Annotated in this window: 52 protein-coding genes (2 of these 52 running past the window's edge); 19 read left to right on the forward strand and 33 right to left on the reverse strand. The window is 67.4% G+C overall.

Annotated elements, in window-relative coordinates; translation table 11 throughout:
• Both IEY58_RS00210 and IEY58_RS00215 read left to right on the forward strand, forming a co-directional pair.
• Positions 1-612, forward strand: the 3' portion of a protein-coding gene (locus IEY58_RS00210) for an ABC transporter ATP-binding protein (protein WP_189041209.1). Its footprint begins 303 nt before the window's first position; only the last 612 of its 915 coding nucleotides appear in the window; the start codon falls outside the window, past its left edge; the stop codon is at positions 610-612.
• A gap of 13 nt (positions 613-625) precedes the next feature.
• Entirely contained in the window at positions 626-1750 is a 1125-nt protein-coding gene (locus IEY58_RS00215) for an ABC transporter permease (RefSeq protein WP_189041211.1), read from the forward strand.
• Positions 1751-1796: 46 nt separating this feature from the next.
• Here IEY58_RS00215 and IEY58_RS00220 read toward each other — a convergent pair whose 3' ends face one another.
• Positions 1797-2441: a CGNR zinc finger domain-containing protein gene (locus IEY58_RS00220; protein WP_189041213.1), complete on the reverse strand. Its 645-nt coding sequence runs from the start codon at positions 2439-2441 to the stop codon at positions 1797-1799.
• 171 nt (positions 2442-2612) lie between these two features.
• Between IEY58_RS00220 and IEY58_RS00225 the strand changes: the two genes are divergently transcribed.
• The 5 genes from IEY58_RS00225 (at position 2613) to IEY58_RS00245 (ending at position 7477) form a co-directional block, all read left to right on the forward strand.
• Positions 2613-3308: an alpha/beta fold hydrolase gene (locus IEY58_RS00225; protein ID WP_189041215.1), complete on the forward strand. Its 696-nt coding sequence runs from the start codon at positions 2613-2615 to the stop codon at positions 3306-3308.
• A 156-nt stretch (positions 3309-3464) separates the two neighbouring features.
• Complete coding sequence (locus tag IEY58_RS00230) at positions 3465-4310, forward strand: alpha/beta fold hydrolase (RefSeq protein ID WP_189041217.1); 846 nt, start codon at positions 3465-3467, stop codon at positions 4308-4310.
• 62 nt (positions 4311-4372) lie between these two features.
• Entirely contained in the window at positions 4373-5347 is a 975-nt protein-coding gene (locus tag IEY58_RS00235; RefSeq protein WP_189041218.1) for a zinc-binding alcohol dehydrogenase family protein, read from the forward strand.
• Between the two features lie 30 nt (positions 5348-5377).
• A complete protein-coding gene (locus IEY58_RS00240; protein ID WP_189041220.1) occupies positions 5378-6148 on the forward strand; it encodes an SDR family oxidoreductase in 771 nt (256 codons plus the stop codon).
• Between the two features lie 429 nt (positions 6149-6577).
• Entirely contained in the window at positions 6578-7477 is a 900-nt protein-coding gene (locus tag IEY58_RS00245) for an alginate lyase family protein (RefSeq protein WP_229743371.1), read from the forward strand.
• A 42-nt stretch (positions 7478-7519) separates the two neighbouring features.
• Here IEY58_RS00245 and IEY58_RS00250 read toward each other — a convergent pair whose 3' ends face one another.
• The 10 genes from IEY58_RS00250 to IEY58_RS00295 all read right to left on the reverse strand — a co-directional run bounded on the left by IEY58_RS00250 (position 7520) and on the right by IEY58_RS00295 (position 18736).
• Positions 7520-9244: a DUF4832 domain-containing protein gene (locus tag IEY58_RS00250; protein ID WP_189041224.1), complete on the reverse strand. Its 1725-nt coding sequence runs from the start codon at positions 9242-9244 to the stop codon at positions 7520-7522.
• A 162-nt stretch (positions 9245-9406) separates the two neighbouring features.
• Positions 9407-9727 carry a hypothetical protein gene (locus IEY58_RS00255; RefSeq protein WP_189041226.1) on the reverse strand — a complete coding sequence of 107 codons (321 nt, stop codon included), beginning with the start codon at positions 9725-9727 and terminating at the stop codon, positions 9407-9409.
• Positions 9728-9976: 249 nt separating this feature from the next.
• Positions 9977-11038: a class II fructose-bisphosphate aldolase gene (gene fba / locus IEY58_RS00260; RefSeq protein WP_189041228.1), complete on the reverse strand. Its 1062-nt coding sequence runs from the start codon at positions 11036-11038 to the stop codon at positions 9977-9979.
• A 17-nt stretch (positions 11039-11055) separates the two neighbouring features.
• Positions 11056-13110, reverse strand: coding sequence for a transketolase (gene tkt, locus IEY58_RS00265; RefSeq protein ID WP_407648369.1), 2055 nt, complete (start codon positions 13108-13110; stop codon positions 11056-11058).
• A 36-nt stretch (positions 13111-13146) separates the two neighbouring features.
• On the reverse strand, positions 13147-14022 hold the full coding sequence (locus tag IEY58_RS00270) for a phosphoribulokinase (protein ID WP_189041230.1): 876 nt from the start codon (positions 14020-14022) through the stop codon (positions 13147-13149).
• The gene (locus IEY58_RS00275; RefSeq protein ID WP_189041232.1) at positions 14013-15116 is read right to left on the reverse strand and encodes a class 1 fructose-bisphosphatase; all 1104 of its coding nucleotides are present in this window, start codon (positions 15114-15116) and stop codon (positions 14013-14015) included. The genes IEY58_RS00270 and IEY58_RS00275 overlap by 10 nt, the downstream gene beginning before the upstream one ends.
• A gap of 68 nt (positions 15117-15184) precedes the next feature.
• Positions 15185-16090, reverse strand: a complete 906-nt coding sequence (cbbX, locus tag IEY58_RS00280; protein WP_189041234.1) for a CbbX protein — start codon at positions 16088-16090, stop codon at positions 15185-15187.
• Positions 16087-16803: a ribulose-phosphate 3-epimerase gene (gene rpe, locus IEY58_RS00285; RefSeq protein ID WP_189041236.1), complete on the reverse strand. Its 717-nt coding sequence runs from the start codon at positions 16801-16803 to the stop codon at positions 16087-16089. The genes cbbX and rpe overlap by 4 nt, the downstream gene beginning before the upstream one ends.
• Positions 16800-17237 carry a ribulose bisphosphate carboxylase small subunit gene (locus IEY58_RS00290; RefSeq protein WP_189041238.1) on the reverse strand — a complete coding sequence of 146 codons (438 nt, stop codon included), beginning with the start codon at positions 17235-17237 and terminating at the stop codon, positions 16800-16802. Before IEY58_RS00290 ends, rpe begins: the two co-directional genes overlap by 4 nt.
• A gap of 17 nt (positions 17238-17254) precedes the next feature.
• A complete protein-coding gene (locus tag IEY58_RS00295) occupies positions 17255-18736 on the reverse strand; it encodes a form I ribulose bisphosphate carboxylase large subunit (protein ID WP_189041240.1) in 1482 nt (493 codons plus the stop codon).
• Positions 18737-18864: 128 nt separating this feature from the next.
• Between IEY58_RS00295 and IEY58_RS00300 the strand changes: the two genes are divergently transcribed.
• On the forward strand, positions 18865-19836 hold the full coding sequence (locus tag IEY58_RS00300; protein ID WP_189041241.1) for a LysR family transcriptional regulator: 972 nt from the start codon (positions 18865-18867) through the stop codon (positions 19834-19836).
• Between the two features lie 13 nt (positions 19837-19849).
• Here IEY58_RS00300 and IEY58_RS00305 read toward each other — a convergent pair whose 3' ends face one another.
• The 4 genes from IEY58_RS00305 to IEY58_RS00320 all read right to left on the reverse strand — a co-directional run bounded on the left by IEY58_RS00305 (position 19850) and on the right by IEY58_RS00320 (position 23405).
• Positions 19850-21205: an MFS transporter gene (locus IEY58_RS00305; protein ID WP_189041242.1), complete on the reverse strand. Its 1356-nt coding sequence runs from the start codon at positions 21203-21205 to the stop codon at positions 19850-19852.
• Between the two features lie 129 nt (positions 21206-21334).
• Positions 21335-21655, reverse strand: coding sequence for a non-heme iron oxygenase ferredoxin subunit (locus tag IEY58_RS00310; protein ID WP_189041243.1), 321 nt, complete (start codon positions 21653-21655; stop codon positions 21335-21337).
• A gap of 11 nt (positions 21656-21666) precedes the next feature.
• Complete coding sequence (locus IEY58_RS00315) at positions 21667-22164, reverse strand: aromatic-ring-hydroxylating dioxygenase subunit beta (protein ID WP_189041245.1); 498 nt, start codon at positions 22162-22164, stop codon at positions 21667-21669.
• Positions 22161-23405 (reverse strand): aromatic ring-hydroxylating dioxygenase subunit alpha, encoded by a 1245-nt coding sequence (locus IEY58_RS00320; protein ID WP_229743373.1) that lies wholly within the window; start codon positions 23403-23405, stop codon positions 22161-22163. The genes IEY58_RS00315 and IEY58_RS00320 overlap by 4 nt, the downstream gene beginning before the upstream one ends.
• 131 nt (positions 23406-23536) lie before the next feature.
• On the opposite strand from IEY58_RS00320, the gene IEY58_RS00325 reads away from it, so the two are divergent.
• Positions 23537-24835, forward strand: a complete 1299-nt coding sequence (locus IEY58_RS00325; RefSeq protein WP_189041247.1) for an NAD(P)/FAD-dependent oxidoreductase — start codon at positions 23537-23539, stop codon at positions 24833-24835.
• On the opposite strand, the gene IEY58_RS00330 is transcribed toward IEY58_RS00325, so the two are convergent.
• From IEY58_RS00330 to IEY58_RS00350, 5 genes are all read right to left on the reverse strand, one after another.
• A complete protein-coding gene (locus IEY58_RS00330; protein ID WP_189041249.1) occupies positions 24780-25562 on the reverse strand; it encodes an IclR family transcriptional regulator in 783 nt (260 codons plus the stop codon). The genes IEY58_RS00325 and IEY58_RS00330 overlap by 56 nt on opposite strands.
• A 110-nt stretch (positions 25563-25672) precedes the next feature.
• Positions 25673-26731 (reverse strand): amino acid ABC transporter substrate-binding protein, encoded by a 1059-nt coding sequence (locus IEY58_RS00335; protein ID WP_189041251.1) that lies wholly within the window; start codon positions 26729-26731, stop codon positions 25673-25675.
• A gap of 36 nt (positions 26732-26767) precedes the next feature.
• Positions 26768-27613 carry a CmcJ/NvfI family oxidoreductase gene (locus IEY58_RS00340; RefSeq protein WP_189041253.1) on the reverse strand — a complete coding sequence of 282 codons (846 nt, stop codon included), beginning with the start codon at positions 27611-27613 and terminating at the stop codon, positions 26768-26770.
• 171 nt (positions 27614-27784) lie between these two features.
• On the reverse strand, positions 27785-28831 hold the full coding sequence (locus IEY58_RS00345) for a hypothetical protein (RefSeq protein WP_189041255.1): 1047 nt from the start codon (positions 28829-28831) through the stop codon (positions 27785-27787).
• A gap of 1 nt (position 28832) precedes the next feature.
• The gene (locus tag IEY58_RS00350; protein WP_189041257.1) at positions 28833-29861 is read right to left on the reverse strand and encodes a hypothetical protein; all 1029 of its coding nucleotides are present in this window, start codon (positions 29859-29861) and stop codon (positions 28833-28835) included.
• A 164-nt stretch (positions 29862-30025) separates the two neighbouring features.
• On the opposite strand from IEY58_RS00350, the gene IEY58_RS00355 reads away from it, so the two are divergent.
• Positions 30026-30427, forward strand: coding sequence for a YbhB/YbcL family Raf kinase inhibitor-like protein (locus tag IEY58_RS00355; protein ID WP_229743381.1), 402 nt, complete (start codon positions 30026-30028; stop codon positions 30425-30427).
• A gap of 186 nt (positions 30428-30613) precedes the next feature.
• Positions 30614-30955 (forward strand): hypothetical protein, encoded by a 342-nt coding sequence (locus IEY58_RS00360; protein WP_229743383.1) that lies wholly within the window; start codon positions 30614-30616, stop codon positions 30953-30955.
• A 50-nt stretch (positions 30956-31005) separates the two neighbouring features.
• Here IEY58_RS00360 and IEY58_RS00365 read toward each other — a convergent pair whose 3' ends face one another.
• The 4 genes from IEY58_RS00365 to IEY58_RS00380 form a co-directional block, all read right to left on the reverse strand.
• Entirely contained in the window at positions 31006-33060 is a 2055-nt protein-coding gene (locus IEY58_RS00365) for a dipeptidyl-peptidase 5 (RefSeq protein ID WP_189041259.1), read from the reverse strand.
• Between the two features lie 104 nt (positions 33061-33164).
• Positions 33165-34406: a bifunctional alpha/beta hydrolase/OsmC family protein gene (locus IEY58_RS00370; protein WP_189041261.1), complete on the reverse strand. Its 1242-nt coding sequence runs from the start codon at positions 34404-34406 to the stop codon at positions 33165-33167.
• Between the two features lie 51 nt (positions 34407-34457).
• Positions 34458-35915 (reverse strand): MFS transporter, encoded by a 1458-nt coding sequence (locus IEY58_RS00375; protein ID WP_189041263.1) that lies wholly within the window; start codon positions 35913-35915, stop codon positions 34458-34460.
• Between the two features lie 36 nt (positions 35916-35951).
• On the reverse strand, positions 35952-37355 hold the full coding sequence (locus IEY58_RS00380) for an amidase (protein WP_189041265.1): 1404 nt from the start codon (positions 37353-37355) through the stop codon (positions 35952-35954).
• A 129-nt stretch (positions 37356-37484) separates the two neighbouring features.
• On the opposite strand from IEY58_RS00380, the gene IEY58_RS00385 reads away from it, so the two are divergent.
• The 4 genes from IEY58_RS00385 to IEY58_RS00400 all read left to right on the forward strand — a co-directional run bounded on the left by IEY58_RS00385 (position 37485) and on the right by IEY58_RS00400 (position 40002).
• On the forward strand, positions 37485-38339 hold the full coding sequence (locus IEY58_RS00385) for a LysR family transcriptional regulator (protein WP_189041267.1): 855 nt from the start codon (positions 37485-37487) through the stop codon (positions 38337-38339).
• An 88-nt stretch (positions 38340-38427) separates the two neighbouring features.
• On the forward strand, positions 38428-38829 hold the full coding sequence (locus IEY58_RS00390; protein WP_189041269.1) for a PaaI family thioesterase: 402 nt from the start codon (positions 38428-38430) through the stop codon (positions 38827-38829).
• A gap of 137 nt (positions 38830-38966) precedes the next feature.
• Entirely contained in the window at positions 38967-39149 is a 183-nt protein-coding gene (locus IEY58_RS00395; RefSeq protein WP_189041271.1) for a hypothetical protein, read from the forward strand.
• A 40-nt stretch (positions 39150-39189) separates the two neighbouring features.
• Entirely contained in the window at positions 39190-40002 is an 813-nt protein-coding gene (locus IEY58_RS00400) for a TrmH family RNA methyltransferase (protein WP_189041273.1), read from the forward strand.
• A gap of 8 nt (positions 40003-40010) precedes the next feature.
• On the opposite strand, the gene IEY58_RS00405 is transcribed toward IEY58_RS00400, so the two are convergent.
• A complete protein-coding gene (locus tag IEY58_RS00405) occupies positions 40011-41000 on the reverse strand; it encodes a zinc-dependent alcohol dehydrogenase family protein (RefSeq protein ID WP_189041274.1) in 990 nt (329 codons plus the stop codon).
• Positions 41001-41114: 114 nt separating this feature from the next.
• On the opposite strand from IEY58_RS00405, the gene IEY58_RS00410 reads away from it, so the two are divergent.
• Positions 41115-42002 (forward strand): LysR family transcriptional regulator, encoded by an 888-nt coding sequence (locus IEY58_RS00410; protein WP_229743385.1) that lies wholly within the window; start codon positions 41115-41117, stop codon positions 42000-42002.
• Between the two features lie 9 nt (positions 42003-42011).
• On the opposite strand, the gene IEY58_RS00415 is transcribed toward IEY58_RS00410, so the two are convergent.
• From IEY58_RS00415 to IEY58_RS00425, 3 genes are all read right to left on the reverse strand, one after another.
• Positions 42012-42914 (reverse strand): lysozyme inhibitor LprI family protein, encoded by a 903-nt coding sequence (locus IEY58_RS00415; RefSeq protein WP_189041278.1) that lies wholly within the window; start codon positions 42912-42914, stop codon positions 42012-42014.
• A gap of 108 nt (positions 42915-43022) precedes the next feature.
• Positions 43023-43925 (reverse strand): LysR family transcriptional regulator, encoded by a 903-nt coding sequence (locus IEY58_RS00420; RefSeq protein WP_189041280.1) that lies wholly within the window; start codon positions 43923-43925, stop codon positions 43023-43025.
• On the reverse strand, positions 43922-44293 hold the full coding sequence (locus IEY58_RS00425) for a hypothetical protein (protein WP_189041282.1): 372 nt from the start codon (positions 44291-44293) through the stop codon (positions 43922-43924). Before IEY58_RS00425 ends, IEY58_RS00420 begins: the two co-directional genes overlap by 4 nt.
• 286 nt (positions 44294-44579) lie before the next feature.
• Between IEY58_RS00425 and IEY58_RS00430 the strand changes: the two genes are divergently transcribed.
• The 3 genes from IEY58_RS00430 to IEY58_RS00440 all read left to right on the forward strand — a co-directional run bounded on the left by IEY58_RS00430 (position 44580) and on the right by IEY58_RS00440 (position 48245).
• Complete coding sequence (locus IEY58_RS00430) at positions 44580-45722, forward strand: acyl-CoA dehydrogenase family protein (protein ID WP_189041283.1); 1143 nt, start codon at positions 44580-44582, stop codon at positions 45720-45722.
• A 3-nt stretch (positions 45723-45725) separates the two neighbouring features.
• Positions 45726-46628, forward strand: coding sequence for a 3-hydroxyisobutyrate dehydrogenase (mmsB, locus tag IEY58_RS00435; RefSeq protein ID WP_189041285.1), 903 nt, complete (start codon positions 45726-45728; stop codon positions 46626-46628).
• 126 nt (positions 46629-46754) lie between these two features.
• Positions 46755-48245: an aldehyde dehydrogenase family protein gene (locus IEY58_RS00440; RefSeq protein WP_189041288.1), complete on the forward strand. Its 1491-nt coding sequence runs from the start codon at positions 46755-46757 to the stop codon at positions 48243-48245.
• Positions 48246-48394: 149 nt separating this feature from the next.
• On the opposite strand, the gene IEY58_RS00445 is transcribed toward IEY58_RS00440, so the two are convergent.
• The 5 genes from IEY58_RS00445 to IEY58_RS00465 form a co-directional block, all read right to left on the reverse strand.
• Entirely contained in the window at positions 48395-50896 is a 2502-nt protein-coding gene (locus IEY58_RS00445; RefSeq protein WP_189041290.1) for a PA14 domain-containing protein, read from the reverse strand.
• A gap of 390 nt (positions 50897-51286) precedes the next feature.
• The gene (locus IEY58_RS00450) at positions 51287-52504 is read right to left on the reverse strand and encodes an acyltransferase family protein (RefSeq protein WP_189041292.1); all 1218 of its coding nucleotides are present in this window, start codon (positions 52502-52504) and stop codon (positions 51287-51289) included.
• Positions 52482-53753, reverse strand: a complete 1272-nt coding sequence (locus IEY58_RS00455) for a glycosyltransferase (protein WP_189041294.1) — start codon at positions 53751-53753, stop codon at positions 52482-52484. The genes IEY58_RS00450 and IEY58_RS00455 overlap by 23 nt, the downstream gene beginning before the upstream one ends.
• Before the next feature lie 12 nt (positions 53754-53765).
• Positions 53766-54806 (reverse strand): glycosyltransferase family 2 protein, encoded by a 1041-nt coding sequence (locus IEY58_RS00460; RefSeq protein WP_189041296.1) that lies wholly within the window; start codon positions 54804-54806, stop codon positions 53766-53768.
• Between the two features lie 14 nt (positions 54807-54820).
• A protein-coding gene (locus IEY58_RS00465) for an MOP flippase family protein (protein WP_189041298.1) crosses the window boundary here: on the reverse strand, positions 54821-55488 show its end. Its footprint extends 778 nt past the window's final position; only the last 668 of its 1446 coding nucleotides appear in the window; the start codon falls outside the window, past its right edge — the gene reads right to left on this strand; its stop codon occupies positions 54821-54823.

The following is a 55488-nucleotide window of genomic DNA, read 5'->3' on the forward strand; positions in this document are numbered from 1 at the left end:
GTCGCCAGCGTCTACGAGATGCCGGACCGCCGCCGCGCGGTCGAACGCATCATTACGCGGATGGGTCTCGAGGATCGCGCGGGCCAACTGGCAGGGCAATTGTCGGGCGGCTGGAAGCAACGCCTGGCACTCGCGGCGAGCGTGCTCCACGAGCCGCAACTGTTGCTGCTCGACGAGCCGACCGCCGGCGTCGATGCCCAGGCGCGCCGGGAATTCTGGGATCTCATCCACGACATGGCGGGTGAGGGCCTGACCACGCTGGTGTCGACCCACTACATGGACGAGGCCGAGCGCTGCAAGCGCATCGTCTATCTGTCGAATGGCCAGATCCTCGTGCAGGGTGCCCCGGACGAGGTCGCCCGCCAGGCCGGCCTCGTGACATTCGAGGCGACCGGCGCCGAGATCGACGAAGCGGCGCGCCGCCTGCGCAAGCTGCCCGGGGTCGAGGCGGCCGCCGTGTTCGGCCGCGCGCTCCACATTGCCGGCACCGATCGCGCGGCGCTCGAGCGCGCCATCGCCGCGACGCGCAGCGGTCTCGCCTGGCGCGAGGTCGAACCCCGGCTCGAAGACGTCTTCATCCATCTGCTGAGCCCAACGGAGCGCCAGCCATGACGGGGGGCGAGGCATGACCGGCTTCTCGTGGCGGCGCTTCCTCGCCGTCCTGCGCAAGGAATGGATCCAGGTGCGGCGCGATCCGATGACGCTGCGCCTCATCATCGCGCTGCCGGTGATGCAGCTCTTCCTCTTCGGCTATGCGATCAACGCCGATCCCAAGCACCTGCCGACCGGCCTGCTGTCGGCCGACCATTCGCGCTATGAGCGCACCATCATCGCAGCGCTCGAGAACACCGGCTATTACGTCATCAGGCCCATGGCGTCCGAAGCCGCGGCTGAGCAGGCGCTCGCCGAAGGCGACGTCTATTTCGTCATCAACATCCCGCCGAATTTCGAGCGGTCGATCGATCGCGGCGAGGTGCCGTCGATCCTGGTCGATGCCGATGGCACCGATCCGTCGGCGATCGGCAACGCAACCGCGGCGCTCGACACTCTTGTCACCGTGCTCGACCGCGACCTGCCGCCAGTGCTGCGCAGCGAGCCGGCGCCGCCGCCGTTCCGGTTCACGATCCATGCCCGGTACAACCCGGAGCGCCTGACCGTCCTCAACATCGTGCCGGGCCTGCTCTGCATCGTCCTCACCTTCTCGACGCTGATCGTCACCACGCTTTCGATCACGCGGGAACGCGAGCGCGGCACGATGGAGAACCTCCTGGCGATGCCGGTCAGGCCGGTTGAGGTGATGGTTGCCAAGATCGTGCCCTATATCGGTGTGGGATATCTCCAGGTCGTGCTGATCCTGGCGATCTCGGCGCTCGTCTTTCAGGTGCCGATCCGCGGCTCGGTCGGGCTGCTCGCCATCGCCCTCGGTCTCTTCATCGCGAGCAATCTGGCGCTGGGATTCGCATTCTCGACCATCGCCACCAATCAGATGCAGGCGATGCAGCTGGCCCAGTTCACCCTGCTGCCGTCGATCCTGCTGTCGGGCTTCATGTTCCCCTTCGCCGGCATGCCGGTATGGGCGCAATGGTTCGGTGAGATCTTCCCGACCACCCATGCGCTGCGCATCGTCCGCGGCGTTCTCCTGAAGGGCAACGGCGCCGCCGAGATCCTGCCGGAGATCTGGCCGATCGCGGCCTTCACCCTCGTGGTCGCGGCCGCCGCGATCTGGTTCTACCGCGAGACGCTCGACTGATGCGCGAGACCGGCCCGATCGGCACGGCGCTACGCCTCCGGCTCGCCTAGCTTGAACCGTCGCTTCCATGCTGGTGCGCCTTTTGCCGATGGCGGTGGGCGGCCTGTTTCGCGCGGTTGCCGCAGATCGCCATGACGCACCACCGCCGCGCATGGCCGCGCGTGTGGTCGGCGAACAGCAGTGTGCAGGCCGGGCCTTCGCAGGCTTTCACGTGCGTGAAATCCTCGGTGCAGACGAGCTCTGCCAAGGCCTGCCCGATCGGCAGCAGCAGCGCCTCGGGCGTGCGCCACCGGCCGACCGTCTGAAGCTCGAAGAGGCCTGGCCCCGTCGTCTGCCGGGGCACGATCCGGCTGAAGCTGTCGTCGCGCTCCAGCAGGCGGTTCAGCGGCGTCAGCTCGGCCAGAGCCTCGGCGGTCAAAGGGTGGCCCTTGTGCTGCCGAACGAAGCCCCGGAACCATTCGCGCAGGTTGCGGGCCTGAGCCGCGACCTTGTCGAGCTCGCCCGGAAGGGCGCGTGCCCTCATGTCCCTCAGCACTTCGGCGGGCACGAGATGCGCCTGCTCGAGCCAGCTTAGATAGCCCTCGCCGTCCTCGATCCAGTCGACGGGGGTATCGATCGGCGTCGCGATCGAATTCAGAAAATCCAGTCCGAGCGCATCGGCGACGAAAATCGCAGGCGAACGGTGGTCCATCACAACTCCTATCCCGGCCCCCGGCGCTATTCGCCGAGGGCAATCATGTGCGAGCCCTTCTGACACATAACCCCTCGATGATCGCTTGACAAGTTATGTTCGGCGATGATAACCGTCTAAATGTCATTTAGACGGTTATGAGCCTGGTTCGTGTTCAGAAGGAGAGCGGTAATGTCATCGAATGACGTGAGTGTCGTGCTCGTCCATGGCGCCTGGGCGGATGGATCGAGCTGGGCGAGGGTTGTCGGGCCGCTGGCGGCCCAAGGTGTCCGGGTGGTGGCAGCGCCGTTACCGCTGACGTCGTTCCGCGACGATGTAGCGGCGGTCGAGCGTGCGCTGGAGCGGGTGTCGGGGCCGGTCGTGCTCGTCGGCCATGCCTATGCCGGGGCCGTCATCGCGGCGACGCGCGACGAGAAGGTCAAGGCGCTCGTCTATGTGGCGGCACTCGCCCCGGACGAGGGCGAGACCGTTGCTGACGTCTTCTATCGCACCGAGCCGCACCCTGAGGCGCCTAAGCTGGCACCGGACGATCACGGGCTGATTTATCTGCCGGAGAACGCTTTCGCCGCCGCCTTCGCCCAGGATGCTGCCGCGGAAGAACTGGCCGTGCTAGCGGCGGTTCAGCGGCCGATCTCGCCCGCATGCATCACCGTCGCCGTGGAGCGGCCGCTGTGGAAGGACCGTCCGGCCTGGTTCCTGGTGGCGGAGCGGGACCGCATGATCGTCCACGAAAACCAGCGCTTCATGGCTGAGCGAATGGGAGCGCGGATCCGCTCTCACGATGTCGACCATGCGCCGCTCGTGACCGCGCCCGCCGCTGTCGTGGACATCGTTCGCGAGGCGATCGCCGAAATTGTCGCAGGCTGACAGCAACCCTTGCGCCCAAGGCGCGAGGGCCAACAACCTGTCTCATCCGAATCTTTCCGTAACCTCTAGAAATATCATTGACAGGTTACAACGCTCGCTTCATAACCTGACTAACAACGCTGACATGGTTATGATCTTCTCGGAGGGAAACACGCCATGACCGCCATCAACTACCGCACCGCCGACGTGGACGGCTTCAAGGTGTTCTATCGCGAGGCCGGCCCCGCCGACGCGCCGAAGCTGCTGCTGCTGCACGGCTTCCCCAGCGCCGGCCACATGTTCCGCGATCTCATTCCGCTGCTGGCCGATCGCTTCCATCTCATCGCCCCCGACCTGCCGGGTTTCGGCAACTCCGACCTGCCGAGCCGTGGCCATACGTTCGAACGGATTGCCGATGTGATCGACCGCTTTACCGAGGTCGTGGGATTCGATCGTTACGCCGTCTATGTGTTCGACTACGGCGCGCCGACCGGCTTCCGCCTCGCCGTCAGGCATCCGGAACGGATCACGGCGATCATCTCGCAGAACGGCAATGCTTACGAAGAAGGCTTGAGCGACGGCTGGAACCCGATCCGGGCCTATTGGCAGGACGCGTCGCCGGCCAACCGCGAGGCGCTGCGCGCCTTCTTCACGCCGGAGACGACGATCTGGCAGTACACGCACGGCGTGCCCGAAGCGGCGCAGGTCTCGCCGGACGGCTACTCGCTCGACAACTTCTACCTGGCCCGCCCTGGGGCCCACGAGGTGCAGCTCGACCTGTTCGGCGACTACAAGAGCAACGTCGCGCTCTACCCGACCTTCCAGCAGTATTTCCGGACCCACAAGCCGCCCTTCCTGGCGGTGTGGGGCAAGAACGACCCGTTCTTCCTGCCGCCGGGCGCCGAGGCGTTCAAGCGCGACATCCCGGATGCGGCCGTCCACTTCTTCGACACCGGGCATTTCGCGCTGGAGACGCATGCCGCCGAGATTGCGGCGGCCATCCGCGACTTCCTTTCCCGCTGACCTCACGACAACCGCGCCCGCGCCGTCGCGCAGGGCAGGGCGCCCCCTCACGGAGATCTATCATGCGTGCCATCGTCCTCGAGAAATTCGGCGGGCTCGACAGCCTGGTCTACAAGGACATTCCGGAGCCGGAGCCCCAGGCCGGCCATGTGGTCATTGAGATCAAGGCGTTCGGCATCAATCATGCCGAAATGCACATGCGCCGGGGCGAATGGGCCGAGGCGGCGCCGGTCAGCGGCATCGAGTGCGTCGGCATCGTGAAATCCTGCCCCGGCGGCGAGTTTCCGGTCGGCGCCAAGGTGGCGGCGCTCATGGGCGGCCTCGGCCGGACGATCAACGGCAGCTACGCCCAATATACCCGTGCGCCGGTCTCGAACGTCGCGCTGATTGAGGCGGACCTGCCGTGGGCGGAACTCGCGGCGATCCCCGAGAGCTATGCGACCGCCTGGACCTGCCTGTTCCGCAACCTCGAGATCAAGGCGGGCCAGCTGCTCGTCATCCGCGGTGCCACCTCCTCGTTCGGCCAGGCGGCACTGAAGCTGGCCGTCAACGCCGGCGCCCGGGTGATTGCGACGACGCGCAACAGAGAGCGCTTCGCGCTGCTGCAGAAGCTCGGCGCCGAACGGTGCGAGGTCGAGCGCCCGGACCTCTCGAAGGATATTGCCGAGGCGAAGCAGATCGATGCCGTGCTCAACCTGGTCGGCAACAGCGTAGCACTCGACTCGCTCGCCATGCTGCGCCGTGGTGGCCGCACGTGCCTGGCTGGCTTTCTGGGTGGGCTCGCCCCGATCCCCGACTTCAACCCGCTCTTGCAGATGCCGAGCGGCGTCCATCTCAGCTTCTTCGGCAGCTTCGTGTTCGGCACGCCGGGCTTCCCGCTGTCGGACGTGCCGCTGCAGCAGATCGCCAAGGACGCCGCGGCCGGCCGGCTCGACGTCACGCCGGTCCGGGTCTTCCGCTTCGACGAGATCCGTGAGGCGCACCGCGTCATGGAGGCGAACGAGGCCGGCGGAAAGATGGTCGTGGTCCACGACTGATACGCCCCTGTGCCAGCAAGGAGACATCCCATGTCGCAGTCAGTAGCCATCGTCACCGGCGCCAGCCAGGGCATCGGCCAGGCGACCGCGATCCGCCTCGCGCACGACTTCACGGGCCTGGTCCTCGTCGCGCGCAACCGGGCCAATCTGGAGGAGACCGCGGCGGCAGCGAAGGCTGCCGGTGCCGAAGTGCTGGTCATCGATGCCGACCTCGCCGAGCCGTCGGCCGCGCAGGCTGTGGTCGACCAGACCTTGGCGACCTTCGGCCGGATCGACGCGCTGCTCAACATCGCGGGTGCCGTACCGCAGATCGACCTGTTCGAGATGACCGACGAGCAGTGGGAGCGCGGCCTGGCGCTGAAGCTGCACGGCGCCCGGCGGCTCACGATCGCCGCATGGCCGGCCTTGAAGGCGGCCAAGGGCTCGGTCGTGCTGATGTCGGGCAACTCGGCCTTGTTCCCGAAGGCGCCCTATGCCGCCGTCGGTACGATCAATGCCGCGATCGTGGCCTTGGCGAAGGCGTTCTCCGATCGCGGCATCGCCGACGGCGTGCAGGTGAACAGCGTCCTGCCCGGCCCGGTGATGACCGGCCGCCGCCGGTCCTATCTCGAGCACTGGGCGCCGCTGCACAACATGACGGTCGAGGCGGCGACGGCCAACTTCCCGAAGGAAGCAGGCATCGCCCGGTATGGCGAGCCGGCGGAAATCGCCGAGCTGATGGCCTTCCTGGTTTCGCCCGGCGCCCGCTGGATGACTGGCTCGACGCTCCGCATGGACGGCGGCGAGGTGAAATCCATCTGACGAGGATCAAGGGCGGGATCGATCCCGCCCTTTTCTTTTGGGGCGGGAGACCTTCATGCGCGCTTCCAGTCGACTCAATGACCGGCATGCGCCGGCACGCTGCCCGCAAGAGGTGCTCGCCGCCGCTTCTGCCGAAGGCCGATCATAGCGACCACGCGGTCTCGAATATTGGGGTCATAAAAAATAATTTCTCCGGTCAAATAATATTAATTTACTGTTTGGCGCGATCTGTTGAATATCAGTGCGACATCGAAGCGCACGACGTTTTTAAAAATATTTTGACGGTGCGGCTCGTCGCAATAATTGATCAAGACGATTTCCCGGTGTGAGATGATCCGAAAAGCGAAAGTGGGCGCGGCGCGTCAGTCTACCTCTGGCGGCGGTCGATGGCGGATTGCGGCCCACGCCCTGGCTGTCTCTGTCGGCCTGTTGATCAGTCATGCGGGCCAAGCGCAGCCGTGCAATGTCCCGCCGCCGCTCGCCTCGGTCGATGTTCCGGGCTTTTATGACGACCCCGCGGGTTACGGGCGCGCCATCGCGCCGCTCCACGCCTTCATCGAGCAGGTGAACAAGGCGGCCGACGCCGGTGATCGCGCCTGTCTCACCGATCTGCTCGGCACATGGGCGCGGGCTGACGCCATGATGGCGCCGATCCGCGGCTACCAGGGCTATTACGAGCGCTCCTGGGCCGGGACCGACTTCGCGCTGGCGCTGCTCCGCTTCCGCCCGCCGGGGCGGACGGCCTCGGACGTGCCGGCCGTGGTCACGAACTGGCTGGTGCGGATCGCGGCCGGGACGCGCGATGCCGAGGCGATCAATCACCTGCACAACAATCTCGTCTATTGGGCCGGGCTCGACCTGGCGGCGATCGGCACGCTGGCGAACCGGCCGGACCTGGTGGATGCCGGCATTGCCCGGGCGCGCGAGGGTGTCCGCGACATCCTGCAGAACGGCACGCTCGAGCGCGAACTGAAGCGGGGCGATCGGGCGCTGCACTACCATAATTTCGCGCTCATCCCGCTGGTGTTCACCGCCGAGCTCGCCCGGGCGCGCGGCGTCGATCTCTATGCGGAAAACAACGGCGCGATCCGGCGGTTGGCCGATCTCGTGATCAAGGCCGTGCAGAACCCGGCGAGCTTCGCCGCCTACAGCGCCACGCCGCAGCAGCTCTTCCCCTGGACCTTCACCAGCGATCTCGCCTGGATGGAACCGTACGAGGCGCGGTTCCACGATCCGCGCCTGCTCGCGCTGATGGCGCCGCGCCGGCCGTTCATCAATCTTCGGCTCGGCGGCAACGTCACCGCCGCCTGGCGGCAGGCCGTCGACTGACGCGAGACGGGCCGTCGTCTTGGCCGTCCGCCACGTCCGCGCTCAGCGAGACGGCTCCGGGATCGCGATCTTTCCAAGCGAATAGCGGCCATCGGTAAAGCGACCCTCAAGCGCCAGCTGCATCGGGGCCAGATAGCTCGTCGGGTCTGCGACCTCGACCTGCAGCTCGTAGGTGCCGGACGGCACGGTCGGCGGCAGCACGACGGTGTCGCGCACGATGAGCGGCGTCTGCGGCGCGAACGGCGCGGCTCCGGTCGGCAGAACCTGGCGCAGGTCGACGGCGGAGGTCCAGGTGAGCGCCGGCGCCGGTTGTCCTCGCCTCAGCAGCCATAAGCTGTAGCGCACCTGCCAGGCATCGTAGGCGGGCGTCACGCCGCGATTGAGCCAGCTCGTCTCGACCGAGAGCGTGCCGGCCCCGCTCCGGTCGGCCGTGACGGCAACGCGAGCGGGCGCGAACCGGTAACCGGCATAGAGCCCGGCGGTGAGGAAGGCCTGCTGCTCGGCCGCCGGATAGGTGCTCCAGTCGGTGCTGCAGAGCGACGCGTTCTTGATGGACGCGACATGGGTCGCGAGTACTTCTTCGTCGATGCAGTAGTTCGGGACCGCGCCGTTCCACCCGGCGACCGAGCAGTTGTAGGCGCGCGACCGGTCGGCCGGCAGGACCTGCTCGAAAGTCTGGCAGGGGAAGGTCGGCGAGGCGCCGTTGCCGTAGGCCTCGGTGACGAACGGGGCCGTCCGCCAGCGGGCGAGGATCGCCTGGATGTCGCCGGCGGTATTGCACCCCGGCAGGGCATCCGGGAACTGCCAGTAGAAGGAATTGATGCTGGAACCCAGGCTGTCGCGCCTGAGGCCGATCGGCTTGCGCTGGCCGGCGAGCGTAAGCGCGTAGCACACCGCATCGCCGTCGTCGGTCAGCATGAGAAGTTGGGTCTTCGGAAAGGCCGAAGCATAGGCCTGCACGATCTGGGTCTTGCTGGCGGCCGTGCCGGCGGCATAGGCCCCTGCCACACCCTTGTTCGACAGATATTGCTGCTGGTTGATGCTGAAGTAGGGGGCCGCGACGCCGTAGGGAATGCCCCACTTGTAGTCGGCACTGTCCGGCAGGCCCGCAGTATGCCACTCGCCCCAGCTGCCGTAGAGTCCAATGTCGACCCAACCCATCCGCGGATCGCCGTCATAGGCCCGGCCCAGCGCCGCCACCAACGCGGCCATGCGCTGCTGCACATAGGGATCGTTCCAGTCCGGAATGAAATAATGGCCTTGCGTCGCGTCCTGAGGATCGAGCGGCAGCAGCCAGCCATGGTCGCGGGTCTCGAGATAGGCTGGCACGTCGGTATAGACCGGATAGCCGTCGGCGCCCGTCGCGAGGTTGGTGTCGGATTTCTGTTGCGGGTTGAAGGCCATGACGCGGAAGCCGAAGCGATCGCCCTTCGGAAGGGCGGCCAGCACTTTGTCGATGACCGAGAAGTCGAACTTGCCCGCGCCGGCCGCCTCGAGCGAATGCCATGAAACACGGCCATAGACGTCGACCGGCCGGGCTGGCCAGGGTGCGGCATTCGTCGCCTTGACCGGCTGCAGCGCCAAGGTCCTGGGATTCTGGAAGAGCCCGGTGTAGAGCCCCGAGAAGGGGTTCGCGATCGGGGCGTCGGGCGCCAGCTGCTGCGGCTCCAGCACTTGGGTCTGGAGCGGCACCTCCGCCCCGAAGACGGGTGCCGCAAGGACCGACAGGACGCAGAGGGCAGGGAGGCAGCAGCGCATTTGGAGCATGGGCGCAACCGATCGGAACGAGGACGGCAGGCGATTGCCGAGACGGGTGATCAGGAAGTCGCTGCGCCGACATGTCCAGGGAGGCCGACCGTCGTCCCCTGTCCGACACCAGAAAAGCCGATCTTCGTTACAACCACAAGATGGCTGGCAAGATGCGCTCGACTATATGTTCGCGACGTCGTCGCCCGGGCGTGGCTCGCCGCGGTCGTGATGCCGCGACCGTTCCCGCTCGCGCAGCTTTGCGATGGCCGCATCCAGTGCCGCACGACCGGCGGCGATCGCGTCCTCGCCGACCTCTTTGGCGCGCTCGCTCAATGCGCGAAGCTGGTCCTCGAGCTGCCCCAAGGAACAGTCCCCGGCGTCCATCTCAGCGCGGTCGCAACTCTCGGACGGGGCCGTCCGGGCCGACCCGGCCGTCGCGGGCGGCACCCAGGCGGCGAAGCATGTCAACACGAGCAGGGCGGCTGTGAGCCTGCGGAACATCCCACGTCTCCGTCGGCGGAGCGTCACGGGCCTAGACTAGACCCGGACCGCCAGCGGCACCAGCGGGGCTCATGGAACGGGGCGCGTCGCCAGGATGAGCGGCGGCGCGTATTCCCAGGCGAGCTGCATCAGTCGTTCCGGAGTCATCGGCGACCTCCCTTGCAGGACGGGCGGTTCCTTGAGCCCGGGACGATTATAGTCCGGTTCGGCGCGAGGACAGCCACCGTCCGCGGTCAGCCTGCGCGTGCCTCAGGAAGCGAGGCGGATTGCATGGGCGCCGTATTGCTCCGCCATCTGGTCGAGCGGCACGGGCTTGATGCGGGACGCCTGTCCGGCGGAGCCGAAGGCCTCGAAGCGCGCGCGGCACAGCTCGGTCACGGCCTTGGTCGCGTCGGCGAGGAATTTGCGCGGGTCGAACTCATCCGGCTTCTGCGCCATCAGCCGGCGCATGGCGCCGGTCATGGCAAGGCGGATGTCGGTGTCGATGTTGATCTTGCGCACGCCGTGGCGGATGCCCTCGCGGATTTCCTCGACCGGCACGCCATAGGTCTCCTTGATCGCGCCGCCGTGCTCGCGGATGACGGCGAGCCATTCCTGCGGCACCGAGGACGAGCCGTGCATGACGAGATGCGTGTTCGGCAGGCGCTGATGGATCTCGCGGATCCGGTCGATCGCCAGGATGTCGCCGGTCGGCTTGCGCGAGAACTTGTAGGCGCCGTGGCTCGTGCCGATCGCGATCGCGAGCGCATCGACCCCCGTCTTGGCGACGAAATCGGCCGCCTGGTCCGGATCGGTCAAGAGCTGGCCGTGCGAGAGCTTGCCCTCGGCGCCCGAGCCGTCTTCCTCGCCGGCTTCGCCCGTCTCGAGCGAGCCCAGGACACCCAGCTCGCCCTCGACCGAGACGCCGACCGCATGCGCCATGTCGACCACGGTGCGGGTCACGCGGACATTGTAGTCGTAGCTCGCCGGCGTCTTCATGTCCTCCGTGAGCGAGCCATCCATCATGACACTCGTGAAGCCGGCGCGGATCGAGCGCTGGCACACCGCGGGGCTTGCCCCGTGATCCTGGTGCAGCACCACCGGAATGTGCGGCCAGGTCTCGACCGCCGCGGCCACGAGATGGCGCAGAAAGGCCTCGCCCGCATATTTCCGGGCGCCGGCCGAGCCTTGCAGGATCACCGGGCTGTCGCAGGCGTCCGCCGCCGCCATGATCGCCTGGATCTGCTCCATGTTGTTGATGTTGAAGGCGGGCAGTCCGTAGCCGTGCTCGGCCGCGTGGTCGAGCACTTGCCTCATCGATACGAGCGCCATCCCACTCTCCTTCCTTTCTATGAGGGCTGCCGAACGCAGCGGGCCACGGTTTCGGCGATCCGCTCGGCCGTGAAGCCGAAGTGCTGGAACAGGACGTTCGCCGGGGCGGACGCGCCGAACCGGTCGAGGCCGACAACCGCACCGTCGAGCCCGACATATTTCCACCAGAGGTCGGACGCCCCGGCCTCGATCGCGACGCGCGGCACGCCGTCCGGCAGCACCGCGCGGCGATAGGCCAGGTTCTGCCGGTCGAAGACGGTGGTCGACGGCATCGAGACGACGCGGGCGGCAATCCCCTGGGCGGCAAGGAGCTCCCGTGCCGCGACGGCCAATGCGACTTCCGAGCCGGTCGCGATCAGCACGACCGCCGGTGCCCAGTGGGCTTCCGCCAGAATGTAGCCGCCGCGCGCCGCAAGCCCAGCCCGCTCGGGCCCGGCCGCCTGTTCCGGCAGAGCCTGGCGCGACAGCAGCAGGCAGGTCGGGCCATGGCGCCGCTCGACCGCGGCGCGCCAGGCCACCGCCGTCTCCAGCTGGTCGCACGGGCGCCAGACGTCCATGTTCGGAATGAGGCGGAGCGAGGCCGCATGCTCGACCGGCTGGTGCGTCGGTCCGTCCTCGCCGAGCCCGATCGAATCATGGGTCAGCACGAAGATCGACCTGAGGTCCATGAGTGCGGCGAGGCGCAGGCCGTTGCGCGCATAATCGGAGAAGACGAGGAACGTGCCGCCGAACGGGATGTAGCCGCCGTGGAGCGCCACGCCGTTCATGACCGCCGTCATGCCGAACTCGCGCACGCCGTAATGCAGGTAGTTGCCGCCCCGCTCACGACTGACCGAACGTGATGCTTGCCAGGCCGTGAGGTTCGAGCCGGTGAGGTCGGCCGAGCCGCCGAAGAGCTCCGGCAGCTGCGCCGCGAGCGCTTCGATCGCGAGCTGCGATGCCTTGCGGCTGGCGACGCCGCCGGCCGGGCGCGGTTCGGCCAACCAACGATCCGCCCAATGGGCGAAGCTTTCGGGCAGTGCGCCCGCCATGCGCCGGCTGAACTCGGCGGCGAGCGCCGGATAGTCCGCGGCATAGGCGGCGAAGCGGCTGTCCCAATCCTGCTGCGCGCGGGCGCCGGTTGCAGAGGCATCCCAATGGCGGCGCAATTCGTCCGGAACATGGAAGGCCGGGCCTTCGCATCCGAGGACGGTGCGCGCCTTGGCGGCCTCGTCCGCGCCGAGCGGCGCGCCATGCACCTCGTGCGTGCCGGCGAGCGCCGGCGCGCCCCAGCCGATCACCGTCTTGCAGCAGATGAGCGTCGGCCGGCCGCAGGGCCGGAGCGCCTCGCGGATCGCGGCATCGATCGCGTCGGCATCATGGCCGTCGACGTCGCGAAGCACGCGCCAGCCATAGGCCTCGAAGCGCTTCGGCGTGTCGTCGGCGAACCAGGTCTGGACGTGCCCGTCGATCGAGATGCCGTTGTCGTCGTAGAAGGCGACCAGCTTGCCGAGGCCGAGAGTGCCGGCGAGCGAGCAGGCCTCGTGCGAGATGCCTTCCATCAGGCAGCCGTCACCCAGGAAGACGAAGGTCCGGTGGTCGACGATCCGATGGCCCGGCCGGTTGAACTCTTCGGCGAGCAGCCGCTCGGCGAGCGCCATGCCGACGGCGTTCGCGATCCCCTGGCCGAGCGGCCCGGTCGTGGTCTCGACCCCCGGTGTCACCCCCACCTCGGGATGGCCCGGCGTCTGCGACTCCCACTGACGGAAGCGCTGCAGCTCAGCAAGCGGCAGGTCGTACCCGGTCAGATGCAGCAGGGCATAGAGCAGCATCGAGCCGTGGCCGTTCGACAGTACGAAGCGATCGCGGTCCGGCCAGCGCGGATCGGCCGGATTGTGCTTCAGGTGATCGTTCCACAGCACCTCGGCGATGTCGGCCATGCCCATCGGCATGCCTGGATGACCGGACTTGGCGGCCTCGACCGCGTCGATCGCCAGCACGCGGAGCGCGTTCGCCATTGCGCGACGATCGGGCGTGCGGCGATCGGGCGCATGGGGGGCGAAAGCGGGCTCGGTCTGGAACATCGCCGTCATCGTCTCTTCTCCCGTTTCGGCCTCATATACTCGGTCTCACAGGGCGCGCTTCTTCTGGTCCATGAGCTGCCAGAGCATCGGTGTGAAAATGAGCTGCATGGCGAGCGGCATCTTGCCGCCCGGGCAGACGATGGTGTTGGGCCGCGACATGAAGCTGTTGTGCAGCATCGACAGCAGGTAGGGAAAATCGATGCCGCGCGGGTTGCGGAACCGGATCACCAGCATGCTTTCATCCGCCGTCGGCACGTCGCGTGCGATGAAGGGGTTGGACGTGTCGACCATCGGCACGCGCTGGAAGTTCACGTCCGTGCGCGAGAATTGCGGGCAGATATAGTTCACGTAGTCCGGCATGCGCCGGAGGATCGTGTCGACGATCGCTTCCTCGGAATAGCCGCGCACCTTCTTGTCGCGGTGCAGCTTCTGGATCCATTCCAGATTGACGATCGGCACGACGCCGATGAGCAGGTCGGCGTGGCGCGCGACGTTCACCGTCTCGGTCACGACCGCGCCATGCAGGCCTTCGTAGAACAGCAGGTCCGTGCCGGACGGGATGTCCTGCCAGGCCGTGAAGGTGCCGGGCGGCTGGTTGAAGGGGGCTGCCTCCTCGTCGTCGTGCAGGTATTTCCGCACCCGCCCGGTGCCGGTGTCGCCATAGTGGCGGAATAGTTCCTCGAGCTCCTCGAACAGGTTGGAATCCGGGCCGAAATGGCTGAAAACCTTCTGGCCGCCCTCCTGACTTTCGGCCAGCCGCGCCCGCATTTCCTTGCGGTCGTAGCGATGGAAGGCATCGCCCTCCACGATCGCCGCCGTGATGCGCTCGCGCCGGAAGATCTGCTGGAAGGTCGTGGTGACGGTCGTGGTGCCGGCACCCGACGAGCCGGTAATGGCGACGACCGGATGTCTCACCGACATGGCAGGCCCTCCGCTTCGTTGGCGTCCGCTTGGAACAGCGTCCTTGTGTTGAAGAGCGGCGTGCGGAAGACCAAGGCCTCGCCACGATCGAAGATCTCGTGATAGCGGACGAGCCGCTCGACCTCCTCGCGGGAGCCCAGGATCACCGGCACACGCTGATGGATCACCTCGGGCACGATGTCGAGGATCGGTTCGCGCCCGGTGCTGGCGGCGCCGCCCGCCTGCTCGACCAGCATCGCCATCGGGCTCGCCTCGTAGAGCAGGCGGAGCCGCCCCGGACGGGCCGGTACCTTGCGGTCGCGCGGGTACATGAAGAGCCCGCCGCGCAAGAGGATGCGATGGACTTCGGCCACCATTGCCGCGATCCAGCGCATGTTGAAGTCGATGCGGCGCGGCCCCGCCCGGCCCTCGATGCACTCCTCGACATAGCGTCGGACGGGCGGCTCCCAGAAGCGCTCGTTGGACGCGTTCACGGCGAATTCGCACGTCGTCTCGGCGATCCGCAGGTCGGGGTGGGTGAGGAGGAAGGTGCCGGTCGTGCGGTCGAGCGTGAAGCCGTGGACGCCGGCGCCCAGCGTCAAGACCAGCATCGTCGCCGCCCCGTAGAGCGCGAAGCCCGCGGCAAGTTGCTGCCGACCGCGCTGAAGGAAATGGGCCGGCAAAAGCTCGCCCGCATCTTCTGGTGCCCGCAGCACCGAGAAGATGGTGCCGAACGGCATGTTGAGCTCGACGTTGGACGAACCGTCGAGCGGGTCGAAGACGAGGAGATGGCGGCCCCTCGGGGAGCCGGGAGGCAGGCTGTAAGGCTCCGCCATCTCCTCGGAGACCATGCCGCGGAGTGCCCCGCTCCGCTCGCAGGTCTCCAACATGATTGCGTTGGTGAGGACGTCGATCGGCTTCTGCGCCTCGCCCTGGACGTTGATCTCCGTTGCGACACCGTCCGTCGTCGCGAGCGTGCCTTGCGCGACGACCGTCGCAATGGACGTGCAGGCGTGCGCCACGCTCTCGATGAGCGCTGCGAGCTCCTCGTCGATGCAGCCCTGATTCTGGGCCTCCTTGATGAATTGGCCGAGGCTCGTGCACCTGACTGACATGGCTTCCTCCCGTGAACGTCGTTGCCAGCTTGTGAGGTCGCTGGCTTTTGAAGGCGCGGCTGAAGTCGTTAGCTCGTGAAGACGCGGCTTGCCCTGATGTCGGCGGCGGTAATCGTCTCCAATGCCTCGCGGTCGAGCGCCCGGTCGAGCTCGGCGAACAGGCGGTTCGCCTGGCGCAACCGTGCCCGGTCGAGCGCGTTGCGGATCGAACGTGCGTTCGAGAAGCGTGGCTGGCGCATGCGCCGCTCGATATAGTCCTTGAGTGCCACCCGGGCGTCGGCGTCCACGGCATAGTGCATGGTCGCGAGCATCAATTCGGCGATGCGGAACAGCTCCTCCCCGGTGTAGTCGGGAAAGTCGATGTGGTGGGCGATCCGCGAGGCCATGCCGGGATTGCTCCGGAAGAACGTCTCCATGCGGTCCCGGTAGCCGGCGAGGATCACGACGAGATCGTCGCGGTTGTCCTCCATCACCTGGAGCAGGATCTCGATCGCCTCCTGGCCATAGTCGCGCTCGTTCTCCGGCCGGTAGAGGTAATAGGCCTCGTCGATGAACAGCACGCCGCCCATCGCCCGCTTCAGCACGTCCTTCGTCTTGGGGGCGGTATGGCCGATGTACTGGCCGACCAGGTCGTCGCGGGTGACGCTCACCACGTGATTGCGCCGGACATAGCCGAGCCGGTGCAGGATCTCGGCCATGCGCCGCGCCACCGTCGTCTTGCCCGTGCCCGGATTGCCGGTGAAGCACATGTGTAGCGACGGCGGCTCCGCCTCCAGACCGAGGGCGCGCCGCGCGCGCTCGACGAGCAGAAGGGCGGCGATCTCCTGGATCCGGCGCTTGACCGGTGCCAGCCCGACAAGCTCGCGGTCGAGCTGCTCGAGCGTTTCGCCGATATTGGTTTCGGCATGGAGCGCCCGGAGGTCGACCCGGTTGTCGGTAATGGCGCCGTTGGTGATGGCGGCGAGGGCGGTCATGCAGCGTCCTCGATAACGGGGCTGTTGGTGAGCGCGCGACGCATCGCGCCGATGACCGGCCGGTAACCATCTTCGGCATCGCGGGCGCCGAAGATGGCGGAACCGGCGACGAAGATGTCGGCGCCCGCCGCTGCGACACGGCCGATATTGTCGAGTTTGACGCCGCCGTCGACCTCGAGCGCGATCGGCTGGCCGCCGCGGGCGGCATGCGCATCGATGCGGGCGCGCACGGCAGCGAGCTTGCGAAGCGCCTCGTCGATAAAGATCTGGCCGCCGAAGCCGGGATTGACCGACATGACGAGGATGAGGTCGAGCCGGTCCATCACATGGTCGAGGTGATGGAGCGGTGTCGCCGGATTGAGTGCCAGACCCGCCTTGCACCCATGTGTGCGGATGAGGGCGAGCGTGCGGTCGACATGCTCGGAGGCTTCCGGATGGAAGCTGATAAGGTCGGCACCCGCCTCGGCGAAAGAGGGGACGAGCGCATCGACCGGCTTCACCATGAGGTGCACGTCGATGGGCGCGGTCGTGTGCGGCCGGAGCGCGGCGCAGACGAGCGGGCCGATCGTCAGGTTCGGCACATAGTGATTGTCCATGACGTCGACATGGATCATGTCGGCGCCGGCCGTCACGACGTCGCGGACTTCATCCCCGAGCCGGGCGAAGTCGGCGGCGAGGATGCTGGGTGCCAAGAGCGGTGCGCGCCGGCTCATGATGCGGAGCTCCGGGCATAACGGGTGCCGCTCGGGTGCCTCGTGGTGGCATAGCTGCGCACCGCATAGCCGACGCGGCGGCCGGCCCCCTCCGTGCGGACGAGCTCGAAGCCCGGTTCTTCCGCGGGGCGATCGACGATGAAGGACATGCGCAGCGTCTCGAAGCCCTTGCTCGCATCGAAGGCCAGGAGCCGGATGTACTTGCCGCCATGGGCGGCGCGGCACTCCTTCAGCTCCATCATGATCCCGGCCGGATCCTTGATGTCGAACATCGGCGTGCCCCACATCGACCAGTAGGTGTTGCGCGGGTGCGGATCGTCGGTGAACTCGATGCCGATCGCCCAGCCCTGGCCGAGCGCGTATTCGATCTGCAGCCGGATCTCGTCGTCGGTGAGATCGGGCAGGAAGGAGAATTGTCCTTGGGTGAGGCGCATCGGGGTTCTCCTCCGGCTCAGAAGGCGGCGGTCGGGGTCGGGACGTAGTCGACCGAGTCCGTCGAGGCATAGTCGAAGGTCACGTCCCGCCAGGTGTCGAGGGCTGCCCGCAACGGCTGGCACCATTTTGCCGCCTGGTTGAGGATCTCCGGCCCTTCGCGCCGGATGTCGCGGCCCTCGTTGCGGGCCTTGATCATGACCTCGAGCGCGACACGGTTGGCAGTGGCGCCCGCGGCGATCCCCATGGGATGGCCGATCGTGCCGCCGCCGAATTGCAGCACGACGTCCTCGCCCAGATGCTCGAGCAGCTGATGCATCTGGCCGGCGTGGATGCCGCCGGATGCGACCGGCATCAGCTTCTTGAGGCTGGCCCAGGGCTGGTCGAAGAAGATGCCGTGCTCGAGATTGCGCGGGACATGGATCTCGCGGCAGGTGTCGTAGAAGCCGCGCACCGTGGCCGGATCGCCCTCGAGCTTGCCGACCACCGTCCCGGCATGGATGTGGTCGACACCGGCCATGCGCATCCATTTGGTGATGACGCGGAACGAGATGCCGTGGTTCTTCTGCCGCGTGTAGGTCGAATGGCCGGCGCGATGCAGGTGCAGGATCATGTCGTTGCGTCGCGCCCATTTGGCCATCGACTGGATCGCCGTGTAGCCGATGACCAGGTCGATCATGACGATGACGCTGCCGAGTTCCTTGGCGAATTCGGCACGCTCGTACATGTCCTCCATCGTGGCGGCGGTCACGTTGAGGTAGGTGCCCTTCACCTCGCCGGTCTCGGCCATCGCCTTGTTGACCGCCTCCATGCAGTAGAGATAGCGGTCGCGCCAGTGCATGAAGGGCTGCGAGTTGATGTTCTCGTCGTCCTTGGTGAAGTCGAGGCCGCCTGAGAGCGCCTCATAGACGACGCGCCCGTAGTTGCGGCCCGAGAGGCCGAGCTTGGGCTTCATCGTGGCACCGAGGAGCGGCCGGCCGTAGACGTTCATGCGCTCGCGCTCGACGACGATGCCGGTGGCGGGGCCCTGGAAGGTCTTCAAGTAGTGCGGCGGGATCCGCATGTCCTCGAGCCGGAGCGCCTTCAGGGGCTTGAACCCGAAGACATTGCCGATGATCGAGGCCGTCAGGTTGGCGATCGAGCCTTCCTCGAAGAGATCGAGGTCATAGGCGATATAGGCGAACCATTGGCCGGGCGTGCCTGGTACCGGGTCCAGCCGATAGGCGCGGGCACGGTAGTACTCGCAGTCGGTGAGGCGATCGGTCCAGACGACGGTCCAGGTTGCCGTCGAGGATTCGCCGGCGACTGCCGCCGCGGCTTCCTCCGGCTCGACGCCCGGCTGCGGCGTGATCCGGAAGAGTGCCAGGATGTCCGTGTCCTTGGGCTCGTAGTCGGGCTCCCAATAGCCCATCTGCCGATACTTGAGGACGCCCGGCCGATAGCGCGCCTTGGCGTCGGTGATCTTGGAGTCGGGAATCTTGAGTTCGGTGATCTCGTTCATGCCGGCACCTCGTCGATAGGGACCCGCTGGGGCCGTTTGCATGAACAGAGGCTATCGGCTGGACATCACAGGGGAAAACAAAATATCCTGCCACTTATATCAAGGGATCACTTGATGATGGACAGCCCATGCGGCATGTGACGATCCGCCAGCTCCAGCTTTTCGTCGCCGCGGCGGAGACGCTGTCCTTCGCGCGCGTGGCCGAAAACCTCCATCTGACGCCGGCGGGCGTGTCGTTCCAGATCAAGCAGATCGAGGCGCTGTCGGGCTTCGCGCTGTTCGAGCGTGTCGGCAAGAAGGCGGCGCTGACCGAGGCCGGGCGGACGCTGCTCGGCCATGCCAAGCAGGTCCTTCGCTCGCTCGAGGACGCCGACCAGGCGATGATGGCGCTCAAAGGGTTGACGGGCGGCCAGGTGACGATCGGCCTCGTCTCGACCGCTAAATACCTGGTCCCGCACATGCTGGCCCGCTTCCGCGCGGAGCACCCGGGCATCGTCATTCACCTGCGCGAGGGGAACCGGCGGGAGATCAACAGCGCGATTGTCAATGGCGAGATCGATCTGGCGGTGATGGGGCAGCCGCTGCCCGGCGTCGATGTTACGGCCGAACCTTTCGCGCCACATCCCTCGGTCATCATCGCGGCGCCCGACCATCCGCTGGCGGCCTATCCGCCCGCCGACCAGCCCCTGCTGCCGGCCGGATTGCTCGCTGGCGAGAATTTTGTCCTGCGCGAGGAAGGCTCCGGCACGCGCGCGCTGTTCGACCGCTTCTTCGACCGGGCCGGTTTCGCACCGCGCGTCGCGATGATGACGAGCAGCAACGAGACCATCAAGCAGGCGGTCATGGCCGGCATGGGTGTCGCCCTCATCTCGGGCCACACGATCGGGCTCGAGCTGCGGCTGGGTCTGCTGACGACGCTGGCCGTCGAGGGCTTCCCGCTGATGCGGTCCTGGTTCGTCGCGCACCGGCGCAACATGCCGCTGCTGCCGGTGCACAGACATCTCCGCTCGTTCTTCCTCGAGAAGGGCGAGAGCATCATCGACGAGCTCGATCGCGACTATCGGCGGCTCGCCGCCGCGGGGGCAATCCCGGCGAGCTAAGCTCCAATCCCGATCAGTGCGCCAGCGAGGCGTCGATCGCCCGGACGGGCACGCGGTGCCGGCCGAGGGCGAAGACCGCAGTCGATGCCAGCAGGGCCGGCACGACGGCGGCCAGCACGACGTCCTCTGTGCCCCAGCCCGCACCCAGCAGCAGGCCGCCCGCGACCGGGCCGATGATCGACCCGATGCGGCCGACGCCGAGCGCCCAGCCGACACCCGTGGAGCGGATGGCCGTCGGATAAACGCCGGCCGCGAGCGCGTTCATGCCGATCTGCGCGCCGACCACGCCGAACCCGGCGAGGAAAGTGGCCGGCATCAGGACCCACAAGTCGGATGCCGAGAAGGCGACGACCGCGATGAAGGCCGCCGAGGCGGCATAGGCGCTGCCCAGCACAAGGTGAGGGTTGAGCCGGTCGATCATCCGGCCGAGCGCGATGGCGCCGACCACGCCGCCCAGGTTCAGCACGGCGGTGGACAGGATGGCGACCCGCATCGGCAGGCCGGTGCCGCGCAGTAGAGAGGGGAGCCAGTTCACCAGGAAATACATGACCAGCAGGTTCATGAAGAAGGCGACCCACAAGAGCGCCGTGGTGCGCGCCCGGCCTTCCAGGAACAGCTCGGCGACGGGGAAGCCCTCCACCGCCGGCTCGTTCAGCCGGCACACGGCGTCCGGTGCCGCTTGCGCGATGAGCGACGGGTCGAGGTGGGCGAGGATCGCCCGGACCCGTTCGGCCGGCGCGCCGCGCGCCACCAGATAGCGCACGGATTCCGGCATCCAGACGGCCAGCAGCAACAGGATCGCGAGCGGCGCCACGCCGCCCGTGACGAAGACCGAAGGCCAGCCGTAGGCCGCGATCAGCGGCGCGCTGATCAGGCCGCCGACCGTGGATCCGAACGGGAAGCCGCAGAACATGACGGTGACCAGCGTCGCGCGCAGCCGCGATGGGGAATATTCGGCGGTGAGTGCGATGATGTTTGGCATGGCGCCGCCGAGGCCGAGACCGGTGAGCAAGCGATAGAGCAGCAGCTGGTCCATCGAGTGCGCCGAGGCGGTGACGAGCGAGAACAGGCCGAATATCAGGATAGACAGCAGGATGACGCGCTTCCGCCCGAAAAAGTCGGCCGCCGGACTGAGGATGAAGGCGCCGAGGGTCAGGCCGGCGAGACCCGCGCCGAAGATGGTGCCGAAACCGGCGATATTCATCCGCCATTGCTCGGCAATGACCGGGGCGACATAGGCAATCGCCTGCGTGTCGAACCCGTCGAGCAGCGCGATCAGCGCGCAGAGCGCCGTGATGATGAAATGAAACCGTCCGAACCGCGCGCGTTCGATGGTCGCGGCCACGTCGATGATGCGAGCTTGCGACATAGGTCGCGTCCCTCCCTGGATTGTTGTTTTCGGAGCTAGCCCTGGCGCGTTGGCTCGCGCCTTTAATGCTCCTCTAATTCACGGCTCCTGCCGTCATCTCGCGCGCGGGTGGCCCCGGCGGCGATGTGGTCATGCCGCGGGTTCCTCGACCTGGATGTGGACGAAGCCGTCCTCGACCTTTACCGGGAAGCTGCGGACCGGCTGGGTGCAGGGGGCGCCGGCGGGCGCACCGGTGCGCACGTCGAACAGGCCCTGGTGCAGCGGGCACTCGATCAAGTGCCCGTCCAGATAGCCGTCGGACAGGAAGGCCTGGCCGTGCGTGCAGATGTCGGAGGTGGCGAAATACGTGCCGTCCACGGCATAGACGGCGATGCGCCGCCCGTTCGCCGTGGCGCTGGCGATGCCGTCCGCATCGACGGCGGCGGTCTCGATGGTCTTGATCCAGTTCATGGGGCGGTCCTCTACGCGGGATAGACGAGGCTGTTTGCGATCATCTCGGAATCGAAGACGACGACGCGCGCCTTGAAGCGCAGGCGGTCCTCGTCCTCCACGATCACGTCATGGCAGGTGCCGCACAGCACGATCGACGGCTGCTGGTCGATCAGCGTCTGCACCATCAGCAGGTTGTGCCGGGTGCCGATACCCTCAGCCGTCCGCGTCATGCGCAGCGGGCCGGGGAAACGGCGGTAGTAGCGCGGCGCGTACATCTGCGTCTTCAGGAGGCCGGTGACGCGATCCTGCAGCATGCCCCGGCTTTCCGCCTGCATGGTCGAGAGCGTGTAGCCCCGCTCGAAATTCTCGCGCGGGATGACGCGGTAGAGGCATTCCGCCGTGAAGAAGTCCGGCCATTCCGCCAGCCGCACGTCGTCGAGCGCGTCGTAATAGGCGTCGTACAGGTCCCGTACGCGGGCGCGCAGGATGGTGTCGACGGCGGACGCCTCGCTTGCTGTCGCGGTCATAGCCCCATCACCTCGCGCCAATAGCGGTACATGCCGCGGATCGCCGTTTCGGTGACCATGTGGTCGGTCGGCGCGATCTCGCGGCCGCCCATCAGCACGAGCGCCGCCTCGTCCGCGGCGGCGGAGAAGCCCTGCTGGCTCATCTCGATGACCTCGCCGTCGTCGGCGGAAACGAAGCCGGCCGGGCCAAACAGGTTCGCCTGGCGGGTGCGCCGGAGCCGCATCTCCGGCGTGTCATCGGCGTAGCACCAGTGCGTCCAGTGGAAGTCGAAGCCGTTCGGCCCCTTGGGCACGATCTGCCGCGTGGTGAGCGAGTTCACCTGCTGCTGCAGGATGACGCTCGGGAAGACGGTGATCATGCCGACCGTCTCGTCGCCGGGGAATTCCTTCACCACGTCGAGGATGCGCGGGTCGGCCAGTTTCAGGTCGCCCTGGAAGTTGCGCATGTCGGTGGTGACGTCGTTCACCTCCTGCTCGCCCTTGCGGCTGATCAGGATGCCGTGGCGGCCGGTGTCGTCGATGTCGACCGCGGACTTCTGGTCGGCGCGGAACAGGCCGAAGGTGACGAAGAACACGTGCAGCAGGCCCGCGTGATACGGGTCCTTGATGTTCTCCTGCATCAGCTTCCAGTTGGCCGGGATGTGCTGGCGGTTATAGCCCAGCACCTCGAGCTTCCGCCCGTCATAGACGCGCGTGTAGTGCTTCCAGAACTTCTCGCCGAGATATTCCCGGAACGGCGGCGTCTCGTCGGAGAAGGTTGCCCAGACTACGCCGTTCACCACCTCGACCCGCAAGCGGTTGAGGCCGTGCCGGGCCGGATCGAAGTCGGCCGGCATGCCGCCCTGGCGGCGCACGCCGCGGCGGAACGGCACGCCGATCAGCTTGCCGCTGAGATCGTAGGCCCATTGGTGATAGGGGCAGAGCAGGTCCTTGGCGTGGCCTGAACGCGACTGGCAGAACTTCACGCCGCGGTGCGCGCAGCGGTTTTCCACCACGCTGATCTCGTCCTCGGTGCTGCGCACCACGATCACCGGACGCTCGCCCAGCGTGGTCGTCTTGAAGTCGCCGACGTTCGGAATTTCCGCTTCCAGCGCGCAATAGAGCCAGTGCGGTCCGTACCAGATCCGCTCCAGCTCGCGGCGGTAGACCGCGTCGTCCGTATAGACCCAGTAGGGAACCTTTCCCGTCTCCCCGGCATCCCAGATCCGGTCGGCGGGTGGCGCCGTCATGTCTTCCGGCATCGCTTCCTCCGTACGCCTCGATCATGCGAGTGTTTGCATATTGTGATATGATTTGTATTATGTGCAACGACAGCCGGTCAAGCCCGTTTTCACGGCGCTGCCGAGCCGGCAGGAGGATCAGGGAGAACGGCATGAGCAGAGGTGCAGTCATCGTCGGGGCCGGCCAGGCCGGCGGACGCGCGGCCATGCTGCTGGCCGAGCGCGGCTATCCCGGCCCGGTCATGCTGATCGGGGCCGAGCCCTTGCCGCCCTACGAGCGCCCGCCGCTATCGAAGGACATGCTGGCCGACCCCGCCGCAGCGCCGGCCTTCCTGGCTGCGGCAGATGAATACGAGCGGCTGGGCGTCCGGATGATGCTCGGCCGACGGGTGGTGTCGATCGACCGGGCGGCGCGGCGCGTGGTACTCGATGACGGGACAACCGTGCCCTACCGGCAGCTCGTGCTCGCGACCGGCGGCCGGCCGCGCCATCTGCCGTTCCAGCTGCAGCGGTTGCAGACCCTGCGCACGGTCGATGACGTCCACGCCATCGCGGCACAGGCGGCGGGCGCAAGGTCCGTGCTGGTCATCGGCGGCGGCGTCATCGGGCTGGAGGTCGCAGCGACGCTGCGCATCAAGGGGCTGGCCGTCACCGTGGTGGAGATCGGCTCCCGTCTGCTGGGGCGCAACTTCCCCCATCCCGTCGCCGCTTTGATTGCCGAACGTCACCGCGCCCGGGGCGTGGACATCCGAACCGGCCTCCGCGTCCGCACGATGTGGGAGGACGCGGCGGGCGTGCACGCGACGCTGTCCAACGACGAGACCATTACCGCCGACTTCGCTGTCGCCGGCATCGGCATCGTGCCGGACACCGGCTTGGCGCAGGACGCCGGTCTCATCGTCGACGATGGCGTGGTGGTCGATGAGGCCATGCGTAGTTCAGATCCGGCGATCTTCGCGATCGGCGACATGGCCGCGCAAGCCGGCGCCGACGGGCGCTTCGCGCGCTACGAGACCTGGCAGAACGCCAATGTCACCGCGGAGCGCGCGGCGGCCGCCATCCTGGGCGAGGCGCTGCCGCCGCGGGACGCGCCGTGGTTCTGGACCGACCAGTTCGACCTGAACGTCCAGCTCGCCGGCCGGACCGGGCCGGAGGTCGAGGGCGCCCGTATCGTCGAGCAGGGCTCGACCGTCGCAGGCGGGCGGGTGTTCCTGCTGATCGAGGGGCGGCGGCTTGCCGGGGTGGCGGCGGTCAATGCCGGGCGCGACATGAGCGTCTGCCGGCGCCTGGTCGCCGCCGAGGTGGAACTACCGGACGGCTTCGTGGCGGCCGAGGTCTTCGACGCCCGCGCCGCCCGCGCGCTGCTCGGGAGTTCCCGGGTCGGCGGTTCCCGGGTCAGCGGCCCTCAGGCCAATGCATCTCAGGCCAGCGCCCACCCAGTCGATGCGTGACCTCCTGGCCGGCGGCGATGAGGCGCTGCTTCACGGCGGCGTCCGCGTCGACCGCGAAGCTCTGCGATGCGATGGCGGACATCACGAGCACGAGCTGGCCCTGCACGTTGAATATCGGCACGGCGTAAGCTCTGAGGCCGGGAATGATCGTGCCGTCCACGGCGGCGATCAGGTCGCGCCGCACCTGCTGGCGCAGCGCGTCGATGTCGACCGGGCCGTTCGTTCGCTCGAGCACCAGCTCGCGCTGCAGGAAGTCGGAGACATAGGTCTCGTTGAGGAAGGCGAGGAACACGCGGCCCGTCGCCGACATGGTGAGCGACAGCCGGGAGCCGATGGCGAGCGTCGTGTAGACGGGTGGGGAGCCCGGATACCAGCGCACGATGGTCGGGCCCAGGTCCGACCAGATGGCGAGCAGAATGGTGCGCCCGGTGGCCGCCACGACCTCTTGGGCAACTTGGCTCGCCTCCTCGAACACGTCGAGCCGTGCCATCGCTGCGAGGCCGAGCCGCAGGGCGCCGGCGTGCAGGTCGTAGAGCGCCGTCGCCGGGTCCTGCCTCAGGAAGCCCGTGTTGACGAAGCTCGCGAGATAGCGGTGCGCCTGGCTCGCCGACAGGTCGCTGGCCTTGGCGACCTCGGACAAGGTGCTTGGCCGGCCCAGCTTGACGAGCGCGTCCAGCACGCCGACGCCGATCTCGACCGACTGGATCCCCTTGCGCTTGCCGACCATGCGAACCGCCTCTGCTGCGTTACCGGCGGCACCATAGCCGCTGCGGTGCCGTCGAAAAAGCGGCCCGGCAGAGCGCTATCCCCCAATAAAGACAGGAAAGACAGGCGCTCTCAGCGCAGCGGCGGCGCGTAGAGCAGGCCGCCCTTGCTCCAGAGCTCGTTCAGGCCGCGGGCGAGCTTGAGCGGCCCGTTGGCGCCGACGGTCCGGTCGAATATCTCGCCGTAATTGCCGACCTGGCGGATCGCCCGGTAAGCCCACCGCTCGTCGAGGCCGAGCGCCTTGCCGTTGCCCGGCGTCACGCCCAAGAGGCGCTGCACTGTCGGATCGCTGCTCTTCAGGCCCTCGTCGACATTGGCGCGGGTCAGGCCATGCTCCTCCGCGTCGACGAGCGCGAAGACGGTCCAGCGGATGATGTCGAGCCATTGGTCGTCGCCGGCGCGGACGGCCGGCGCCAGCGGTTCCTTCGAGATGATTTCAGGCAGGATCATGTAGTCGTCCGGGTTGCTGGCCCGGGTGATGCGCACGCCGGCCAGGCCCGAGGCGTCGGTCGTCAACGCATCGCACCGGCCGGCGAAGAAGGCGCCTTCGATTTCGTCCTCGCTCTCGATCACCACGGTCTTCAGTGTGAGATTGTTCTTGCGGAAATAGTCGGCGAGGTTGAGCTCGGTCGTGGTGCCCGGCTGGACGCAGATCGTGGCGCCCGACAGTTCCTTGGCGCTCTTCACGCCCAGCTTCTTCGAAACCATGAAGCCCTGGCCGTCGTAGAAGATGGTGGGGCCGAACACCAGCCCCAGCTGTGCCTCGCGCGTCAGCGACCAGGTCGTGTTGCGGGCGAGCAGGTCGACCTCGCCCGACTGGAGCGCCGTGAAGCGCTGCTCGGGCGACAGCGGCTCGAACTTGACCTTGCCGGCATCGCCCAGCACGGCCGCGGCCAAGGCGTGGCAGATCTCGACGTCGATGCCGGCGTAGTTGCCCTGGCTGTCGGCCAGCGAGAAGCCGGCGATGCCGGTCGAGATGCCGCACTTGACCACGCCGCGCGCCTTCACCGTGTCGAGCGTCGCGGCCTGGGCAGCGCTGCCGATGACTGCTGCCAGCACGACTGTTGCGAGCACGACTGTTGCGAGCACGACTGGTGCGAGCACGGCGGCGGCAAGAAACCTGATCATCATGATCTCCCGATGCGGGCTCGCGGCACCGATGCTGGTCTACGCGATATAGAACGCCAGCGTCCTGAGCTCGATGCTCTCGCGCGGCAGAACGTCGGCCGGCGCGGTCGGGTCTTCGAACGCGGTATGCGGCGCGAAGCGGGCCCGACCGTCCGTGGCGGAATCGTAGCACTTGAGCAGCAGGGCTTCATCCACGCGCATTTCCGGGACGTAGAACCAGCGATGCGCCGGATTGAAGCGGACCGCGTAGGTTTCCCCTGTCCGGTCCGGATAGACGAGATCGGACGCGACCAAATCCTGGAAGGCGACGCTGCGCGCGTCGCACACGGCGAGCGGGGCATCGCGCAACGGGCCGCGGATCGGCCGCCAGACATTGATCACCGAGAAGCGCCGGCGCAGCAGCGCATCCGCTTCCTCGCCCAGCAGATCCCGCACCCGCTGCGGCCCCGACTTGACGGTGTAGTCGTTGTGCACCCGAGGTACCGGCTGGCGCGGCGCGCCGGCGGTGCGGTCGGCCGTGTCTGGCAGGCGACGCCGGATCGTGTGGTCGAACACCAGCACGCGCGCGGCGCCGGTTGCCGCCGCCACCAGCCGCTCAGCCTCCGGGTAATAGACCTGGCGCAGGGCGTCCTCGTCATAGAAATCGCCGACGGCGCTCTGGTGATCGACGAGCGCCAGCCCCTCCTCATCGAGCGAAAGCCGGTCGGCGAACGGACGGGCGTTGGAGATCGCCAGGCGGTGCGGCTCGTAGACGGCGTTGTTCTGCGGGATGCCCGGCGGCGGCTCATAGGTGTAGTTCCGTGGCTTCTCCGTCATGGCGGCGAGATAGTTCAGCACCGCCTCGACACGCGGCAGGCTTTCGATTTGGGCGGCAGACAGGCTCATGATCGTTTCACCCGATGGCTGGGGTGGCGCCGGCGCCGAGGCCGCGCGCTCGAGAGGCAGATATCGTCACCTCCAAGCGCATTTCAACGATATTTTTCAGTGTATTTTTAAAATAAACAATAACAATATGTTGTATTGAGTCGTAGCAACCCTCCTGCAGATGCCCCGGCGCTAGGCCGTCCCGGACGGCGTCGCGTAGAGCCCGAGGCTCTCGAACGGGCCGATATCGAAGCCCTTCTTGCGGCCCGCGACCGCCCGCCCTTGGCCGAAGGCTTTCTGCAGGCGCGCGTTTTCCTCGGCGACGAGCGTGTCCGCGTCCGCGCCGACCAGGTCCGGGCTCGTGAGCGCCAGGCGTTTGAAAAAAGTATAGGCCTCCTCGGCCTTTGCGCTCGTCGTCTTCGGGTCGTGCAACAGCGCGCGCAGGCTGTCGTGGGCGCTGCGCAGGTCCGGGATCGACGCCCAGTCGGCGCGCCGTGTCTCGGCCTCGATGCTGAACACGAAATAGGGATAGTCCGCCAACTTGTCGTTCTTCTCGAACTGCAGGCGGAACGACTCGTCGAAGCGGAGGCTGCTGCCGTCGACCAGGTGGGAGGGCGCGTCGGTGACGAGGTAATAGCCCGTCTCGACCGGCGAAAAGCCGTGGGCGAGCCCGACCGCGAGGGTGGAATGATTCTCGAGCCCGAGCAGCCGTTCCGCTCCCTTCTTGAGCGGCTCGACGAACGGTGCCGCCGCGGTCACGAAGCTGACGCCGGCCGCCTTCGACATGGTCATGAGCACGTCGAGAAACGGCTCGGCCAGATCCGACGATTGCACGGCGAAGAGGCCGATCTCCACGGTCATGTTGCCGCCGCGATAGGGCACGGGGCCCAGCACCGGCACATCCTTCAGCAGGATGCGATCCGCATGCTTCGGGTCCGGCCCCGCCAGCTTCGAGGGCGTCGAGATGGACTGGAACTGGGCCTCGCCGGTCCGGCTGTCCGCGAGCGTCGCGTTGGTGTGGATGCACCCGTAATATTTCTTCCAGGCGATGCGGCTGTTGACGATGCGCAGCGATTTCAGGCGGACCTGGACATAGTGCTTGTCGCGCTCGAGCGTGAGGGGCTGCGCGACGATCGAGAGCTGCGCCGCCGTCAAGCGCCGAACCGTCGGCTCCGTGTTCCGCTCGCGCACGGCCCACGCAATGACGCTCTTGGCCTTCTCGCCGATGCCGAGCCGCATGTCAGTACTCCAGGTCCAGCAGTTCGTAGACGGAGTGGGCCCAGACCCACGACGAATAGGCGGGGGTGGCGTTGCGGCCGGTGACCTCGAGCGCGAAGCCGACAATGTAGTCGTCGTCGCTGATCAAGGCCGCGCCCGAATCGCCTTGGTCGGTGATCGGCGGCGTGTAGATCTTGAGCTGATTGTATTTCGTCACGTTGGGGGCGGCCAAATCCCAGCCGGTGACGTTGGTGCTGTTCAGCCCGGTCGTGAGCCCCTCGTATTCGGCGCCCTGGTTGCCGCGCGGCAGCTTGTTTGCGAGCGGGCCCTTGGCGCCCTTGCTGCCCGGGTTCGCCGTCGTCGTGACTTCGATGAAGCAGCTGTCGGACACTTTGTTGCGCCGCACAACCGTGCCGCTGACGCCATCAACCGTCACGTGCTTGTTGGAGCCGACTGCGTGGAGCGCCGCGGTCACGCCTGAGCGCTTCTTCTTGTCGATCGCGGCGACGCCGGCGGTCGAATCGCCGTATGACCCGGTCAGCGGGTCGACCTTCCAGACAGAGGGCGGCGCGTTGACGGCGGAGGTCGTCGGCCGTTGCGCGATCACGGCGCCGAACGGCTGCCCCGCGAACGCCTCGATGGCAATGAGGGGCCCCAGGGTGTGGAAGGGCGGGGGTGCCTCCAGCAGATCGGTGAAATTCAGCCAGCCCTCGATGAGGTCGGACGACGACGGCTTGATGTCGATCACCCACGTCTGTTCATCGCGCAACGAGTGCAGCATGACGAGGTCGTAACGGCGGTTGACGCTTCTGAGGGCGACGATCTGCTCCGTTCGCGCCAGCTCGTGAAACGGAAATCCGCGGGCGGTGAGCGCCCGTTGGAACGCGGGGGAATGGGCCAGCGCCTGCAGCGCCATCGTCGCGATGAGCGCCCGCGCGCGTTGCGTATCCTCGCCGGTGCCGGCCGCAAGGGCCCGGCAGGCGGGGCCTGCGGTTTCGAGATCGATGCCGTCTTGTCCGCCAATCAGAGTCGTCAACGAGTCGAAGCTCATGCGCGCCTCCAACAGCACTCGCGCTGCGAGAGCATTACATTACCGGATTCGCGGTAATCGTTCACCGGGGAATGTCTCCGCCGGGCATGATCGTTTTGGGGTGGGGTGTTCTCGTTTATGGTCGAACGCGAACACGAGACGAAGCAACCGAGGAGGAGGATCGGATGCTGAAACGACTGGGGGCTGTTGCGATGGTGCTGGCGGTGGCGGTGGCGGGCGCCGGTGCGGCGCAGGCGCAATCTCCTGCCTTCTCCGTCGATTTCACCTGGCAGGGCACGACGTCGTGCTTCGATCCGAAATCGCCGCCGTTTACTCTCGGCGGCGTGCCCGGCGGGACGAAGGCGCTCAAGTTCGCGATGAAGGACCTGGACGCGCCGACCTATCCGCACGGCGGCGGATCGATCGCCTATGACGGGCAGAGCGAGGTGCGCCGAGGCGCCTTCTCCTATCAGGGGCCCTGTCCGCCCGACGGCCAGCACAGCTATCAATGGACCGTGGAGGCGCTCGACGGAAATGGCCGGACGCTCGCGCGCGCCATTGTCACCAAGAAATTCCCCGAACGATGAAGCGGACGGTCGAATGATCCGCCGGCCGGAAGGTCGACCGGGCCATGGGCGGTGTTTTGGTGGTACCCTATATCCTGAACGAACTTGTCGGCTGCGGCGTTAAGGCAACTGGACGTCGGCACACCGGCACCGGGCCGTGTGGTAGCGTTTATTGTGGGCTCGCTTGTTTTGAGAGGAGGACGGCCGGTGATACGCATGTGCGGCTTGTCGCTGCTGCTCATCGTCGTGTCCATTCTCGGCCTGCCCGTCAAGGCGGCGCCGCCACCGAATGCCGACCCGGCGCTCAGCCCCTGGTTCGAAAGCCTGCGCCAGCCCGGCACCGGCATCAGCTGCTGCTCGATCGCCGATTGCCGGCCGGCGGATTATCGGACCACGCCCAACGGGTACGAAGTGTGGATCGACAACCGTTGGCAGCCGGTGCCGCCGGAGAAGGTGCTGCAGCGCGCCGACAACCCGGTCGGCCGCGCCATCGTCTGCTGGACGAAGCAGGTCGGCATCATGTGCTTCGTCCGGGCGCCGGAGACATGACGACAGACGTAACGGCGTAGTATTGCAGCCAAGCGACAGGACCGACCCGGCTATTTCCGGCGCGGCTTCTTGCGCGCGGTGTGCCGGTTGCACCAGTCGACGAATTCCTTGTACCAGAGCCGGGAGTTCTGCGGCTTCAGGATCCAGTGGTTCTCGTCGGGGAAGAACACGAGCCGGGCCGGCACGTCCTTGGCGCGCAGCGTGTTGTAGTAGGCCAGCCCCTGGTAATAGGGCACGCGGTAGTCGAGCTCGCCGTGCATGACGAGCGTCGGCGTCGCGAAATGCCGGGCGTAGTGATGCGGCGACTGGCGCAGCACCGCCGCCTCGTCCTCCCAGGCAAAGGCGCCCAGTTCCTTGCCGAGCCAGAAATAGCCGTCCGAGCCCATCATCGAGACCCAGTCGAAGCAGCCGGCGTGGCAGACATAGGCCTTGTACCGGTCGCCCCGAACATTGCCGTTCATATAGGCAACCATGTAGCCGCCGTAGCTGCCACCGGTCGCGACCACGCGGTCCGGGTCGATGGTGCCGGTCGCGAGCATATGGTCGGTGCCGGCCTCGATGTCGGCGAGCTCGCGCCGGCCCCAATCGGCGTTGATTGATGAGACGAACGCCTGCCCGCGGCCGGTCGAGCCGTGATAATTGACCGCCGCCACGACATAGCCGGCGGCGGCGAAGAGCTGCATGTTCCAGCGCCAGTGCCAGCCGTCGGTGACGCAGGTATGCGGGCCGCCGTGGATGACCTGCATCAGCGGCCATTTCGCCTTGCCGGGCTTGGCGGCGTCGAAGCCGGGCGGCGTCATGACCCACATCTGCACCGGGTCGCCGTCTGAGCCCTTGATCGTGACCGACTGGCTCTGCCCGAGTGCCAGCCGGTGGAGCAGCTTTGCGTTCAGCCGCTCGATCGCGCGCTCGCGGCTGCCGTCGCTGGCGGCGGCGAACAGGGCCGGCGGGTGGGACAGCGACGAGCGGGCATAGACGAGCGTGCGGCCGTCCGCCGACAGGCAGAGGTCGCCGGCGGTGCCGCCGTGCCCGGGGCCGCGGACGAGTTCCTCAGGCGTGCCGCCCGCGAGGCCGATCCGCCAGATCGGCTGGGCCACCTCGCTCTCGGCGGCGAAATAGAGCGACTGGCTGTCGGCGGCCCAGACGAGTGGGGCCGCGACGCCGCGGTCCCAGCCCTCGGTCAACGGTGAGATCCGGCCGTTCGCCCGGTCGATGAGCCAGGCGCGATCCTGCTCGTTGTAGCGCTTGCCGACATGGCTCGACAGGAACGCCAGCCACTTGCCGTCGGGCGAATAGCGCGGCGTGCCGTTGATGCGCTCGCCGTCGATGGCGCCCGCGCCCGTCAGGTTCGTCCATTTCCCGCTCTTCACCTCCAGCGCCACGATCTGGGTCAGCGAGAAGGCGCGCGGATCGGGGTCGAAATCATAGGCGAATGCGATCTCGCGGCCGTCCGGGCTGATGTCGAACATGCCGGCGCCCGGATCCTGCGCCGGCAGGTAAAAGCGGGTGCCGGCGAACAGGTCGCGCGTCTTGCCGGTCTCGACGTCGACGACATGCAGGTGCGGCTTGCGGCCGCGCGGATACCAATGGTCCCAGAAACGGTAGTGGTTCTCCTCGACGATGGTCGCCTTGACCTTGTCGTTCTTCTCCTGGCGAAGCCGCTTTGCCTGCGCCTTCTCGTTGCCGAGCTCCGGCCAGACCCAGGACAGGAAAACGAGGCGCCGGCTGTCCGGAAACCAGCGTGGCTCGAAGGCGCCGGTCGCGAGGTTGGTGACGCGCCGGGCCTCGCCGCCATCGGCCGCGATCAGATAGATCTGTTCCTCCTCGTCGGCGTCCTTGGTCTCGCCGCGCTTCGAGACGAAGGCGATCCATTTGCCGTCGGGCGACCATTGCGGATCGGCATCCTTCCGGCCGCGCGTCAGCTGCCGTTGCGTGCGCCCGTCGGTCGCGAACAGCCAGAGCTCGCTCGTGCTCTCGTTCTTGTCCATGTCGTAGCGCGTGACCGCAGCGCAGGCCCAGCGCCCGTCGGGCGACAGGGTCGGCGACCCGAGGCGTTTCAGGGACCAGAGATCGTCGATCGTGATCGGACGCGCGGAAGACGGCATGGAGCTGCACCCGGTGATTGTGGGGGCGCGAGTTTAGACATGGTCCGCCCCGCAAACCACTGGACTCAAATCACCTGCCTCAAATCACGGGCGTTCGCCTCAAATCATGTGCGTTCGACAGTGCGGATGTCGATGCGCGAGGTCAGTGTCCGGTGCACCGGGCACCGGTCGGCGATCTCCATCAGGCGGGCACGGGCGGCCGGGTCGAGAGGGCCAACAAGCGTGATCTCGCGGTCGATCACGTCGAGCTTGCCGTCCTTGCTCTCGCAAGTCACGCAATCCTCGACATGTTCGCGATGATGGCGGAGCGCTACGCGGACGCGTTCCAGCGGCAGCTGCTTGCGGTCGGCATAGAGCCGGAGCGTCATCGCTGTGCAGGCGCCGAGCGCCGTCAGCAGGAAATCATAGGGGCCGGGTCCGACGTCGCCGCCGCCGACGGCGACCGGCTCGTCGGCGAGGAAGCGGTGGCGGCCGGCGCTCACCTGCTGATCGAGCGCACCGCGCCGCGTCTCCTCGACCACGACAAGGCCCGGCTCCTCAGCGGACTCATCCGCCGCCTCGGCCGCCACTTCGTCCCCTGGGGCGGCGTCGGGCAGGTAGCGTGCCGCCCATTGCGCGATCAGGCCTGCGGCATATTCCGCGTCGGCCGCGCGGGCCAGCAGATGGTCGGCCTCGTCGAGCGAGACGAAGCTCTTCGGATGGCGCGCGGCAGCGAAGATCGCCCGCGCATTCTCGACGTCGACGATCCGGTCGACGGGCGAATGCAGGATCAGGAGCGGCCGGCCCAGGTGCTGGATGCGCTGCTGCTGGTCCTGCGCACGGACATCGTCGAGGAAGCTGCGTCGGATCGTGAAGGGGCGGCCGGCGAGGTTGACCCTGGCCTCGCCCCGGGCTTCGATCTCGTCCGCCCGGTCGGCGAACAGACCGATAATATGGGCGACGTCGAACGGGGCGGCGATGGTCGCGACCGCACGCACCTCGGGTGCGGCCTCCGCCGCGGCCAGCACCGCCGCGCCGCCCAGGCTGTGGCCGACGAGCAGGCTCGCCGTCCGGCCGGTTGCCCGCATATGGTCGAGCGCTGCCTTGAGGTCGGCGAGGTTGGTGCTGAAATTGGTGTTGGCGAAATCGCCGCCGCTGCCGCCCAAGCCCGTGAAGTCGAACCTGACGGTCGCAATGCCGCGCTCTGCGAGGGCGGCGGCAATGCGCGCTGCGACATGGATGTCCTTGCCGCAGGTAAAGCAATGGGCGAACAGCGCATAGGCGCGCACCGGCCCGGCCGGCAGGTCCAGCCGGGCGGCGAGGCGGTGTCCTTCTGCACTCGGGAAATCGAACCGCTCGACCGACATCTGCGCCTCCGCTTCGGCAAAAGGGCGCCCCGCCGGGGGGCACCGGCCATGCTATCGCGGGCGGGCGCACGCCGCAAAAGGGAGCTTCGGCAACCAGAGGGACAGGATGCCGCCCAGGGCCAGGAGGGCCACATTGCAGCCAAGGGCGATCGTAAAGGCATGCGCATAGTCGGCGCTGGTCCCGCCGGCGCCGAGCACGCCGTAGAACACGCCGCCGATGATGGCGACGCCCAGGGCCGAGGCGATCTGGAAGGTCGAGATCATGATGCCGGACGCGAGCCCGGCGTGGCGCGGGTCGATACCGCCGATCACGGCCGCGATGATCGACGGCATGACCGTGCCGAACCCGATGCCGGCGCAGGCGAGACCCCATTCGAGCGTGCCCGTGAGCTCTCCGCCTGGCAGCACGCCGCTCGCGGCGAGCGCCGCGGTGCCGAAGCCCGCCACCTGCAGCGCGAAACCGATGGTGAGCGCACGGGGGCCGAGCCGGCGCATCACCGGAGCGGAGACGAGCGAGGCCGCGAAATAGCCGACGGCATAGGGCAGTGTCGCGATGCCGGCCTGAAGCGGCGACAGATGGCGACCGGTTTGCAGATAGATCGCGAAGGTCAGGTAGAAGGCCGACAGCATGTAGAGCGCCGTCGCGATCAGGAGGCCGATGAGGAACCCGCGCTCGCGGAACAGTGCCAGCTCGACGAGCGGCGCGCCGCCGCGGTTGGTGAGCCGGCTTTCTGCCCGGATGAACAGCGCAAGGGCGCCCGGCGACAGGATCAGCATTGCGACGATCCAATGCGGCCAACCGGTCTCGCGCCCTTCGACCAGCGGATAGACCAGGAGGCCGAGCGTGAGCGACAGCAGCAGGACGCCAGGCAGGTCGAGCCTCTGGGCGTGGGCTGCGCGCGAATCCTTGAGGAACAGGAGCGCGCCGATGAATGCCGCCAACCCGACCGGCACGTTGATGAGGAAGATCGCCTGCCAGGTGAAGCCCAAGGGGTGGGCCGTCACCAGCACGCCGCCCAGGATCTGCCCGCAGATGTTGGCGAGGCCGAAGGTGGCGCCATAGAGCGCGAACGCCCGGCCCTGTTCCGCCGGCGGAAATGAGACGCGGATCGACGCCAGCACCTGCGGCGCCATGATCGTCGCGGCGAGCGCCTGCAGGATGCGGCTCGCGATCAGCATGCCGGGCGAGCCCGCTGTACCGCACAGCACGGACGCCACGGTGAACCCGGCGACGCCGATCATGAACATCCGCTTGCGGCCATAGAGGTCGCCGAGCCGGCCGCCGGTGATGAGGAACACTGCATAAGTCGCGGCATAGGCCGAGATCACGAACTCCAACGCGGCCGGCGAGGCGCCGAGGCTTCGCTGGATCTCCGGCAGGGCCAGGTTGACGACGGTAAAGTCGAGGATCGGCAGAAAGGCGCCGGTCAGCAGGACCGTCAGCGCGAGCCAGCGCCGAGCGTCCCGCTCCGGTTCCATGACGGGGGTATCGGCTTCGACGGCACTCATCGACCGCTCCTGCAAAAGATGCCCGGGAAAGGGGGCCTAGAGCGCTGGATGGCGCCGATGCCAATCGGTCGCCCGCTGAAAGGCATCGCCTGCGCGCACGAGCAGCGGCTCGTCGAGATGCCGCGCCACGAGCTGGAAGGAGAGCGGCATCCCCCTCGCGGTGAAGCCGCCCGGCAGCGTGAGCGTCGGCCCGCCCCACATGTCGAAGGGAGCGGCGAAGCGCAGAAAGCCCAGCAATCCTTCCGCCGTCGCGAAGAGCTCGGCCTCTTGGGCGATGGTGAAGTCGCTCAGCGGCTGGGTCGGGATGAGCAGCAGGTCGATGGAAGCGAACAGCTGCGTCAGCGCGCCGGCATAGGCGAGGCGCCCATGATGCGCTTTCATCACGTCGACGGCATCGGCGGCACGGCCTGTTTCGAGCAGCTGTGCGAGGCCGCCATACTCCGACGCCCGGGCGGGATAGGTCGTCTCGTGCACGATCGCCGCCTCAACGGCACAGAGCGTTGCCCAGGCTTCGGTGACCGCCTGCGCCGGCGGCACCCGGACCGCGGTGATGGTGGCACCCAAGCCTCGCAGAACCCGCTCCGCATCGCGCACCGCCGCAACGACGTCGGGATCGCAATCCTCCTCGTTGTAGGCGGCATCGACGCCGATGCGGATGCCGTCGAGCTGCCCACCGAGCTGCCCACCAAGTCCGGCCAGATAGTCCGGCACCGGGGCCGGCAGGCTGGTGGGATCCTCGGGATCGAGGCCGGCGATGACGCCCAGCATTGCGCCGGCATCGGCCGCGGACCGCGTCATCGGGCCAATGTGATCGAGACTGTCGGCGAGCGCGAAGACGCCGTATCGGCTGACCCGGCCCCAGGTCGGCTTCAGACCCGTAATGCCGTTTGCCGCGGAGGGAAAGCGGATCGATCCGCCGGTGTCGCTGCCGAGCGCGCCGAAGCATAGCCCGGCGGCGACTGCGACGCCGGAACCGCTCGACGAGGCGCCGGCGTAATAATCCGCGTGCCACGGATTGCGCGGCGGCGTCACCGTCGGATGATGCGTGACGAACGCGCCTTCGGTCAGTTGCAGCTTGCCCAGCAGCACGGCGCCCGCGTTCGTCAGCCGCTTCACGACCGTGGCATCGAGCGCCGGCACGCGGTCCCGGTGGAGTGCCGTGCCGGCGGCGGTGACGATGCCGGCGGTGTCGCAGATGTCCTTGACCGCAATGGGAATGCCGTGCAGCGGCCCACGATAGCGTCCGGCGGCGATCTCCTCTTCTGCCCGGGCCGCCTGCGCCAGGGCCAGATCCGGCGTCAGGGTCGCATAGGCCTGCAGCGAAGGCTCGAGGTGGGCGATGCGTTCGACGAGCGCGCGGGTCAGCGCCACGGGAGAGAGCTTGCGGGCCCTGATGGCCGCCGCCGTCTCGAGCAGAGTCGCATAATGCAGTTCGGTCATCGATCGCCTCGCTTGTCGTCCCGTCGCGCTCTGCGGAGCGGCGCGAACAAGAGCAACCTAGCGGGCTCTTGAAGATAATATAATAGAATGGTTAAATATATCAGAAATAACGATTGGATATGATTCGCCATGGCGCTGGATGTCGACGCGGTGCAGGCGTTCGTGCTGGTCGCCGATCTGCAGAGCTTCACGCGCGCCGCCGAGGCGCTCGACACCTCGCAGGCGGCGGTCAGCGTCAAGCTGAAGCGGCTTGAGGATCGGCTGGGGGCGAAGCTGATCGAGCGGACGCCGCGGCTGGTCCGTCTCTCGTCCCGCGGCGCAGCCTTCCTGGGCGTCGCGCGGGAGTTCATTGCCGCCCATGAACGCGCCGTCGCCGGCCTCGCCGCAGCGCCGCAGCGCTTGTCGCTCGGCATCAGCGACCATGTTGCCGGGCCGGAGCTGCCCGTGCTGCTCGCGCGGCTGCATGCCTACGAACCGTCACTCGTCATCGAGGTGCAGATCGATGCCTCGCGTCACCTGCTGGATGCCTTCGAGCGCGGGGCGCTCGATGCGGCGATCATTCGCCGCGAGGACGACCGCCGCGACGGCGAAGTGCTGGCGCCTGAGCGTTTCGGCTGGTTTGCCGCAGCCGGCTACGAACATCGGCAGGGCGATGCGATCCGGCTGGCTTCTCTCGCGCCGTCCTGCGGCGTGCGCAACATCGCGACACGCGCGCTCGACGCGGCCGGTATCGGCTGGACGGAGGTCTTCGTGGGCGGGGGCATGGCCGCCGTCTCGGCGGCCGTCTCGGCCGGCCTGGCGATCGCGGCGCTCGCCTATCGCGTGGCCCCGATTGGCACCGTCGAGGTCGGCGAACGCCTCGGCCTGCCGGCGCTACCCGTCTCCGAGATCGTGCTGCATTCGACCCTGACGGACGCGCGCTCGCGCGGCGCGCTTCGCACACTCGCCGCCGCCTTTCGCGAGCATCGCGCGCCGACGACCTGACATCACCGTTTGCATTGCAGCGAAACCGCACGCCACAATGGCAGACCAGTGCGCATGCCTGAGGGAAACAATGGATCGGCAGAGCGAGATGACGGAAAAGCTCGCGGTTATCACACCCCACCCCTCCGCCTTCAACGAGGCAGTGGGGCTGCGCCTCGTCGACTGGATCGAGGGCCGGGCGACGGTCGAGCTCGACGTGACCGGCGACCACCTGAACCGCAGTGGCTATGTCCATGGCGGCGTGCTCATGACGCTGATCGATGTCGCCTGCGGCTATGCCGGCACCTGGTCGCCGACCGCCGAGGGCGCTCGGCTCTGTGTGACGCTCGACCTTACGACCAGCTTCGTGGCGCCGGCGTGCGGCGGCCGGCTCACCACCGTCGCGACCGTCACCGGCGGCGGGCGCAAGATTTATTTCGCGCGGGCCGAGGTCCGCGACGAGGCGGGCCAACTGCTCGCCATGGGCCAGGGTTCATTCCGCTATCGGTGAGCGGGCGCCGACGTGTTGGGTAGATGGCGAGAATGCCGGATATTCTCCGCTCGTCTGCCGTGCGGTTTCATGGGATAGTTGTGCTTCCATCGGACGGCACCAAGTGCCGCTGAACCGCTGCCCTTAAAGGTGCGCCCATGTCGATTTCCCCCGTTTCATCGCTGCTTTCCTCGTCGCCGCTCACCGCGTCGACCGCCGTCGGCGTGCAGAATTCCGTGCTGCACACCTCGATCGGCCAGCGTGCGATCAAGGACCAGATCGATCTCAGCAAGGAAGCCGTGGCCCTGCTCGTCGGCGGTGCCGCACCCGCCGCGAAATAATTCCGCGGGCACTGATGCCGGACGCTAGGATGCGCCCGGCATGCCGCAGTTCTTTCGCATAGACGATCCTGACGACCCGCGCATCGCGGCCTATCGCGATGTCCGCGAGCGCGATCTGGTCGGTCGCGACCGCCAGTTCATGGCCGAGGGCGAGGTCGTCCTGAACGTGCTGGTCGCAAGCGCCCGGCACCGTATGGCGTCGGCGCTGATCGTCGACAAGCGGCTGGAACGGCTGAAGCCGCTGCTGACCGATCTCCCCGACGAGATCCCGATCTATGGCGCGTCGCAGGCGGTCATGGACCGGATTGCCGGCTTCCCGATGCATCGCGGCATCCTTGCGATTGGTGAGTGCACCGATCCGCCGTCCGCCGAGGCGCTGCTCGAGGGCCTGGGGCCGCGCGCGCTCGTGGTCCTGCTCGTCGGCATCGCCAACCACGACAATATGGGTGGCATCTTCCGCAACGCCGCCGCGTTCGGCGCCGATGCGGTGTTGCTCGACGCCACCTGCTGCGACCCGCTCTATCGCAAGGCGATCCGTGTCTCAGTCGGCGCCAGCCTGATGGTCCCCTTCGCCCGGCTCGCGACGGGGCAGGACCCGGTGGCGTTGCTTGATCGTTGCGGCTTCGAAACCTTATCGCTGAGCCCCGCCGGTGCGACGCCGCTGGCCGGGCTCGCCCGTGCGCCGCGGGTGGCGGCGCTGTTCGGCACCGAGGGGCCGGGCCTGCCGGCCGAGCTGCTCACCCGTACCCGCACCATCGCCATCCCTATGGCCGGCGGCTTCGACAGCCTCAATGTCGCGACGACGAGCGGCATCGTGCTGCATCATCTGGCCTGCGTGGCGCAAGAAGCCTGATCGGCTGATCACACCGTCACGACGATCTTGCCGAACTGTTCGTTTGACTCAAGGAAGCGATGCGCGTCGACGATCCGGTCGAACGGAAAACTCTTGGCGATGATCGGGCGGAGCGCACCTGACGCCAGCCCGTCGAGGATGAAGGCCTTGGCGGCCGCGAGCAGCACTTGGTCGCCGGTGATCTCGTAGACGCGATAACCGCGCAGAGTCAGGGATTTGCTCAGCACGGTGAACAGGGGGAAGGGCGTCGGCTCGGCGCTCAAGCCGCCGTATTCGATGAGGATGCCGCCCAGCGCCATCGCCGCCGCCAACGGCTCGAAGATCGGGCCGCCGATCGCATCCAGGACGACCCGGACGCCGGCCGGCCCAGCGATTTCCTTCAGCCGGAACTCTAGACCGTCTTCCTCCAGCACGATGACCTGCTGAGCGCCGGCCTCGCGCAGGGCCGCCGCCTTGGCGGCGGTGCGCGTGACCGCGATCGGGATCGCGCCGATCAAGTTGGCGATCTGGATCGCAGCCAGCCCGACGCTGCTCGATGCCGCGGTAACCACGACGGGCTCGTCCTTCAGGAGCTTGGCAAGCTGGATCAGCGCGCCATAGGCGGTGAGATAGGGCATCCACACGGCCGCCGCTTCTTCCCAGCTGAGCGACGGTGGATGCTTGACCACAAGGGCTGCCGGAAAGGTGACAAGCTCGCCATACGCGGGCCAGCGGGCCATCGACAACGGCGGCACGATGCTGACGGCGTCGCCCGGTGCCACATCATCGACGCCGTCGCCGATCCGCTCGACGATGCCCGCCGCCTCGAGGCCGAGCCCGGATGGCAGCGTCGGCGTCTCGATATAGCGGCCGGTGCGCAGCAGCGCCTCGGCGCGATTGAGGCCCAAGGCCTTGACGCGGATCTGCACCTCGCCCCGGCCGGGGGCCGGCACCCCGATCTCCTCGATGCGCAGTACCTCGGGGCCGCCCAGCTCATGGAAGCGAACGATGCGGGTCATGATGGCCACTCCAAAAGAATTGAATGGAATGAGCTATGCCATCGCCACCGACGTGGATAAATGTGGGGATAGGCAGATCACTAAAAATCAATGGTTTTGAATATGGACCGCCTCATGAGCATGGCCGTGTTCGTCAAGGCCGTCGATCTGGGCTCGTTCGCCGCCGCGGCTGCAGCGCTCGACCTGTCCGGGCCGATGGTCGGCAAGCATGTCCGGTTTCTGGAAGAGCGCCTGGGCGTGCGCCTTCTCAACCGAACCACGCGCCGCCAGAGCCTGACCGAGTTCGGGCGCGCCTATTACGAGCGCTGCCGCGTGGTGCTTGCCGAGGCCGAGGCCGCGGATGCGCTTGCGGCCGATCAATTGTCCGAGCCGCGCGGCACGCTCAGGGTCACCATGCCGGTGCATTTCGGCCGGCGCTGCGTCATGCCCATCCTGCTCGACCTCGCGCGGCGGTACCCAGCACTGGAGCTCGACCTTACGCTCAGCGATCGCGTTGCCGACCTGGCGGAGCAAGGCTACGACCTCGCCGTCCGGACCGGCGGCTTGGAGGACAGGGCCGGGGTGATCGCCCGCCGCGTCGCGCGCCAGCGCATGGTGGTCTGCGCGTCGCCGTCCTACCTCGAGCGGCACCCGGCGCCACGACGGATCGAGGATCTCGAAGAACACCAGGCCATCGTCTATCGCCGGGCGGGCCGGGTGGCGCCCTGGCTGTTTCCGCGCCCGGACGGGGAGCCCGCTGAGGTCGCGCCGGTGAGCCGCTGGCGGCTCGACGATCTCGACGCGATCGCCGATGTGGCGGCTACCGGCATCGGGCTCGCCTGGCTACCCTACTGGCTGGTGCGGGAGCGGATCGAGGCGGGCGCGCTCGTGCCGCTGCTGCCGGACCAGCCGGGCTTTCTCTACGATTGCCATGCGCTGTGGCTGCAGACGCCGCACCTGCCGCTCAAGGTCCGCCTCGCCGTCGACGCCTTGGCGGCGGCCCTGCCGAGGTTCATGGCGTAAGGCGCGCCCTCACATCGGTTGGGCCACCCGGATCGGGGCGGCCTTGTCGAGCGGGACATAGCCGTCGGGCAGCGCATAGGCGAACGGCTTCGCCCCGAAGTTCAGGTCAATGACGCCGTCGGGCAGGCCTGTCAGCGAGACGCTGGACGACAGCTTCGCGACATAGGGCCGGCCGAGCTTCAGATCGGGCGCATTGGCGCTGCCCGGCTGGCTTTGCCAGGCGCCGTTCGTGCGGAGGTAAAGCTTGCCGACGTCGAGGTCGACGGCGATCCCGATGTTCCGCGTGGCGTCGCCGGCATTCCGCTTGCGGATGGCCTGCAGGCTGCCCGTGTTGCCGGCGCCGTCGCCCTGAACGCCAATGAAGATCGTGCTTTCGCTGATCTTGGCCAGGGCGCCGACATCGATCGTCGCCTCGAAATACCATTTGCCGTTCGAGGGCTTGTGGTTCGCGATCAGATCATAGACATCGGCTTCCGATGCGGCCGAGGCCGACGCTGCCGCGGTTGCCGGGGCCGGGGCGGCGGCAGGGGCGCTCGCCGCCCCGGCCTGCTCTGCCGTCAATTCGGCGACCCGTTGGTTGGTGAAACGCACGACGCAGACCGTCTTGCCGAAATCGGTCAGCAGGTTCGCGAACCATTTCTCGCGATCGGTTTCCTTGCTGGCGCTCTGGCAGGTCTGGTCGCGTAGCTTCAGCCACTGAATCTGCTGGGTGCGCAGCGCTGCCTTGCCGGCGTCGTCGCGGCTCGCGCGGAGGGCCTGGTAAAGGTCGTTAATGGTCTTGTCCGCCGCGCGCAATTCCTGGCCGATGCATTCGGCACGCTCCTGATCCGTCGCGGCATTGTCGCAATCCGCGCGGGCGACCGCGATCTGGGCAAAACTCAGCAGCAGCGCGGCGATGAGAAGCTTGGACATCATAGCTCCGAAGACCGGCGGTCAGATGCCACGATACTGCCTCCGGTTGAGATTTTCGGTCAAGCTCGACCGGGCCCGAATGATCGGTTCTGAGGCCACTGGTCGGGTTCACCCCTCCGGCATGAACAGCGCGCGCGCCGCCCGCGCCTCGCGGGCGATGAAGTCGCCGGTGGCGCGGATACGCGGCAGGTCGTGCAAGTCGGCGTGGGTGATGAGCCAGAAGGTGCGGACGATCGAGATCGTCTCCAGCACCGGCACCAGGCCCGGCGCGCCCGCCGTCATGAAATCGGGCAGCACGCAGAGCCCGATGCCGGCCAAGGTCGCCTGCAACTGGGCGATCAGCGTCGAGCTGCGGAACTGCGGCACGACGCCGGGGGCGACGAGCGGCAGATAGTCGAGCTCCGGCGTGAAGATGAAATCCTCGACATAGCCGATGAGCGCGTGGGCCTTCAGGTCCTCCGGCCGCTCGATCGGCAGGTGGGCCGCGAGATAGGCCGGCGCGGCATAAAGGCCCAGGCGATAGTCGGTGAGCTTGCGGGCATAGAGCCGGCCCTCGGTCGGGCGTGACAGGCCGATCGCGATGTCGGCCTCGCGCTTCGACAGGCTGAAGATGCGCGGCAGCGCCACGAGCTCGGGCCGGAGCTCCGGATGTTCCGTGATCAGGCTACCGATGCGCGGTGCCAGGAAATAGCTGCCGAAGCCGTCGGGCGCGCCGATCCGGACCGTGCCCGAGACGAGCGGCCCGTCGCCCTGGATCTCCTTGTGCGCGGCGAATGCCGTGCGCTCCATCGCTTCGGCGGTGACGAGCAAGCGCCGGCCGGCGGATGTGAGCCCGTAGCCTTGCGGGCTTCGTTCGAACAGCGGCGTTGCAAGCGCCCGTTCGAGCGCCGCGATGCGCCGGCTTACCGTGGTGTGGTCCTGCCGAAGCCGCGTCGCCGCCGCGGTCAGCCGGCCAGTGCGTGCGACCGCCAGGAAATAGCGCAGGTCATCCCAATTGAAATTGCTGCTCATGTGCGGCAGCAACCCGGTGCAAGCCGACGAATGTCGCTATGTCTCTGCCGGAAAGGGGGCCGAATGCCGACTTCGCCGCCGGGTGACGGCTTGGCTTGCATCAAAGTCGCCAAAAACGGCGAACGGCGGTCGGGATTGCTCCTGCCGCCGTCCTGTCCGTTCATCACGGGCCTTGCCAATCCTCGCTCGACCCTGCGGTGCGTTACTGCGCACCGTCTTGTCTCGCTTGGATCGGTGTGCGGCCAGTCGAAACCGGTCGTAACGCTGCTTGTCTCATATTCCGGCGTGATCGTCAAGAACTGTTTTTGCGTTGCGGTATCCAGAAACCGCAAACCGGTGATCCGATCGAAGCCGTCCTCGAGAGTCATGGGAAGCTCGGCACAGTGGGTCTGCAGAAATCCACATACCAGAAGCGACGGGAAAATGACATGCGTGGGGATACGAGTGATGCGCCTAGCTCCTCCGTCATCCCGCGCAGGCGGGAATCCAGGCGCTACACGCGGGAGCGCGGAAAAGAATCATATCGTCGCAGACGCGGCTCTTGGGCTGGATTCCCGCCTCCGCGGGAATGACAGCAAAGGAGTGGCGGCAGTAAGATCTGGGAAAAAGACCAATACCCGATTGCCGAATGCGCAGTCGAAGGAGCGATACGGGATGGAATTCGACCTTTCGGAAGACCAGCAGGCGTTCCAGGAGACGGCGCGCAGCTTCGCGCGCGAGGTGCTCTTGCCCGGTGCCGCGCGCTGGGACGAGGAGAAGCAGTTCCCGGAGGCGGAGCTGCGCCAGGCGGCGGCCTTGGGCTTCGCCGGCATCTATGTGCGGGACGACATCGGCGGCTCGGGCCTCTCGCGCCTCGACGCGGCGCTGATCTTCGAAGAGCTGGCGGCGGCCGATCCGTCGACCGCGGCCTATCTCTCGATCCACAACATGGTCGCCTGGATGATCGACCGGTTCGGCGACGACGCCGTGCGCCGGCGCTTCCTGCCGACGCTCATCTCGATGGAGCATTTCGCGAGCTATTGCCTGACCGAGCCCGGCTCCGGCTCGGACGCGGCCTCGCTCTCGACCCGGGCGGAGCGGGACGGCGACCATTACGTGCTGAACGGCGGCAAGGCCTTCATCTCGGGCGGCGGACGCAGCGAGGTCTATGCCGTCATGGTGCGCACCGGCGGGCCGGGGCCGAAGGGCATCTCCTGCGTGCTGGTCGAGAAGGGCACGCCGGGCCTGTCGTTCGGCAAGCAGGAAAAGAAGCTCGGCTGGAACTCGCAGCCGACGTGCCAGCTGATCTTCGAGGACGCCCGAGTGCCGGTCGCGAACCGGATCGGTGCGGAGGGAGAGGGCTTCAAGATCGCCATGGCGGGCCTCGACGGCGGGCGCGTCAACATCGGCGCCTGCTCGCTCGGCGGGGCGCGCGCCTGCCTCGAGGCCGCGCGCGGCTACATGGGAGAGCGCAAGCAGTTCGGCAAACACCTGGCCGAATTCCAGGCGCTGCAGTTCAAGCTCGCCGACATGGCGACCGAGCTCGACGCCGCGCGGCTCATGATCCATCGCGCCGCATCCTCGCTCGACCAGAAGCATCCGGACGCAACGCTCCGCTGCGCCATGGCGAAGCGCCTTGCGACCGACGTCGGCTTCAAGGTCGTGAACGACGCGCTGCAGCTGCACGGCGGCTACGGCTACATCAAGGAATACCCGATCGAGCGCTATCTCAGGGACTTGCGTGTCCATCAGATCCTCGAGGGGACCAACGAAATCATGCGCGTGATCATCGCGCGCCGCCTGTTGGAGAACGCCTAAATCATGAGCAAGATCGCATTCATCGGCCTCGGCAACATGGGCGGCCCCATGGCCGCGAACCTGGCCAAGGCCGGCCACGAGGTCATGGGCTTCGACATGGTCAAGGCCTCGATCGAGGTGTTCGTCGGGCACGGCGGCAAGGCGGCGGCCTCGGCTGCGGCGGCGGTCGCCGCGGCCGAGGTGGTCGTCACCATGCTGCCGGCCGGCCCGCATGTGCGCGGCGCCTATCTCGACACCCAGGGCATCCTGGCGGCCGCCAAGCCGGGCGCACTCTTGATCGATTGCTCGACCATCGACGTGGAATCCGCACGTGCGGTCGCGGCGGCCGCGACCGACAAGGGCTTCGCCATGATCGACGCGCCGGTCTCGGGCGGCACCGGCGGGGCCACCGCGGGCACGCTCACCTTCATGGTCGGCGGTCCCGACGCGGCGGTCGGCCGGGCGCGGCCCTATCTCGAGCAGATGGGCAAGACCATCGTCCATTGCGGCGGCCCCGGCACCGGCCAGGCGGCCAAGATCTGCAACAACATGATCCTCGGCATCTCCATGGCCGCCGTGTGCGAGGCCTTCGCGCTTGCCGAGAAGCTCGGCCTCGACGCGCAGAAGCTCTACGACGTGAGCTCGAAGTCGTCGGGGCAATGCTGGTCCTTGACGACCTATTGCCCGACGCCGGGCCCGGTGCCGACGGCGCCGTCGAACCGCGGCTATGCGCCGGGCTTCACCGCCGACATGATGCTGAAGGACCTGAAGCTCGCCCAGCAGGCGGCCCAGGCGACCGGTGCCGTGACACCCATGGGCGCCGAGGCCGCGACCGTCTACCAGCTCTTGTCGGCCGCCGGCGGCGGCGCCAAGGACTTCTCGGTCGTGCTGCCCTACCTCAGGGGCAAGCTCGGCGAAGTGCTCTAAGTCCTCTCTGTCGTCATCCCCGCGGAGGCGGGGATCCAGGGTGGCCGCGCGACGTCGCCTGTTGCCCTGGATTCCCGCCTTCGCGGGGATGACGGAATGAAAACCTGATCCACAGGAGTTTCGTCCATGTCCCTCGAACAGAACCTCGATCCTTTCGCGCTCGCCGACCAGCTGTCGAACAAGCTCTTGATCGACGGCAAGCTCACGCCGGCGCTCTCGGGCAAGAGCTTTCCCGTCGTCAATCCGGCGACCGGCGCCGTGATCGCCCATGCGGCGGACGGTGTCGCGGCCGACGTCGATCTCGCGGTCCAATCGGCCGCCAAGGCGCAGAAGAGCTGGGCGAAGCTGCACCCGCGCGAGCGCGGCCGGCTCGTCCAGGAATGTGGCCGGTTGCTCAACACCCATGTTGAAGAGATCGCCAAGCTGGTGGCGCTCGAGACCGGCAAGGCGCTCCGCACCGAGAGCCGGGTCGAGGCCGGCGTGCTGGCCGACGTGTTCGTGTTCTTCGGCGGCCTGGGCTCCGAGCTCAAGGGCGAGAGCGTGCCGTTCAAGACCGACTCGATCACCATCACCCAGCGCGAGCCGATCGGCGTCGTCGGCGCCATCATCCCGTGGAACGTGCCGCTCCTCTTGATGGCGCTCAAGATCGCGCCGGCCATGGTCGCGGGCAACACGGTCGTGGTGAAGTCGGCGGAAGAGGCACCCTTGGCCGTGCTGCGCGTGGCCCAGATCATGAACCAGGTGCTGCCGCCGGGCGTCTTCAATATGATCTCGGGCGACGGCCCGGGTGCCGGCGCGCCGCTGGTCTCGCATCCCAAGGTCGGCAAGGTCACCTTCACCGGCTCGGTCGAGACCGGCAAGATCGTCTACAAGACCGCGGCCGAGAAGCTGATCCCGGTGACGCTCGAGCTCGGCGGCAAGAGCCCGATGATCGTCATGGCCGACGCCGACATCGACCGGGCGGTCGCGGGCGCCATCACCGGCATGCGCTTCACCCGCCAGGGCCAGAGCTGCACCGCGGCCAGCCGCATGTTCGTCCATGCTGCGATCCACGACGAGTTCGTCTCGAAGCTCAAGGCCAAGGTCGACGAGATGGTCATGGGCGATCCCTTGGACGAGAAGACCGACATCGGCTCGATCATCTCGCCCGAGCAGTTCGCCAAGGTGAAGTCCTATATCGCGCTGGGCGAGGCGGCGCCGGGTGCCACCACGCTGCGCTGCTCGGCCATGCCGACCGATCCGGCGCTGGCGAAGGGCCTGTTCATCCAGCCGGTCATCTTCACCGGCATCCCGAACGACCATCGCGTCTGCAAGGAGGAGATCTTCGGGCCGGTGACGGCCGTCGTGAAGTTCACCGACTACGAGGACGTGATCGCCCAAGCCAACGACACCGAGTATGGCCTCGCCGCCTCGATCTGGACCAAGGACCTGAAGACGGCGCTCGATGCGACCCAACGGCTCGAAGCGGGCCTGGTCCAGGTCAACCAGAACCTGGTCGTGCAGCCGAACATGTCCTACGGCGGCGTGAAGCAGTCGGGCCTCGGCAAGGAGGCCTCGCTCGAAAGCATGCTCGAGCACTTCACCCACAAGAAGACGATCATCCTCAACCTCGGCTGATCTGTCCCACTACTGGGTCCAGCCGGATAAAAATCGGGCGGAGCGGCCGTTAATGGCCCTCCGCCCGAAGTTCATTAGACGATGAGGAGGACCTTCAGACTGGACCCGATCGATTAATGACGGGTTAGCGAAAGGTCAGCCCTCAAGATTTATTTGGTCGCCGTCTTTGCGGTAGTGGTCGTGGTCGCCTTGGTCACCATCAATTTGGTGAGGCTGGTGCCGGCGCTCGACAGGTTGCGGACCATGATGCCGTGCAGGCCCACCGGCAGGGTGCCGGTCCAGCTGCCTGTCGCAATCGGCGCGCCGTCGAGCCGGATCTGCACCGCAGCCGGGTTGGCGGCATCCGTGGTGATCGTGAAGCTGCCGGCCGTCTCAACGTTGACCGACCAGGAGATGTAGTCGCCGACATGGGCGAGCGTGCCGGTCGACGTGCCCGACGGGGTGACACCCATCGCGAACGACACCGGGATGTTGCCGGCGTCGATCGGCAGCGGCCAGGCGAAGCTGCTCGCCGGGCGGGCGGCCGAGATCGCGGCCAGGATCGCCTGCATCTTCGGCGTGTTCTGGTCGGCGATCGTCGGGCTGGCGACGCCGTAGGAGGTGAGGCCGGCCGAGTTGAACACGAAGGGCGTGCCGCCGCCCAGCTGGAAGAACTTGTTGATCGCCGTGGTTTCGAAGCCCTGGGCGTTCGGGTCGGTGTCGGCCGCGAGCTGGACCGCCGTCGGATTATCCCCACCGACCTCGAAGCCGCCCTCGTAACCCATCTCGTGCAGCCCGAAGCCCAGCGCCCAGATCGCATCGCCCTCGGTCGAGGGATTGGTGACGCTGCCCGCATAGATGGCACTCACCGTGCTGCCGCTGGCGGCGGTCGACGTCTGGTACCAGCCGGCGCCGCCGCCCCACAGGTAGTAATTGGCCGGATGCGGGCTTGCGACATGGGCAACGCCGTCGGCGTTGTCGTAGTAGTTCTCGAGATATGTCAGCCCGATCGCCGCCGTGTTGTTGGCGTTGCCGTACTGCCATTCGAACACGGGCCGGACGCGCGTCATCATCCCGCCGTCACCCCACACGGCGCGGAACAGGCTGCTGATCCTGACCGTCCGGTCGACGACGCGGCGCTTCGCCCAGACCGTCTGGTCGGTCGAGCCGTCGTAGTTAAGCGGCGAGCCGCCGGCTGCGACCGCGGCGTTGGCCAGGCTCTGGTTGGCGGACGACTGCTGATAGGCGCCGTTCCACAGCTCGTTGCCGTATTCGACATAGACCTTGAGGTTGGAATTGAGCGGCGGATAGACGGGATTGGCCTGCGCGCTCGTATAGGGATTGGTGCCGTCGCTGCCGAATGCCAAGAGCTGCGCCAACTTGGTCACGTAGTCGTCGTCGACATAGGCCGGTATATTGATCCAGACGTCCTTGCCGGTCTCGTTGGCGAGCGCCACCAGATATTCGAGCGAGCCGCCCTTGCCCTGCCAGCCGTAGCCCGAGACCGCCTGGTATTGCGAGCCCAGGCCCGGCGTCACGCGATCGGCCCAATGCTGCTGCTTGTTGCCGTTGATCGCCAGGTAATCCATGAAGCGGATGCCGGTGAAATAGGACAGGAACGACTTGTACTGGGCGCTGAACAGCTCGCCCGCGGCATGGGTCGTGGCCGAGCCGGGCGCCACCGGCCGCAGGATCTGCAGATTGGTGATGCCCGAGCCGACGGCCGAGGTCGCGGTGCGTTGGCTCTGGCCGAAGCCGAGCGTGGCGGTGGTCGGTGCGCTCGCGGCGGCGACGGTCCAGGTCGCGCTCGTGGTGTTGGTCGCGGCGTCGTAGCCGACGCCCGCCGGCAGGACCGAGCCGTAGCTGACGCCGCCGACCGAGAAGCTGCCGAGGTTGGCCCAGTCCGTCACCTGGGCTTCGCCCGCGAAGCTCAGCTGGTAGGTGCCGTCGAGCTCACGGCCGCTCGACCAGACCGGCAGCGTCGCATCGGCAAGCGGCCAGCCCTGCGCGTCGACCGCGACCGTCTGCTGGGTGTTGGAATAGGCGGTGAAGGCACCGGCCTGCTTCATGAGGTCGGCGAACATGTTGCCAGGCTCGCCCGGTAGCGCCACCGCGCCGTTGATGCCGAGCGGCGTCGCAGCCTCGATGACCTGGAACGGGATGCTCGGGCTCGACCAGCCGAGCTGCAGCCGCCCGCTCGTCGCGGGCTGCCAGTAATGCACGCAGATGTCGTAGGACGTGCCGGCGGTCAGCGCCACGGCCTTCTGCCCGGTCTTGGTGCCGTTGGCGTAGTCGGCATAGAGCGTGGTCCAGGCGGTGGTGCCGGTCGGCCGGTAATAGAGTGCGACGCCGCCGGTCGCGATGACCTGGAACGTATAGGTCTCGCTCGTGGCCGCCATCACCTGGCCGGTCCAGCTGCCGGAAAAGCTTGACCAGCCTTTCGTGTTGAACTCGGGCGAGAGCGAGCCGCCGGGGCCGGTTGCGTTCCAGCTGAAATCGATGCGCGTGTCGCGCCGCTGGAATGCCGGGTTCGTGACGCCGGCGGCGCCGGACTGGTACTGGCCGACGAAGCCGCCCCAGAGCACGCCTTGTGCCTCAGCCGGGCTGCTGACGGTCGCTAAGGACAAAGAGAGAGCGATCGCGCCCGAGAGCGCGTTAAATTTCCCGATCATGCCGCTTCAGCCCATCAGAGGAGAGGCAATGCTCGTGACATGGCAGCTCTGCCGCAGCCGGTCGGGGGCGAAATAATCGCGCCCGAGTTCGCTGCAGAGTTCGATGTTCACGACCTTGTTGCCGACGTCCCCAAAATGGTCACAGGCAGTTAATAGAGTCTAAAACCGTGCTCAACCGGCAGGATCTAAATATTTGACATTATAGATAAATTGACTCGTCAAAGTATCCATAAATAAGAAAAAGCCTTAGACCGATTCTCGTATTTTTATATTATGCGCGAAAAAGGAGAAAAAATAGAACTTGCAATGACGCAGGATAGAATCGCGACGCCGCAGCCGGTGAGGGCTGCGGCGTCGCGCTCGTCCAGGTCAGGGATTGCGAGTGTTGCGTCAGCCGACGTCGGCGTCGCGCGGCCTGGGGGCCGCCTGCACGGTGACCGGTGCCGCGGCCGGGGCGAGCAGGAACAGTGCCCGCCAGTCGCGGCTGCGGCCGAACTCGATGAAGCGATAGGACAAGGCCCCGACGGCGAGCAGCAGGAACAGGAAGATCGGCAGCGTCCGCGCCAGATCGTCGAGCGGGGCCGCCTCGGCCTGGAAGAGATTGCGCAGCAGCGGCTCGTGCCAGACGTAGAGGCTGAAGCACATCATGCCCAGCACCTGGATCGGCCGGTTGGCGAAGGCGGCGCGCAGCCAGCCGCGCTCGAGCGACAGGAGGCCGGCGAGGACGGCGGCGAAACCGATCGCCATGAGGTCGGGGAAGAAGATCTCGATCCAGCGCTCGAGCCAGTGGGCGGCCGTCATGCCGAGCGCCAGGATCAGCGCGCCGCCGAGCGTCACGAGGCGCGGCCAGCGGACGCGGATGCCGGCGACATAGGCCTCTGCCAGTGCCATGCCGACCGCGAAGATCTCGAGATTGGCGGTGAGCCCCATCGTCAGCGGCTGGATCGGGTGGGCCGGCGAGAGCGCGATGCCGAGCGCGCGCGAGACGAGGCTGAGGACCGTCGCAGAGAGGATCGTGCGGACGGCGCCCCAGCGCCGGAATGCGATGATCATGGCCGGGAACAGGATGCTGAACCAGATCTCGACGCCCAGGGACCAGAGCGGCGGGTTCAGATGCGGCTCGAAGCCGTGCGGCGCGAAGGTGAAGAGCGCGCCCGCAATCGAGATCAGTTCGAGCGGCAGGCGCAGGTCGTGCACCGGCGGCACCTGGTTCAGCACCAGGCAGAGCAGGGCGACGATATAGTAGAGCGGCAGCAGGCGGGCCGCGCGCCGGCGATAGAAGGCACGAGCGTCGGCAGCACTCCGCATCGTCGCCCGGCCGCGCGCGAACGGCAGGTAGAGCACGAAGCCCGACAGCACGAAAAACAGCAGCACGCCGGTCCAGCCGTAGGCGAGGAAGTACAGCCGGTCGGTCACCGCCGCGGGCAGGGCGATGACGCTGCCGGCCTTGAAATAGAGCCCGAACAGATGTTGCCAGACGACGGCGACGATGGCGGCGCCGCGCAGGCCATTAACGACGTCGAGCTTGCCGTCGGCCGGCTTGACTTGCGGCTGGTTCTGGCTCCGGCTCTGATTCTGGGCGGCGTCAGGCATGTTCTGCGGTTGCATGGGGCACCTCGCCCAAAAGGATCAGGAGTTGCTCGGTCAGGTAGGCCTGGTCGAAATGGCGCCGTACCCAGGCACTGCCGGCGCTGCCCATGGGCGTCCAGCGTTCCGGCCGGCGCGCGAGCTCGATCATCGCTTCTGCCAGCGCCGGCGGGTCGCGTTCCGGCACCAGGACGCCGGTCTCGCCGTCGACGAGACCCTCGGGGAAGCCGTTGTGGTTGCTGGCAATGACCGGCATGCCCAGCGCCTGGGCCTCCTGCAGCACCAGGCCCTGACCCTCGACGTCGCCGGACGGCGCCGACGTGCTGGCCAGCACGAAGATATCGGCGGCGTCTGCGAGGCGCGCCACATCTTCCTGCGTGCGCCGGCCCAGAAGCTCGACATGGCCGCCGAGATCGAGGCGCGCAATTGCGGCTTCGAGGGCAGGGCGCGTCGGCCCTTCGCCGATGATGGCGAGGCTCGCGTCCACACCGGCCGCGCGGACCAGCGCCAGCGCCTCGATCGCGTAGACATGGCCCTTCTTCTCGACCAGCCGGCCGATCGACAGGAAGCGGACGGCCCGACCGCCAGCACCACTGCGCGCACGGAACGGAAAGCGATCCGGGTAGAGCCCGACCGGCACGCGCACGGTGCGCGCCTCGGGCGCGCCGATCTCCAGGATGCGCCGGCGGGTGTAGTTGGTATTGGCGACGAACAGGTCGCCGCGCTTGAACAGCCGGCGATAGATGTCGGGCCCCTGCGCCTGCACCCGCTCCGAAAAGTCGTAGCCGTGGAAGAAGGTCACAAGCCGCCCACGGATGAGTCCCAGGTCGGCGAGCCAGGTGCCGAACTGGCCGTTCGGCGCGAAATGGCAGAACACGTGGTCGAAGCCGAGCGGCTGGCTGCCGAGGTCGACCGCGGCCATGACCAGCCGGATGAAGTCGTAGGGGCTCGGCAGTGCGCCGGCTCCGAGCGCCCGCAGCAGAATGCGCAGGGTCGCGATCGGATGCGCCAGCAGGTAGAGCAGGTCGAACGCGCGGCCGGCCCGCGGGCGGGGCACGCCGATCCGGATGAGCCGTGCCGCTTCGAGGATGCGGCGGGTCGCCCCGTGCAGGCGGCTCGCGTCGGGCACGCCGCGGCCGAACGACAGGATCGTGACGTCGATGCTGCGGTCGAGCAGCGACAGGATCTGGTTGTCGATGAACGTCTCCGAGATCGCCGGATAATTGTCCAGCAACAGGGCGATGCGCAGGGTCTTGCTGTCGCGCGGCATCAGCGGGTCGCCTTAATGGGCCACAGGGGCGCCCCCCTGGATCTCGCGTGCGGCGGACGCCGATGCGGGGCCCCCGCCGGGCACGGGTTGTCCGGGCTCGGGCGCACGGAGCGCCGTCGGCCGCAGGCGCTCCTCGATCCGGTTCAGGAATTCGGCGACGGCGAAATAGCGCGCCTTGCCGAGACCGGCACGCGCCATCAGGTAAAGCGCCAGCCGCTTCACCGACCGCGGCTTCGCCCGCCAGTTCCGGCCGAGCAGGCGCGCGCCATAGTCTGAGCGGCCCATCTGCACGAAGATCTCGCCGAGCGTGCTCGTGAACAGCGCCGGATCGACCGAGCCATCGCGGAAATAGTGCCGGAGATGGGTCCGGTACATATAGAGATGGCCGGTCAGCCGGTTGCGGCCCGAGGACGTGATGCGGCCGTTAGGCGCGATATAGAGCGTGGTCAGGAGCTCCGGCACGCAAGCGAAACGGGTGATGGCCGAGAGCCGGACCCACAGCTCCCAGTCCTGGCAGGACTTCAGGGTGGGCACGAAACCGCCGACCGCCTTGAGCAGGTCACGCCGGACGAGAGCGCAGGAGGTCGAGCCCACGACATTGTGGTTCATGAGCGCCAGGCGGATGTCGCCAGCCTCGGTCGCCCGGCTGACGCCGCACGGCTGGCCGGCCTCGGTCAGGCTGGCGATGCCGGTATAGGCGGCGCCGTAGCGCGGCCCGCTCGCCTCGAGGGCGGCCAGCTGGCGGGCGATCTTCTCCGGATGCCAGACGTCGTCGCTGTCGAGGAAGGCGACATAGGTGCCCTCCGCGAGATCGATGCCGCGGTTGCGCGCCGCGGCAGCACCCATGTTGCGCTCGAGCGGATGGAAGCGGAACGGCACCGGGCAGCTGAAGCCGGCGGCCCATTCGGCGGTCCCGTCGGTCGAGCCGTCGTCGACCACGATGATCTCCAGCGCCGGATGGCTTTGCGCCACCACGCTGGCGATCGCTCGCGGCAGGCAATGGCGCCGGTTGAAGCTCGGGATCACGACGGAGACGAGCGGGGGCGAGGACATCGGCGTTCCTTGCTTCAGGCGCGGGAGGAGAGAAGGCCGGCGATCAAGCCGACATCGTTGCGGCGGAAGGCGAGCGTCAGGCCGCCATAGGCGACGGCGCCGACCGCAAGTTCGAGGAGGAGCAGCGGCACGCCGGCGACCAGGCCCTGCGTGTCGACGAGCCGGACCAACAGGCCCATGCCGAGCGCCAATGTGATCGCCGGGGCGAAGGAGGCGACATATTCTTTGAACACCGGGCCCAGCACCGGCTCGATCAGCCAGCGATAGACCGCGAGCACGACCAGCAGGTTGATCCCGACCAGCACCCAGGTCGCCGGCAGCAGGCCGAAGGCGGCGAGGCAGCCGGCGTAGACCGGCACCTGGATCGCGAACTGCACGAGCGTCCAGTAGAACGAGCGGTCGGCCCGGCCAACGGCCAGGATCAGCGAGCCCACCGGATTGTTGATCGTGCGCGCCATGGCGATGATCGAGCACAGCTCGACCAGCGGAATGGCCGGAACCCATTTGTCGCCGAGCAGCAGCGGCACCGCATGGGGCGCGATCGCGGCAAAGCCGAACAGGAGCGGCGCGTTGGTCGTCGAGAGCAGCTTGGTCACGACCAGGAAACCGCGCTTCAGGGCCGACGGGTCGTTCTGCTTCTTGGCGAACACCGGAAAGGCGACGTTGGTGATGATCGGGTTGA

It is taken from the genome of Aliidongia dinghuensis (assembly GCF_014643535.1).
GTDB lineage: Bacteria > Pseudomonadota > Alphaproteobacteria > ATCC43930 > CGMCC-115725 > Aliidongia > Aliidongia dinghuensis.

Excerpts from the sequence above, each read along its gene's own strand:
- IEY58_RS00215 (WP_189041211.1), top strand. The coding sequence starts at position 626 with ATGACCGGCTTCTCGTGGCGGCGCTTCCTCGCCGTCCTGCGCAAGGAA.
- IEY58_RS00220 (WP_189041213.1), bottom strand. The coding sequence starts at position 2,441 with ATGGACCACCGTTCGCCTGCGATTTTCGTCGCCGATGCGCTCGGACTG.
- IEY58_RS00225 (WP_189041215.1), top strand. The coding sequence starts at position 2,613 with ATGTCATCGAATGACGTGAGTGTCGTGCTCGTCCATGGCGCCTGGGCG.
- IEY58_RS00230 (WP_189041217.1), top strand. The coding sequence starts at position 3,465 with ATGACCGCCATCAACTACCGCACCGCCGACGTGGACGGCTTCAAGGTG.
- IEY58_RS00235 (WP_189041218.1), top strand. The coding sequence starts at position 4,373 with ATGCGTGCCATCGTCCTCGAGAAATTCGGCGGGCTCGACAGCCTGGTC.
- IEY58_RS00240 (WP_189041220.1), top strand. The coding sequence starts at position 5,378 with ATGTCGCAGTCAGTAGCCATCGTCACCGGCGCCAGCCAGGGCATCGGC.
- IEY58_RS00250 (WP_189041224.1), bottom strand. The coding sequence starts at position 9,244 with ATGCTCCAAATGCGCTGCTGCCTCCCTGCCCTCTGCGTCCTGTCGGTC.
- IEY58_RS00255 (WP_189041226.1), bottom strand. The coding sequence starts at position 9,727 with ATGTTCCGCAGGCTCACAGCCGCCCTGCTCGTGTTGACATGCTTCGCC.
- fba (WP_189041228.1), bottom strand. The coding sequence starts at position 11,038 with ATGGCGCTCGTATCGATGAGGCAAGTGCTCGACCACGCGGCCGAGCAC.
- tkt (WP_407648369.1), bottom strand. The coding sequence starts at position 13,110 with ATGACGGCGATGTTCCAGACCGAGCCCGCTTTCGCCCCCCATGCGCCC.
- IEY58_RS00270 (WP_189041230.1), bottom strand. The coding sequence starts at position 14,022 with ATGTCGGTGAGACATCCGGTCGTCGCCATTACCGGCTCGTCGGGTGCC.
- IEY58_RS00275 (WP_189041232.1), bottom strand. The coding sequence starts at position 15,116 with ATGTCAGTCAGGTGCACGAGCCTCGGCCAATTCATCAAGGAGGCCCAG.
- cbbX (WP_189041234.1), bottom strand. The coding sequence starts at position 16,090 with ATGACCGCCCTCGCCGCCATCACCAACGGCGCCATTACCGACAACCGG.
- rpe (WP_189041236.1), bottom strand. The coding sequence starts at position 16,803 with ATGAGCCGGCGCGCACCGCTCTTGGCACCCAGCATCCTCGCCGCCGAC.
- IEY58_RS00290 (WP_189041238.1), bottom strand. The coding sequence starts at position 17,237 with ATGCGCCTCACCCAAGGACAATTCTCCTTCCTGCCCGATCTCACCGAC.
- IEY58_RS00295 (WP_189041240.1), bottom strand. The coding sequence starts at position 18,736 with ATGAACGAGATCACCGAACTCAAGATTCCCGACTCCAAGATCACCGAC.
- IEY58_RS00300 (WP_189041241.1), top strand. The coding sequence starts at position 18,865 with ATGCGGCATGTGACGATCCGCCAGCTCCAGCTTTTCGTCGCCGCGGCG.
- IEY58_RS00305 (WP_189041242.1), bottom strand. The coding sequence starts at position 21,205 with ATGTCGCAAGCTCGCATCATCGACGTGGCCGCGACCATCGAACGCGCG.
- IEY58_RS00310 (WP_189041243.1), bottom strand. The coding sequence starts at position 21,655 with ATGAACTGGATCAAGACCATCGAGACCGCCGCCGTCGATGCGGACGGC.
- IEY58_RS00315 (WP_189041245.1), bottom strand. The coding sequence starts at position 22,164 with ATGACCGCGACAGCAAGCGAGGCGTCCGCCGTCGACACCATCCTGCGC.
- IEY58_RS00320 (WP_229743373.1), bottom strand. The coding sequence starts at position 23,405 with ATGCCGGAAGACATGACGGCGCCACCCGCCGACCGGATCTGGGATGCC.
- IEY58_RS00325 (WP_189041247.1), top strand. The coding sequence starts at position 23,537 with ATGAGCAGAGGTGCAGTCATCGTCGGGGCCGGCCAGGCCGGCGGACGC.
- IEY58_RS00330 (WP_189041249.1), bottom strand. The coding sequence starts at position 25,562 with ATGGTCGGCAAGCGCAAGGGGATCCAGTCGGTCGAGATCGGCGTCGGC.
- IEY58_RS00335 (WP_189041251.1), bottom strand. The coding sequence starts at position 26,731 with ATGATGATCAGGTTTCTTGCCGCCGCCGTGCTCGCACCAGTCGTGCTC.
- IEY58_RS00340 (WP_189041253.1), bottom strand. The coding sequence starts at position 27,613 with ATGAGCCTGTCTGCCGCCCAAATCGAAAGCCTGCCGCGTGTCGAGGCG.
- IEY58_RS00345 (WP_189041255.1), bottom strand. The coding sequence starts at position 28,831 with ATGCGGCTCGGCATCGGCGAGAAGGCCAAGAGCGTCATTGCGTGGGCC.
- IEY58_RS00350 (WP_189041257.1), bottom strand. The coding sequence starts at position 29,861 with ATGAGCTTCGACTCGTTGACGACTCTGATTGGCGGACAAGACGGCATC.
- IEY58_RS00355 (WP_229743381.1), top strand. The coding sequence starts at position 30,026 with ATGCTGAAACGACTGGGGGCTGTTGCGATGGTGCTGGCGGTGGCGGTG.
- IEY58_RS00365 (WP_189041259.1), bottom strand. The coding sequence starts at position 33,060 with ATGCCGTCTTCCGCGCGTCCGATCACGATCGACGATCTCTGGTCCCTG.
- IEY58_RS00370 (WP_189041261.1), bottom strand. The coding sequence starts at position 34,406 with ATGTCGGTCGAGCGGTTCGATTTCCCGAGTGCAGAAGGACACCGCCTC.
- IEY58_RS00375 (WP_189041263.1), bottom strand. The coding sequence starts at position 35,915 with ATGAGTGCCGTCGAAGCCGATACCCCCGTCATGGAACCGGAGCGGGAC.
- IEY58_RS00380 (WP_189041265.1), bottom strand. The coding sequence starts at position 37,355 with ATGACCGAACTGCATTATGCGACTCTGCTCGAGACGGCGGCGGCCATC.
- IEY58_RS00385 (WP_189041267.1), top strand. The coding sequence starts at position 37,485 with ATGGCGCTGGATGTCGACGCGGTGCAGGCGTTCGTGCTGGTCGCCGAT.
- IEY58_RS00390 (WP_189041269.1), top strand. The coding sequence starts at position 38,428 with ATGACGGAAAAGCTCGCGGTTATCACACCCCACCCCTCCGCCTTCAAC.
- IEY58_RS00395 (WP_189041271.1), top strand. The coding sequence starts at position 38,967 with ATGTCGATTTCCCCCGTTTCATCGCTGCTTTCCTCGTCGCCGCTCACC.
- IEY58_RS00400 (WP_189041273.1), top strand. The coding sequence starts at position 39,190 with ATGCCGCAGTTCTTTCGCATAGACGATCCTGACGACCCGCGCATCGCG.
- IEY58_RS00405 (WP_189041274.1), bottom strand. The coding sequence starts at position 41,000 with ATGACCCGCATCGTTCGCTTCCATGAGCTGGGCGGCCCCGAGGTACTG.
- IEY58_RS00410 (WP_229743385.1), top strand. The coding sequence starts at position 41,115 with ATGAGCATGGCCGTGTTCGTCAAGGCCGTCGATCTGGGCTCGTTCGCC.
- IEY58_RS00415 (WP_189041278.1), bottom strand. The coding sequence starts at position 42,914 with ATGTCCAAGCTTCTCATCGCCGCGCTGCTGCTGAGTTTTGCCCAGATC.
- IEY58_RS00420 (WP_189041280.1), bottom strand. The coding sequence starts at position 43,925 with ATGAGCAGCAATTTCAATTGGGATGACCTGCGCTATTTCCTGGCGGTC.
- IEY58_RS00425 (WP_189041282.1), bottom strand. The coding sequence starts at position 44,293 with ATGACTCTCGAGGACGGCTTCGATCGGATCACCGGTTTGCGGTTTCTG.
- IEY58_RS00430 (WP_189041283.1), top strand. The coding sequence starts at position 44,580 with ATGGAATTCGACCTTTCGGAAGACCAGCAGGCGTTCCAGGAGACGGCG.
- mmsB (WP_189041285.1), top strand. The coding sequence starts at position 45,726 with ATGAGCAAGATCGCATTCATCGGCCTCGGCAACATGGGCGGCCCCATG.
- IEY58_RS00440 (WP_189041288.1), top strand. The coding sequence starts at position 46,755 with ATGTCCCTCGAACAGAACCTCGATCCTTTCGCGCTCGCCGACCAGCTG.
- IEY58_RS00445 (WP_189041290.1), bottom strand. The coding sequence starts at position 50,896 with ATGATCGGGAAATTTAACGCGCTCTCGGGCGCGATCGCTCTCTCTTTG.
- IEY58_RS00450 (WP_189041292.1), bottom strand. The coding sequence starts at position 52,504 with ATGCAACCGCAGAACATGCCTGACGCCGCCCAGAATCAGAGCCGGAGC.
- IEY58_RS00455 (WP_189041294.1), bottom strand. The coding sequence starts at position 53,753 with ATGCCGCGCGACAGCAAGACCCTGCGCATCGCCCTGTTGCTGGACAAT.
- IEY58_RS00460 (WP_189041296.1), bottom strand. The coding sequence starts at position 54,806 with ATGTCCTCGCCCCCGCTCGTCTCCGTCGTGATCCCGAGCTTCAACCGG.